The sequence below is a fragment of the Neobacillus sp. BF23-41 genome (genome assembly GCF_041106275.1).
In genome coordinates this window covers 57,672-115,342 of the sequence record NZ_JBGBPR010000001.1, presented here as the reverse complement: position 1 = coordinate 115,342, position 57,671 = coordinate 57,672, and the positions used below count along the sequence as shown (strand labels likewise).

Genomic DNA, 57,671 nt, shown 5'->3' with positions numbered 1-57,671 from the left:
CTGAAGCCACATTGTATGCGGTTCCATTTACTGAAATTGCGACAGAGCTCGGAACTTCTCTAATGAAAAACATGGTTGCAATTGGTGCAACTTCTGCCGTATTAGACTTAGATATTAATGTATTTGAAGTAGTAGTTCGCGAGATTTTTGGTAAAAAAGGCGACCAAGTAGTTGCAAAAAATATGGATGCGATCAAAGCTGGCTTTGATAAAATGAAGGAAAATCTTGCAGTTGGCATCCAAACAATGGAGCTTGAAAAGGCTGATGGCAAAAAGCGGATGTTCATGATAGGAAATGACGCTATTGCTCTTGGAGCTATTGCAGGCGGATGCCGTTTTATGGCAGCCTACCCAATTACACCAGCTTCTGAAATAATGGAATATTTGATTAAAAAGCTACCTGCACTAGGTGGAACTGTCATTCAAACCGAAGATGAAATTGCTGCATGTACAATGGCAATTGGAGCAAACTACGGCGGTGTTCGTACAATTACTGCTTCAGCAGGTCCAGGATTATCTTTAAAAATGGAAGCAATTGGCCTCTCAGGTATTACTGAAACGCCACTAGTAATTGTTGACACGCAACGTGGCGGTCCATCAACAGGATTACCAACAAAACAAGAACAATCAGACCTTATGGCGATGATTTATGGAACACATGGTGAAATTCCGAAAATTGTAATGGCTCCAAGCACTGTTGAAGAAGCATTCTATGATACAGCTGAAGCATTCAATTTAGCAGAAGAATATCAATGTCCAGTCATTATTTTATCTGACCTACAATTATCCCTGGGTAAACAAACGGTTGAACCATTAAATTATGACAAGGTTGAAATCAGACGTGGAAAATTAGTAACAGAAGACATACCCGCTAACGAAAACAATGCTTATTTTAAACGCTATGAAGTAACAGTGGACGGAGTCTCTCCACGAGTAATCCCTGGTATGAAAAATGGTATTCATCACGTAACAGGTGTCGAGCATGATGAGACTGGTAAACCATCGGAATCTGCTCCAAACCGAATTGCACAAATGGATAAGCGTTTCCGTAAGGTCGAAAATATCCGCTTTAATACACCAGTATATAAGAATGTTAAGCACGAAGATGCTGATGTACTATTTGTAGGTTTTAACTCGACTCGTGGTGTTATTGAAGAAGCAATGACTCGTTTAGAGAAAGACGGCTTAAAAGTAAATCATGCCCATATTCGTTTGATCCATCCGTTCCCAACTGACGAAGTTCTTCCGCTTGTTCGTTCTGCGAAGAAAGTTGTTGTAGTGGAAAACAATGCAACTGGACAATTAGCCAACATTATGAAAATGAATGTTGGACATGCTGAAAAAATTACTAAGCATCTTAAATATGATGGCAATCCGTTCCTACCACACGAAGTATATACAAAATGTAAGGAGTTGTTCTAAATGGCCACTTTTAAAGACTTTCGTAACAATGTAAAACCGAACTGGTGCCCTGGCTGTGGCGACTTCTCCGTACAAGCGGCAATGCAACGTGCGGCAGCAAATGTAGGCTTAGAGCCAGAAAACTTAGCTGTAATTTCTGGAATCGGCTGTTCAGGACGTATTTCCGGTTATATTAATTCATATGGCTTCCATGGGATTCATGGTCGTTCACTTCCAATCGCACAAGGTGTTAAAATGGCTAATCGTGATTTAACTGTTATCGCCTCTGGTGGTGACGGTGACGGTTATGCGATCGGGATGGGGCATACGATTCATGCCATTCGTCGTAATCTTGATATAACTTATATCGTTATGGATAACCAAATATATGGTTTGACTAAAGGTCAAACTTCTCCACGTTCAGCTACTGGCTTTAAAACAAAGTCAACTCCGATGGGGTCGATTGAGCAATCAATTTCTCCGATGGAAATGGCGTTGACTGTAGGAGCAACATTTGTTGCACAAAGTTTCTCTACAGATCTAAAAGATTTAACTGCCTTAATTGAAGCCGGTTTAAAACACAAAGGATTTTCTTTAATCAATGTTTTCAGCCCATGTGTTACTTATAACAAAGTGAACACCTATGATTGGTTTAAAGAAAATCTAACAAAACTTAGTGATATAGAGGGTTATGACCCTTCAAATCGCGAAGATGCGATGCAGACATTAATGAAGCATAATGGTCTTGTTACAGGACTTATTTATCAAAATACTGAGCGTAAGTCTTATCAAGAACTGATCACGGGCTACTCGGAAGCTCCGTTATCAAAAGCTGACCTTAATCTTGACCAAAATTATTTTGATAAATTAGTTTCTGAATTTATTTAATGATACAAGCAAAATCCCGTGACTTGACGTCACGGGATTTCTATTGTTTTCAATCAAGTTAACCTTTATACTATAATAATGTGCGGAGAAAGTCTGAAGTCTTCATTCATCTTTTGCACAGATTAAAATCTTAAAAATTTAATAGATGAATTACGTAATATGAAAAGAAAGGGGCATTTGAACAAATGAATGAAAAACAACGTTTAGAAGGTCAGAAAGTCGAGTCTGTTAATTCTTCGGACAAAAAATCCGCCAAGGATTACAGCAAGTACTTTGAACAAGTAATTACTGCACCTTCTTTAACAGAAGCGAAGAAACGCGGAAAAGAAGAAGTAAAGTACCATAATGATTTTTCTATTTCTGAAGAATTTCGTGGAATGGGCGAGGGGCGGAAATTTTATATCCGTACTTATGGCTGCCAAATGAACGAACATGATACTGAAGTAATGGCTGGGATTTTCTTAGCATTAGGCTATGAACCAACCGACAGCACGGAGGATGCCAATGTCATTCTTTTAAATACATGTGCGATCAGAGAGAACGCAGAAAATAAAGTGTTCGGTGAACTGGGCCATTTAAAGTCCTTGAAATTGGAAAAGCCTGATTTACTTATCGGTGTTTGTGGATGTATGTCTCAAGAGGAATCTGTAGTTAATAAGATTCTCAAAACCTACCATCAGGTCGATATGATTTTTGGTACCCATAATATTCATCGTTTACCAAATATATTGCATGAAGCATATATGTCAAAAGAAATGGTTGTTGAAGTATGGTCAAAAGAAGGCGACGTGATTGAAAACCTTCCAAAAGTACGCCGTGGAAATATTAAAGCATGGGTTAACATCATGTACGGCTGTGATAAATTCTGTACGTATTGTATCGTACCTTTTACACGTGGGAAAGAACGAAGCCGACGTCCAGAAGAAATTATCCAAGAAGTTCGTCATCTAGCAGCACAAGGCTACCAAGAAGTTACTTTGCTTGGTCAAAACGTGAATGCCTATGGGAAAGATTTAGAGGACGGAACTTATGGACTTGGTGAACTGATGGATGAATTGCGAAAAATTGATATTCCACGGATTCGTTTTACAACAAGCCACCCGCGTGACTTTGATGATCGTCTAATTGAGGTCCTTGCTAAAGGCGGCAATTTAATGGATCATATCCATTTGCCAGTGCAATCAGGATCAACTGATGTGTTAAAAATCATGGCTCGTAAATATACAAGAGAACAATATTTAGAGCTTGTTAAAAAAATCAAAGCGGCCATTCCGAATGTTGCTTTAACAACGGATATTATCGTTGGTTATCCGAACGAAACAGACGAACAGTTTGAAGAAACGATGTCCCTCTATCGTGAAGTTGGTTATGAATTAGCATATACATTTATTTATTCTCCGCGTGAAGGTACTCCAGCTGCAAAAATGGAGGATAACGTTCCGATGGAAGTGAAGAAAGCGCGTTTACAACGCCTAAACGCTCTTGTGAATGAGCTTTCATTAGAAGCTATGAAAAAACATGAAGGCCAAATCCTTGAAGTTCTTGTTGAAGGGGAAAGTAAAAACAATCCTGATGTTCTTGCAGGCTACACTTCTAGGAGTAAGCTTGTAAACTTTGTTGCACCAAAATCAGCGATTGGCAAGATTGTAAAAGTGAAAATTACACAAGCAAAAACATGGTCATTAAACGGAGAAATGGTGGAAGAACTAGAACCAGCAGAGGTGAAGTAAAGTGGCGAAATATACAAAAGACGATATCGTTGCACGTGCAACTGATTTAGCACGGATGATTGCAGAAACAGAAGAAGTTGACTTTTTTAAACGAGCAGAGGCTCAATTAAATGAAAATAAGAAAGTTCATACCTTAATAGCTGACATTAAGGGATTGCAAAAGCAGGCTGTAAACCTTCAGCATTATGGAAAACCAGAAGCACTAAAAAAGGTAGAAGATAAAATTGCTTCAATTGAGCAAGAGTTGGATGAAATACCTGTGGTCCAGGATTTCAAACAATCACAATTAGAAGTGAATGAATTGCTACAAATCATTGCCTCAACCATTTCGAATACTGTAACCGATGAAATTATCATTTCAACGGGCGGCGATGTATTGTTAGGAGAAACTGGATCTAGCATGCAAAATGGCGGCGGTGCTTGTGAAGGTCACGACGATTGCGATCACGATCATTAATATTCTAGTCAGGCTTTTAACAAAGCCTGGCTTTTTTTTTGCAGTGTTAAAGGTCAATGTTGATTTATAACCAAGTTGATTGGAGCGGAAAGCGCATCGCCTGGAGCGAAAATCAACAGCCAGGTTTAACAGAGTTGAACAGAGCCCTTTTTATAAATCTAATCCACTTTTATATTCCCCTGATTCCTGCCATTTTATTAACCTTCGTTTTAAGTACAGGCCAGGAAGGCACACACCTATAAATCCCGCATAAAATGAACTATGACTAAACTTTTATCCAGTACTCATCAAAATAAAAATCACACTAGTCTTATATCATGCATACGATGAAATGAAAATGAATGAGGAGGGTTCGCGCGAAATGGGAGACTATAGAGAGATAATTACCAAGGCCGTAGTAGCGAAAGGACGTAAATTCACCCAGTCCAATCATACGATTAGCCCGGCGCATAGTCCAACAAGTATACTTGGCTGTTGGATCATCAACCATAAATACAATGCGAAAAAGGTTGGTAAAACTGTAGAGATACATGGCTCATACGACATCAATGTTTGGTATTCATTTAATGATAATACCAAAACAGAAGTTGTTACAGAACGTGTCCAATATACAGATGTCATTAAGTTAAAGTATCGTGACCATGACTGCCTCGATGACAATGAAATAAGTGCTCGAGTGCTGCAGCAGCCTAATTGCTGTGAAGCGGTCATTTCCCCTAATGGTAACAGAATCATCGTCCATGTCGAAAGGGAATTCCTTGTAGAAGTGATTGGCGAGACTAAGGTTTGTGTTCGCGTCAGTTCTGAAGGCTGCAAGGACAATGACGATGAGTGGGGAATGGACGTAGACGATGAAGAATTCGAGGAGTTAAATCCTGATTTCTTAGTCGGCTCAGAAGAAGAATAAAACTAACTAGGAGGTTTTTACTTCCTAGTTTTTTTCTTTTTTCGTAAAAAGGATGGAAAAGTTCTGATTTTAGAATGATTAGATGCTAAAATCAGCAAGCTATTTTAAGGAGGTGTTACTATGGAACCGAGACAGCCTGGAAATAAAAATATGCCTGATTTTGAACAATTAAATGACAGAATTATCGCTGAAAGTTCTCCTTCGCCAATGTTAGTTATTAAAACAAATCTTGACCCAAAAGATGCTTCAGAAAATAATCCGTATTATCATAATACGGAAGTAAAAAACGCTAAAGCAATGAAAGAATACTTTCAGGAATAAGAAAAGCCAGGATATTAAACCTGGCTTCTCATCCATTCTGGTTTTAATAATGATAATAAAAACGTATCATGAAATTGCTCATTTTGATTGATATACCCTCGTAGTAATCCTTCCTTCGAGAAGCCTAGCTTAATTAGTAAATTTATGGATGACACATTTTCAGGGTAAACTATAGCTCCAATTCGAAATAAATCCAATTGATTAAAACTAAAGCGGATCACTTCTTTAATCGCCTCTGAACCATAGCCCATCCTCCAATAGTCGGGATGAAGCTCATAACCAATTTCTGCACGCTTATTTTTTAGATGTAAACCATTAAGACCAACAGTTCCGATGATCCTTTGATTTTCCTTTAATTTGATACCCCAGCGGATCCCACGTTTATCAACCAGGTTCTTATGAAACATATCAATTAATCTTGAAGCTTCGACAGGTAAAGTAAAACGATTTGTTCCATAAAAACGAGTCACTTCTTCTAATGATAAAATCTCGTATAGATAATCAACATGCTGATGTGTTAATTCAATTAATTTAAGTCTTTTCGTATTTAAAATGGGAAAAGTCATGGCAACCCTCTCTATTTATCCCTTTACCCGTATACTCAACAAGAGTGGTAAAAGGGGATTTCCAAATGAATACTAAATTTTTCTGTTAACTATTAGTGTATAATGGCTTATAAGAAATTTCCATTAAATTTTGAATAAATTTATTGAACATTTTATCTTACATAATGGTAAGATGTGTGGAGAAAATCATTTCTTAGATTGACCCTATTCAAAAAATGAATGCCTAATAGATTAGAAGGTGTGCAAATGCAAAAAGCAGAGTATATAAATTTAATAGAAACAGAATTATTACCAAGAATACAATTAACGTCTGACAGTCCGTTTGACCCTATCATTGTAAAAAATATGTCACCGTTATGGAAAACGATCGGGCGCGGCAATTATGCTGGGGTCTTTACACTTGATGCACATCCAGAGTGGGTGGTAAAAGTTTATGGTCGAAGCCCCGAGGAGCTTAAAAAAGAAATTGATGTTTACAAGAGGTTAGGAAACCATAAAAGTTATTCTTCACTTTATGATTATGGTGAAAATTATTTAATCCTAAAAAAGCTTAACGGTATTACCTTGTTTGATGCTGTGGTAAAGGGAGTTCCAATCCCTGAAGCTGTCATAAAGGATATTGATTCAGGTTTGGATTATGCGAGGTCAGTTGGATTAAATCCCTATGATGTTCACGGCAAGAATGTCGTCATGTTTGAGGGGAGAGGTTATATTGTTGATATTTCTGATTTTTATAAACAAGGGTACTGCAAAAAATGGAAAGATTTAAAAAAAGCTTATTACAAGATTTATTTACCATATATATATAAATATCATCCTCCTATCCCATTTTTTATCGTCGATGCGGTGCGAAAAGGATATCGGATGTATCGTCGTTTGAAAAAAAAGTAATAAAGAAAAATAAAAATTAGCGAGGTGAAATTATGGATGATCGTCAATTTCGAAACGCAATGGGAAAGTTTGCAACAGGGGTAACGGTGGTCGCAACGGAAGTGGCTGGAAATGTCCATGGAATGACTGCGAATGCATTCATGTCTGTTTCTCTAAATCCAAAACTTGTCGTAATCTCAATTGCTGAAAAAGCACAAATGCTTGAAAAAATAAAACAAAGTAAAAGCTTTTCAGTCAATATACTTGCGGCAGATCAACAAGAATTATCAATGATTTTCGCGGGACAGTCGAAAAATCAACAAGAAATTGTGTTTGACCGCCTCGAGGGTATACCTGTTTTACCAAGAGCAACTGCTCAAATTGTTTGCGAAGTATCAGCGGAGCATGATGAAGGTGATCACACACTTTTTATTGGCAAAGTAACCAATCTTAAAGTTGAAGATTCTGAGCCATTAATCTATTTTAGTGGAAAATACCGATTGTTAGCAGAGGAGTAATTGGTGGGTTAAGCAGATTGGTTAGTTTTTTACTAATTTTTGAAAAGATTATAAAAAATAGACTCGATAAGCAAAGATTATCAGTAAAATTTTACTTGATAACGATATGTAAAAAATGCCCTGAAATTTTCAGGGCATTTTTTAGTGTTTTCGCGAAATAACGACTCTAATTCTAAAAATAAAAAATATTTAGAATATATTGACAAGCATTTATTAGGTATGTAGAATTACAGTTAGTAAAAGAAAGCGCTTTTTTTACCGTTTTATACAATTAAAAAAGTAATAAACGTAAAATTAAAATTTTAGTTCTGTTGTTTTGATGGCCAACAAAACAACCTGCTCGAAATTTTTATTTTATTTTGAAAGCGGATTCATTATCTATTTCAAAACATTTATGAAATGATATGGGAGGTTTAACAATGGCAGTAAAGACCATCAGCAGAAATTTTCTTAAGTTTTTGGTTGTTATTCTTGCTTTCCAAGATGTAGCTGCAGGGGTAGCAGGATCAATAATGGCTGACATCATTAAGGCATTTCCGCAATATGACCCCACAATTGTTATGTTAGTTGCTACTTTCCCAGGATTAATACAAATTGTTCCTGCTCTCTTTTATGGTAAACTTTCCAAAATGTTCAAGAAGCGAACACTATTGTTTGTCGGCTTAAGCCTCTTCATCATCGGAGGAGTCCTTCCAACATTTATTGATAACCTATGGTTGATAATTGCTATGAGAGGGATATTAGGACTTGGTGTCGGGATTACAATGCCGTTATCGGTGGACGTTATAACAGATTTCTTTGATGGAAGAGAAAGAGATTTCTTGATTGGATTTGGTACATCAACGATTGCCTGTATCGGAGCGATTTTTTTCCAATTGGTTGGAGGGATCTTAGCGGATGCTTATGGGTGGCATTATGGTTTCCTAACCTACCTGTTCCCTATTTGGATTCTTGCTATTACAATCCTTTACCTGCCCGAGCCTGAGAAGAAACAGGTATCTAAAGCCGATAGTAATCAGGCAGCCGTAAAAATTAAATTGCCAAAAGCAATCTATTGGGTAAGTATCGGACAGGTCTTTTATTCAGCGCTAATTTTTGGCTATGTAGTAAATATTTCAGTTGTCATCCAAGCGGATAAATTAGGTAATGCCACAGAAGCTGGTTTGGCAATATCCATCTTTACTTTTGGTACTTTAATAGCTGGTTTCCTTTTTGGGAAGATAAAACACAAACTTCCAACCATGTATTTACCGCTTGCTGTTTTAATGACCGGTGTTGGAATGGCCATCTGTTACTACTCTCCAACTCTAACAATGATCTTAATTGGAAGTGTATTCGGTGGTTTTGCAATGGGAATTGGCATTCCAGGAGTATTTACTAGGGTTTCTGAGTTAACTCCAGTCGGTGCTCCTTCTAGTGTAGGTTTAGTTGTTGCGGGCCAAGGTATTGGAGGGATATTAGGGCCATTTGGATTTCAAGTGATTCAAAATATATTTAACCAAGATATTGGTAGATTCCCATTAGCAGTTAGTGCGATTGGATTAGTTCTGTTAGCTCTCATTTGGGCAATATCGGTAATGAAGCCGAAAAGGGATATTGAGGCTACTTTAAGTCAATGACAAAGAAAAAGCTAAAATGATGAGTAGAAAATTCATCATTTTAGCTTTTTATATGAAAAAAATTATTGCATGAGAGGGGACGAATGATGGGGAATTCATTACAAAGATTACAAAATAAAGTGGCGATTGTAAGTGGCAGTACTTCCGGAATTGGCGAAGCAACGGCTAAATTATTTGCTGCAGAGGGTGCAAAAGTTGTAGTTGTCGGAAGAAGAAGGGAAAACGGAGAGAGAATCGTTGATTTCATCAATAGCCAGGGGGGAGAAGCGATTTTCGTACAGACAGATATGACGGACGAAGAAAAAATCATAAATTTAGTAGATTGTACGTTAGAGAGATTTGGTCAAATTGATATTCTTATCAATAATGCAGGGAGAATTATTGAAAAACCATTTATTGAATTAACAACCAGTGATTGGGATGAATTCGTTGCACTTGATGCGTATTCTTATTTCCGTGCCATGCAGTTGGTCCTCCCGCATATGGAAAAACGGTCTTCAGGAAACATTGTCAATGTGACCTCTTTATCTGCAGTCAGTGTCATGCCTACCCATGCCCTCTATAGTTTTGTTAAAGCAGGAATCACCCATATGTCAAAGGTAGTAGCTGCTGAGTATGCCGGAAAAGGCATCAGGGTGAATTGCTTATTGCCGGGAGTGGTCTATACGGAAATGATTGCCGATAATCCGAATACCCCTCACATGGAAAAAATCATCCCATTGGGCAGAATGTCCACACCAGAAGAACAGGCAAAAACAATTTTATTCATGGTTTCTGATGAATCATCCTATATGACCGGTACATCCATCGTATCTGATGGCGGTGTAAGAGGAATATAGACATCAATCCAAAAAGCAAAGGGGGATATAAAATGCTGTTAAAAGATAAAATAGCCGTTATAACTGGTGGAGCAAAGGGCATGGGAGAAGCTACATCTAAAAAATTCGCCGAACAAGGCGCGACCGTAGTCATTGCCGATTTGGATTTTAATGCTGCCCGAATCGTCGCAGATAACATCCAAACAGGCGGCGGGCAAGCGCGTGCCTATAATCAGGTGGACGTTACGGATCAATCAATGATTAAAGCAACAGTAGATCAGACGATGGAGGAATTTGGCAGAATTGATATTTTAGTAAATTGTGCAGGAGGTACCTTTGGTGCTAACGGGAGCAGTGAAAATATTAACATGAAGGATTGGGACAGAACCATAAAGTTAAATCTTAATGGTACCCTTAATCCAATTATGGAAATTTTACCGTACATGAAAAAACAAAGGTATGGAAAAATCGTTAATTTCTCTTCGATAGGGGCATTCAATGCTTATACGGTTGTCCTGCATTACCATGCTGCCAAAGGTGCGGTGGAGAGTCTTACCCATAATCTCGCCTTTGAACTTGCGCCGCTAGGAGTCCATGTTAACGTCATTTCGCCAGGTCCGATTATGACTCCTTTTTGGGATGAATTAATGCCTCCTAGTCCTGAACGAGATCAATTTACAGCAGCACTTGCCAAAAAAGAAGTTCCGATGCAAAGAATGGGGAGAGCTGAGGATATTGCAGGTGTGTGCTTATTCTTAGCGTCAGGATTATCGGACTATGTGACAGGACAGAAAATCTTTGTTGGCGGCGGCATGGGTAACATCCTATCCCATAATTCTACCTTCCTATCATCCGATGAAAATAAACAGGTTAATAAATGATAGACTGTGCAGAAAGGGGAGAGTTGATTGAAGAGATTAGAAGGTAAAGTGGCTATAATCACGGGCGCCAGGATCAACTTCGGCACATTGGCTGAGCTAGATTGCTAGAATAATTTCTAACATATAAAGTTTTCAGAATTTATTGACAAGAATAAACAACCCGAGGTAAAATTATAGTCAGTTAAAGAAAGCGCTTTTATTACCATTTTAACCACTATATTCATAGTTATAACATGTTACTGAAATTTTAGATCCAAGAGAATTAATGATAAAAATTATTTTACAAAGTGAGGGTAACGAATATGACAGTAGTTGAAACAAAGAAGGTTCAAACAGGAAACTATCAAACCTTTATCCATGAAGGTGGTGACAACTCCTCTGAAACGATCATCTTTCTTCATGGAAGCGGACCAGGGGTAAGTGCTAAATCAAACTGGCAGCACATATTACCACATTTTAATGAGAAATTTCACGTAGTGGCACTTGATATTTTCGGTTTTGGCAATACCGATCATCCTGAGGTCTATCCGAAAAATGGTGTAGAGTGGATGAATGAGCGGATCAAACAGGTATTGCTGTTAATGGATAATTTAGGGGTTGAAAAGGCCAACTTAGTTGGGAATTCCCTCGGTGGTGTCATTGCCCTTCATCTGCTCATGTATGCACCGGATCGATTTGATAAAGTAGTATTGATGGGGGCTGGCGGCGGTTTAACAGAACCAACTCCAGAACTTGCAAAACTAGCAAACTTCCATAAAGACCCAGATCCAGTTGCATTCAAAAATTTATTAAGCTGGTTCTTATTTGATAAAAGCATCCTTGAAGATGAATTGGAGAACATTGTGTCTGAGCGATTAGAGCTATTTTTAAAGCCCGAAGTTCGCAGATCATATGAGGAGAATTTCTCGAAATCACATTTGTCGGATATGCTTATCCCGCCTTCAGCACTGAAACAAATGGACCATTCTATTTTACTAATTCACGGACATGCTGACCGTTTTGTACCACTCCAAAGCAGCCTATATGTAATGGACTATTTGCCAAATGCACAGCTGCATGTCTTTAAGCGCTGTGGACATTGGGCGCAAGTCGAACAAAAAGAAAGATTTATCAAATTAACATCGGATTTTTTCAATGGTGACCTATAAACGAAAACTAACACACCCTTGATCGTCATTATAATAGATTAGGATAAAACTCTAGTATATCCTAAAGTGACAATAGACACTCGCTAGTGAATTGAAATATTATAGGGGTAACTAATCCTAGAAAATAGCAGGTGTATGATATGAAAATTGATAAGGCTTATCGCTATATTAAAAGATTAATCATTGAAGGAATCTGGGAACCAGAAACCTCGATAAATGTGAATGAGATTACGGAAAAACTAAATATGAGCCGGACACCCGTCCACAAGGCATTATCTAAACTTGAGCAAGAAGGATTTCTCACAATTATTCCGCAGGTTGGTGTCTTCGTAAAAAGACCTGACCCAGAAGATGTTTTAGAACGATTATTGGTTTGTGCCAATTTAGATGCATTAATGACTGAGCAGGCTGCATTAAATCTGAACGAAGAGGAATTTCATTTTTTGGAAGAAATCTTAACAAAAATGGATAATCCTAGGTTATCAGCTGATGAATACTCTAGCTTAAATATTGATTTTCATCGCACCATTTATGAAGCCTCAAAGTTAACTTATACCTTTAATCTCGCGAAGACACTTTGGGATTACCTGAATTTTGTAGGAAACCCAGAAGAATTATTCACGGATGAGCGAAGAAAACAGTCTCAAACGGAGCATTGGATCATTTTTTATAGTCTACGAGAAAAGGACAGTAAAATGGCCAAAAGATTAATGGAGAAACATATGCGTCGAGTAGCTAAGCTTGTAGGAGAAAAATATCAGGACATTGATTTAAACCAACGTGTATTTAACTAATTCCACGGGCTAATGAAAAAAGGAACAACCACTATTTTGCGGGGGGTACTCTAATGGAACAAAGTGTGTTGGATACAAAAAAAGAATTGGTAGAAAAGGCCAGGTCCCTGATTCCAAAATTACGTGAATATGGGGAAGAAATTGAAAAGACTAATTCATTACCCAAAGCTATTATTGATGATATGCAAAATGAAGGTACGTTAAAGGTATTACGTCCACATCTATTTGGCGGTTTTCAAACAGATATGCGGACATATACAGAGGTTGTCACTGAAATATCTCGTGGAAACGGGTCGGCAGGCTGGTTTGTCGCACTTAGTAATATTAGGGATTATATGATTTCTTATACGTTTGGAGAAAAAGCTTTAAGCGAAATTTACAAACAAGGAGAAGATGTCGTCCTAGCCGGAAACTTTAAGCCAATCAAATGTGACATCAAAAAGGTAGATGGCGGCTATTTTATCGAGGAAGCGCAGTGGCCGTTTGTATCAGGAAGTCCACATGCTGACTGGTGTTACTTTGGGTTTCCAATCTTCGATGAAAACGGCGGCGTAGAAATGGCCATTATGGTTATACCTCGTCACGAATTAGAAATCCTTGACGACTGGTATGTAATGGGTCTAAAGGGATCGGGCAGTAATAGCTGTCATATTAAAAATGTGTTTGTACCAGATCACCGTGTCTCATTGGATCGTCTAGCCAGTAAAGGCCATTATCTCATTGAGCCACTAAAAGATGTCGCCTTATACAGGTCATCATTTGTTCCTTCACTAACTTTGTCGATTGTAGCTCCTGCGTTGGGACTCGCAAAGGCCGCAATGGATTTGTTTATGGAAAGGCTTCCAAAAGCGGGTATAGGAAATACCTTCTATAACAAACAAGCTGAAGCACCTATAACACATCACCAAGTTGCCCAAGCGCAGCTGAAAATTGATTCAGCTGAGATGCATCTTTATCGAGCAGTAGATAAGATTGATTCCTATGCCGAGCGTGGGCAGGTAATGGATAAAAATGAAATTGTTAAAGTAAAAGCAGACTTTGGTTATGTGAACCAATTATGTAAAGAAGCGATTGATCTGCTAGTTGCTGGGGTTGGCTCGATGTTCACATATGAGACAAACCCAATTCAAAGAGTTTATCGAGATTTTCTAACCATGCACTTACATGGCTTCATCACTCCATCAAGTTTAATTGAAACTTATGGTAGAGTCTTGTGTGGACAAGAACCGAATACTTATTTTGTTTAATATCCTTCTACTAATCTTTTCAAAAGTGCAACCTGAAATATCTGACTAGTACCAAAAGTGTATTTATTATTAATTTTTTTGAAAATTAGGAGGTATATGGTATGAGTTTACCAGAAATCGCAAAATTAGGGCACGTGGCATTAGTATCAACGGATCTTGACAAATCACTTTGGTTCTTCAAAGAGTTAATTGGTCTTGAAGAAACAGAAGTAGTTAACGGTACCCATTATTTACGCGCATGGGGTGATTTTGAACATCATACGCTTTCAATTACTGCAGGAGAGAAGTCGTATGTAGACCACATTGCCTGGCGGACAAAACGACCGGAAGATGTTGAAGGATTTGCCCAACTTCTAAAGGAAGCAGGGACCGAAGTAAATTGGGTTGAAGCGGGTGTAGAGGCGGGGCAAGGAAGAGCGATTCGTTTCCAATTGCCAAGTGAGCATCGCTTTGAAATTTATTATGACATGGAAAAAACATTAGCAGAGCCGTCCAAACGGTCCGTGTTAAAGAATCAGACGTATAAATCATGGGCACGCGGTGTTTCTCCTCGAAGAATTGACCATGTCAATATTCTGTCATCCTTAAAGGCAAATGTCATTTCTGATTATTTAATAGAAAAGCTAGGTTTTAAAATGAGGGAATGTGTTCAAGCACCAGATGAATCTTTAATTGGTGCTTGGTTAAGTGTCACACCATTGGTACATGATATCGCAGTAAGCCATGATCCATTTTCACCATCAACACATCAAATACACCATTTGTCATACTGGCTTGATAATGCCCAAGACCTTCTTCGTGCAGCCGATATCTTAGCTGAAAATGGGATCAAGTTTAAAGGTCCTGGTAAACACGGTATTTCCCAAGCTATGTACATTTACGTTGTCGACCCAGGCAGCGGAGTCCGCTTAGAGTTGTTTACCAATGGGTATTTAATCTTTGAACCAGACTGGGAGCCTATCGTGTGGACATTGGATGAAATGGATGTTGGTTTTACCTTCTGGGGTGATCAAACGGACACACTACCAGAAAACAATCCGACGATCGAAGCATAAGAGTTTAATAGATAATTTAAGATAACATAATCGGAAAAGTAGAAAGGGGTTTTTAGAATGGATGATCGATTATTTAGAACCGCGATGGGAAAATTTGCAACAGGTGTAACCGTTATTGCAACGGATGTCGAGGGTGATGTGCATGGAATGACTGCAAATGCCTTCATGTCCGTGTCACTCAGTCCAAAGCTAGTTGTCATCTCGATTGGGGAAAAAGCTAAAATCCTTGAGAAAATAAAACAAAGTCAAACATTTTCAGTCAATATTTTAGCTGCAGATCAACAGGAACTTTCAATGATTTTTGCTGGACAAATAAAAGAGCCACGGGAAGTCATTTTTGACCGTCTTGATGGGAAACCAGTATTAGCCGGTGCCGTCGCCCAAATTGCCTGTGAAGTATCTGCTGAACACGTAGAAGGGGATCATACTCTTTTTATCGGAAAGGTGACTGGTATTAAGCTTGAAGATGCTGAACCACTTCTTTTTTATAGCGGACGCTATCGTACCTTATTAGAGGAATCATCTGTTACATCAAATTAAAAAAAATCACAACCATGCTTTAAAAGCATCGACATAAAGGAGTAATGGTAATGGATATTCAAAAAGCTGCTACAGCACTAATGGAAGCGGAAAGTGAGAAACAGCCGATTGCTCCCTTTACTTCATCCACAGAAGAAATTTCTGTGGATGAAGCCTACCAAATTCAGCTGCACCAAATTCATCATAAAGTGGATAAAGGTGCAGTAATTGTTGGGAAAAAAATTGGTCTAACAAGTAAAGCAATGCAGGATATGTTTAATGTGAACGAGCCTGATTATGGGCACCTTCTTAATGACATGATCTATGAGGATGGAGAGACGATTGGACTAAATCAGTTTATCCAGCCAAAGATTGAATTCGAAATCGCCTTTGTCTTAAAAAAAGATTTAAAGGGTCCTGGAGTAACAATGAATGACGTCATTGAAGCAACCGATTACATCGTACCGGCACTCGAAATTATTGACAGTCGGATTAGAAACTGGCAAATCAAGTTCGAAGATACGGTAGCAGACAATGGCTCTTCAGCAGGGGCGGTTATCGGAAAAACATCTGCTAAGATAGATGGGCTTGACCTCACCAAAATTGGCATGAACGTATATAGGAATAATCAATTTTTAGACTCTGCTGTAAGTGCAGCAGTAATGGGGAATCCCGCGCAAGCCGTTGCTTGGCTTGCTAATGCCCTAGGTAATTACGGTATCTCTCTATATGCTGGTGAAATTATTCTTGCTGGGGCTCTTTCAAAGGCGATAGTCATTGAGGATGGGGATACATTCACAGCAGAATTTGAACAGTTGGGTTCAGTATCAGCGAGCTTCAAACGAAACCGATAAAAATTAAAAAACACTAGTTCGAATTATGTTTGAAGACTCCTTGTATATCGTTATGTGAGGAGTCTTTATTGTAAGAAAAAAAATTCCATAAAATGAGGGGTAGCAAAATGGGTATTAAAGTTGTTAGATTCGAAAAGGAACAAAAAGAGCAATGGGGAGTGGTATCAGGAGATCAAATCCGCCTTTTATCAGGTACATACCAAAGTTTAGCTGATTTTTTGGAGCATGGGAAAGAAGAAGCTCGTACCATCAATGCTCAAGATAATACAGTATGTGTTGCATTAAATGAAGTGACCATTTTGAGTCCAGTGACAAAGCCAGCACAAATCGTTTGTCAGGGAGTCAATTACTCAGAGCATCGTGCTGAGACGGGAATGGAAGCTGCACGAGCTCCTTTTAATATGATTTTTAGCAAAGCTGACAGTTCCCTTTGCGGCGCCACTAGCGAAATTGTAAGGCCGCGCGATGTTAAGCTACTAGATTATGAATTGGAACTTGGTCTGGTAATCGGAACAGAAATCTCAGAGGCTTCAGATATAACAGACGAAAACCTTCATCAGTATATCGCCGGGCTGGTGATTGTTAATGATGTTTCTGCGCGAGATGTTCAGCTTTCTCAGGGGCAATGGTTGAAAGGTAAGAGCTACCGAACTTTTTGTCCAACAGGTCCTTATCTTTATTTGCTCGACAAGGAAGAACTGCCATTGATTCATGATCTTGAGTTAAATCTTTGGGTGAATGATGAATTAAGGCAATCTGCCAATTCAAATCAACTGCTTTACAAACCGGCAGAAACCCTTACAGAGCTCTCGGAAATTATGGATTTATCCCCTGGGGATCTGATTGTTACTGGAACTGCAGGCGGGGTTGCACTAAATTTAACTCCACAAGTATTGGAACTTTTATCAAACATGGCTATTCCTTATCAACAAAAGTTGGATTTACTTGAAGAGGGACAGTTAATCAGTGGAAAATACCTGAAGGATGGCGATGTCATTCGCTGCCAAATTCGTAGCTCAAATGGATTAATTGATCTTGGCGAACAAATAAATAAAGTCGTTCCAAGTATAAAGAAAAGCCATGTAAACTCCTTTTAACCCTTAAATTGAGAGGGGGAATTAATATTGAATAACGTAGCCCAATCATATAAACCTAGCTCCACAGAAGATGGAAATAAAAAAATCCTTTCAACTTCTGCTGCTTTTGGACTCCTAAGGAAAGGATTAATAGAGAATCTAGGGACTAAAAGAGCAAAAGGGTTTCTACTTCGTTATGGTTGGAATTTAGGTGTTAGTGATGCAGATGAAGCAATGAAAACAAGTTCATCGATCAATGACCTTCTTAATCAAGCATCGATTCTTCATTTAAGCACGGGGCATTTTAGAGACATGAAGTCCGAAAGAATAATCGAAATGAGTGATGCAGAAACCATTAAATCGATCCTTGGCAAAGGAAAATGGATTGACTCATTTGAAGCCATGGAGCATATCAAGCACCATGGCCAATCAGAAGCACCGGTATGTCATACCTTGACAGGATATGCAAGCGGTTATATGTCAACTGTCTGCAGGAAGAGTGTCATTGTTAAGGAAATTAGCTGTATTGCTATGGGAGATGCTGAATGCTGCTTCGAAGCAAGATTGCAAGAGGATTGGGGAAATGAAATTCAAGAGGAACTTAAATTCTATCATGAAAGTAATATCATCGATGAACTGGAGTATACTTATGAGCAATTGTTAGAGCAGCGGAATTTTATCGAAACCGTATCTAAATTTCATAAGAAATTAACGGAAAGTGTTTCGAATGGAAGCAATCTTCAGGATATTGCTGATAGCACTTTAAAATTATTGAGAATCCCAATTTCTATTGAAGATTTAAGCTTCCAAAAAATTGTTTACTCAGGGCTGACAGATGAGCAATATATTAGTCTTAATAACAACCTAAAAGAGAATTTAATTCGAAAAAATAGGAATAATCACAACCTGCTGCCATTATTTAATGAAACGACTAGAATAAAGACAGAAAATCAGGAACGTTTGATTACGCCCATTATTGTCCAAAAAAAAGTAATTGGATATTGTACCTTTTTTTATATAAATGACCTAGGGAAAAGTGCGGAAACGGATATTATGTTTATAGAGAGGGTTGCCAATGCCGCCTCATTGTACCTTTTAAACGAAAAAACAAGTTTTGAAGCACTTGAAAAAATGAAGGGGTATTTTTTAGAACAAATCCTTAAGGGGCAATATTCCTCCAAGGAGGAAATTATCAAGCGTGGCTGGCATATGGGCTTTAACCTTGAGAACCCTTTTTATATTGCCGCAATTGATTATAAAGAGAAGGGAATGACCACCCAGAATAGCTTTGATCACTATGACCAAATATTAGAGACCATTGCCAAGTATCTCGATATCCAAGGATATAAAGCGTTAATTGGTCAGTATGAGGGTCAGATTATAATGCTGATACCCGAAACAGCAAATATTATCGCTGTAATGGAAAAAATCCTGAAACATATTGAAACAACGTATTCATCTTATCATTATAAAGTCGGGATAAGCGATAAATCCGAGGATATTGAGAGTATATTGGATTATTTCGAAGAGTCATTAATTGCCTTACGGATGTCCACAGATAAAAAAATTAATGGTTTTAAAGATTTAGGGATAGTTGGTGTCCTAATAAATTCAAAAAATGTAAGCGGGATTAAGAAAATCGCAAAACAAGAATTAGGACCACTATATAAATTAAATGATGTGAAACAAAAAGAGTTACTGAAAACACTCTATGTCTTTTTATCCAATGGTGGAAAACTTCAGCAGACGATGGATGACCTTTCCTTATCTATGAGTGGTCTAATGTATCGAATCAATAAGATTGAAACGCTCATCAATAAAGATTTGCGGGATTCTTCCCAAAGCTATCAGCTCTTGCTAATTCTTGACTCACTGATGGCATTAGGAGAGCTAGAAATATAAACAACTAAGGGCAGTCCTAATCGGATTGCTCTTATTTATTGAGTTCATCATTTGATAAAAACCAACAAAAACAACTTGAAAATAGTTTAAACTCCAATAGTTTTTACTCTAGATGTAATATACAGAATTTCCTAAAATATAAAAATGTAAGCACTTTCAAATTCAAGCTATTTATAGGGAGGAATTTATTTGAATCAAGGACAATCTATTAATCTGATTGAAAAAAGCACGGTGAAGAAAACAATGAAGAGAATTTTACCATTTATTTTGCTTTTGTATGTGGTTGCCTTTTTAGACCGAGTCAATATGGGTTATGCAGCCTTACAGATGAATGCGGATTTGTCATTAACAGCTGAAGTATTTGGCTTGTTGTCTGGTCTATTTTTTATCAGTTATTTCCTCTTTGAAGTTCCTAGTAATATGATTTTGAATAAGGTGGGGGCACGGTTGTGGATTGCCCGTATTATGATTACTTGGGGAATTGTCGTTATGTTACAAGGCTTTATCCAATCAGCAACCCACTTATATATATTACGCTTTTTACTGGGTGCAGCTGAAGCAGGATTTGTCCCAGGGATCATACTATATTTAACATATTGGTTTAGGGCACGGGAACGCGGGAAAGCAACAGCGCTCTTTTTTGTTGCCTTGCCATTAAGTGCGTTGATCGGTGCCCCGTTGTCAACTTGGATCATGGATACAATTTCATGGAGTGGTTTGGCGGGGTGGAGATGGATGTTTATCTTAGAAGGTGTGCCAGCTGTTATTTTAGGGGTTGTGGTTATATTTTATTTGACCAATAAACCTGCTAACGCAAAATGGTTAACGACGGAAGAAAAAGCTTGGCTTGAGGGAGAATTAGATAAGGAACGAAAACTAAGTGCCAAGTTAAATAAAACCTCTCATCTTGGCATGTTGAAAGAGTCAAAATTGTGGAAATTAGCTTTATTTAATATCGCTGGTTTTATTGCAGTGAATGCACTCTCTTATTGGATGCCAACCATTATTAAAACTTTATCTTCATCTTCAACAACTAACTTACAAATTGGCTGGTTAGCTATGATTCCATCGATTGTTGCGATTCCGTCGATTCTTTTTACGGGATGGAATGCAGATCGAACGAACTCACTCAAATTGCATTTAGGAGCAAGTGTGTTTATTGCCATGGTTGGATTCATTGGCTGTGCTTTTGTATCAAGCGTTCCATTTATGGTCTTAATGCTCTCCATTACCTCCGCTGGTTTATATGGTATATCAGGTACTTTTTATGCATATATCACTTTCTTCTTCTCAGAATCTACTGCACCTGTTGGCATTGCTTTAGTAAGCACTCTTTCCTCATTAGGCGGTTTCGTTGGACCCTATATAATGGGTGTTTTCACTTTTAAACAAGCAATGTTTATTATAGCTGGATTCCTGCTTATCAGTTTAATCACACTCACAACACTTAAATTATCGAAGAAAGATCAGAATGAAATGGAAGACAAAATAGTCGTAGAAATATAATTAAAAAACCAATAAAAACTATCTAAAAATAGTAGGAAGTCAGATGATTTTTTCTCTAGATTAAAATTATTGAATTTTCTAAAATTTAGATAGGGTTAAAATATAAAAAATGAAAGGGGTTACATTCTATTGGATGTTCCCATGATTGTTTTATTTACAGAAGGAGGAGATTTTCAAAATGGCAAACATTACTCAACAATTAGTTAAAACGGATAACTTTGAAACATTTGTAAATCGAGCGGGTGAGGGGAATTCTGAAACTATATTATTCTTACATGGCTCAGGACCTGGTGTTTTCGCTTGGGCTAACTGGCGATACGCATTAAATGCATGCGGTGAAACATATGACTGTATTGCTCCAGACCTGCTTGGCTTCGGACAGAGTGGACATCCAGAGTCAACTCCAAAGAACAGACAGGGATGGATGGACCTTTGGGTAAATCAGTTGATTGAACTGCTGGATCGCTACGGGATACAAAAGGCTCACGTGGTTGGGAATTCGTTAGGCTGTTCCATTGCATTGGAACTATTACTAGAATATCCTGAACGTTTTGGCCGGGTTGTCTTAATGGGACCTGGAGGGACACCGAATACAAAGCTAAGTCATGAACTAGCTCGTGCAAAGGGCTTCTACGACAATCCATCTGAGAAGAAAATGCGTCAAATTATGGGCTGGTTCGTGTATGATGTGGAAAAACTTGCTCCAGAAATTGACTCACTTGCTGCTACGCGATATGAGACAGCGATGCGTCCAGAAATCCATCTTTCTAACGAATCTATCTTTGCAACAGCAGCTGTCCCTGTGCCAGTAACTGCACTTAAACGGATCAAAAATCCAATATTACTTGTTCATGGACGTGACGATATGGTTTGCTCGGTTGAATCTAGCTATTACCTACTCTCACATCTCCAGAATGTTCAATTGCATGTATACGGTCAATGCGGCCACTGGACGCAAATTGAGAACCAAGAAAGCTTTAATAATTTAATTCAAAACTATTTCTCTAGTACAATTTAAAAAACATTAGGAGCGGAGGTATAAAGATGACTTTACCAGAGATTGCAAAGTTAGGACATGTAGCACTCGTCACACCGGATTTGGAAAAATCTTTATGGTTTTTCAGGGATGTTATTGGATTAGAAGTAACAGAAGAAAAAAACGGGACCTATTACTTACGTGCATGGGGCGACTTTGAACATCACTCTCTTTCTTTAACAGCAGGAGAGAAAGGGTATGTTGATCATATCGGCTGGAGAACGAAACGTCCGGAAGATGTGGAGGGCTTTGCCCAGCTGCTTGAGAAAGCCGGAACAGAGGTTAACTGGATTGAAGCGGGCGAAGAAGCTGGTCAAGGACGAGCGATACGCTTTAAACTGCCAAGCCAGCATTCTTTTGAAATTTACTATGATGTGGACAAGCCTAAGGCAGATGAAAAAAGACGTTCCGTCTTAAAAAATCAAACGTACAAAGCATGGGCGCGCGGCTGCTCGCCAAGGCGATTTGACCATGTAAATATTGCTACTTCCATGGATGTCGGTGAAATTCTCGATTACTTAGGCAGCCAATTAGGATTTAAGCTTCGTGAATATGTGAGATACCATGAAAAAACGACCGTTGCAGGCTGGATGAGCGTCACTCCTTTAGTTCACGATATTGCAGTTATTTCAAGACCGCAAGCAGAAACACCAAACCAGCTTCATCACATTTCCTATTGGCACGATAGCGCTCAAGATATCCTAAGAGCAGCTGATATTTTGGCTGAAGCAGGTATCAAATTTATTGGGCCAGGTAAACACGGTGTTTCGCAGGCGTTTTATCTCTATGTATGTGACCCAGGCAGCGGCTGCCGTGTGGAGTTATTTAGCGGATCCTATTTAATTTTTGAACCAGACTGGGAACCGGTCGAGTGGACGGAGGAAGATCACTCGATTGCTAACACCTATTGGGGAGAAACCGTAAGCGATAAGGAGTTGAATAAACCAACGATCGAAGCGTGATTTATAGGCTGACTCAGGAAATAGCTTGAGTCAGTTTTTTTGGAAAGCGAGGGACAGTTTTGTGACGGAAAACAAAATCTATGAAACTGATATTGTTGTAGTAGGGGCAGGGAATGCCGCCATGTGTGCTGCAATAGCTGCACGGGAAAATGGTGCCAATGTCATTGTGCTTGAAAAAGCTCCAGAGGTTGAAAAAGGGGGCAATAGCACGTACACGCATGGCTCCATTCGTTTTGCCTATAAGGATGTCGAAGAGTTAAAACAAATTATGCCGGACCTTACGCAGGAAGATCTAGACATGACAGATTTTGGGGCTTATACGGAGGAAGAATTTTTTGATGATATGTGCCGTATAACGGAATATCGTACTGACCCAGAGCTTGCCTCCCTCTTAACAAGTAAAAGCTTCGAAACAATGAAATGGATGCAGTCCCATAAGGTAAGGTGGGTGCCAATCTACGGGCGCCAAGCCTTTAAGGTGAATGGCATTTTTAAATTTTGGGGTGGAATGATTGTTGAATCCGTAGGGGGTGGGCCAGGTTTAGTTGGAGCACTCCACGCTGAAGCAGAGAGTTTAGGTGTTCAAGTTTTATTTAATGCAATGGCGACCGAACTCATTCACGATGATGATGGCGTACATGGAGTCGTTTTTAAGCATAATGGGAAAACAACAGAAGTTCATGCGAAAGCGGTTATCTTAGCATCTGGTGGTTTTCATGCCAACCCTGAAATGAGAACTCGATACTTAGGTCCCAATTGGGATTTAGCTAAAGCAAGAGGGAGCCGTTTTAATACCGGTGAGGGCATTCAAATGGCGCTAAATATTGGAGCTCTTGCAGCTGGAAACTGGTCAGGCTGTCATTCGGTTGGTGGAGATCGTTATCTTCCAGAATTTACAGAAGGATTTCAAAAACTCAGTTATCCCTTTGGCATCATCGTTAACGCAGAAGGAAACCGTTTTGTTGATGAGGGAGCTGACTTTCGAAACTATACGTATGCGAAATACGGAAAAATGATTCTTGAGCAGCCAGGACAGTTTGCTTGGCAGGTATTCGATGCTAAAGTAGCAGGGCTTTTACGAGAGGAATATCGGGGACGAAAGGTAACAAAGGTCAAAGCTAATACCTTGGAAGAATTGGCGGATAAGCTTGATGGGGTAGATAAGGAAGGTTTTTTAAAAACGATAGCGGAATACAATGAGGCTGTCAGTAAAAATATACCATTCAACCCAAATATTAAGGATGGCCGTTGTACAGATGGGTTAGCGGTGCGGAAATCCAATTGGGCCAATACCTTGGATGAAGGTCCATTTGAGGCATATGCCGTCACTTGCGGAATTACCTTTACGTTTGGCGGCTTAAAAATAAACACTAATACCGAGGTTCAAGACCTATTGTCCCAATCGATTCCAGGGTTATATGCTGCTGGTGAACTGGTAGGCGGCCTATTCTACTTTAACTACCCTGGTGGTGCGGGCTTAATGGCCGGATCTGTTTTTGGGAAAATTGCCGGAGAAAATGCCTCACGTTTTATTTCACATGTAAAAGAAAAAGAGGAGATGTTTTAATGACGAAACTTAAAGAATTTGACAATATTCTTGTAGAAAAGGCTAGCTCATTAGTTCCGAAATTAAGGGAAAGGGCGAAGGAAACAGAAGAAATTCGTCGAATCCCTGAAACATCAATAATGGAATTAAAGGAAGCAGGTATGTTCAAGCTGCTCCGTCCGAAACGATATGGCGGCTTACAAACCAATATGAAGACCTATGCAGATTGTATTGTCGAGATTTCTCGGGGCTGTGCTTCAACTGGCTGGATTGTAGCGCTCTGTGCGATTCGGGAACTAATGGTCGCTGAATCTTTTACAGAAAAAACGCATCTGGAGATTTTTGGAGAAAATGAGGAAGATGTTCTATTTGCTGGGGTTTATGAACCAAGAAAATGCATTGCGAAGAAAGTGGTTGGCGGGTATTTGGTTGAAGAAGGATTTTGGATGTTTTGCTCTGGCTCCCTTCATGCGACATGGGGATACTTTGGGATGGCGATTACAGACGAGGACGGAAAATTAGTCGATCAAGCTTTAATGACGGTGCCATTTGATGAGTTAGAAATCATGGATGATTGGCATACGATGGGCTTAAAAGGAACAGGCAGCAACAGTGTTAAAATGACCAATGTTTTTATCCCAGAACATCGTTGCGTTTCATTTTCTGAAGTTTTGAACGGAAATTTTAATTCACAGCACCTGCGTGATATTCCACTATATAATTCGGCACTCTTTCCATCCCTGATCTTATCATTAGGTTTGCCTGGCTTAGGGGTGGTGAAGGCTGCAATGGATTTCTTCCAGGAATTCCTTCCCAATCGAAGAGCTAGTCATATTGGGGTTGAATACTCCAAAGATGCCACAAGCACCCATCTTCTGTTGGCTGATGCCTCTTTAAAAATTGATACCGCTGAAATGCATTATTATCGTGTCGTTCATGAGATTGATTCCTGGGCGGAAAGCGGGAAACACATGGATCGTCACGCACGAGTAAAGACATTGGCAGATATCGGTTATGCAAATCAGATGTGTAAAGAGGCTCTCGATATTTTGATGCTCGCTAGTGGATCAGGGTTTGTTTATGAGGGACACCCTCTCCAAAGAATTTTCCGTGATTTTTGGACACTGTATTCACACCGCTCGCTTTCACCAACGATCACAAAAGAAAACTACGGACGGGTTCTGGCAGGATTGGAATCGAATGCCCTTAGATACTAGGAAGAAAGGCGCTATTCGCCAGTAAAAGATGCGTATTCGCCAGTAAAGAAGTGGTACCCGCCAGTAAAAGATGCGTATTCGCCAGTAAAGAAGTGGTATCCGCCAGAAAATAGCAGCTATCCGCTAGTAATGGAAGGTTATCCGCCAGATAAGCACCTAAATCAAATTTTAGGTGTTTTTTTATGGATAAATAACGAAAAAAGGAGATCAAAATTCGATACAAACTTCATGCAAATAAAAAAACCAATAAAAACTATCTAAAAACTGCGCTAACTCAAACGATTTTTACTCTAGATTGAAGTTACCGAATTTTCTAAAATTTAATTATGAACAAAACTTCATTTAATACTTACTAAAATAGATGGGCTAAATCAAATGGGAAGGGAAGAGATGCAATGATGACGAGTACTATCTTGGATGTACAGACTGAACTGGTAGAAAAGGCACGATCGTTTGTACCAAGATTACGTGAACGGGCAAAAGAGACAGAGGAAATTCGGAGAATTCCAGATGCCACAATTAACGAATTAAAAGAGTCCGGCCTTTTCTATATCCTTCGCTCAAAACAATTTGGCGGCTACCAAACAAACATGAGAACGTATACGGATATTGTGACGGAAATCTCCCGTGGCTGTGGATCAACCGGCTGGATTGTTGCCCTATGTTGTATTCGGGAATTGATGATATCGGAATCCTTTTCTGAAATGACGCATCAGGAAATTTACGGATCTGGTGATGATATTGTTTTTTCAGGTGTATTTGAACCAAGAAAGATTCAGGTGAAAAAGGTTGAAGGCGGTTACATCATTGAAGAAGGTTATTGGCCGTTTTGCTCTGGTTCCCTTCATGCGACATGGGGATACTTCGGAATGCCAATTGTCGATGAAGATGGAAACGTCGTTGATCAAGGCTTGATTACTTTACCAATGAGCCAAGTGGAAATTACGGACGATTGGCATGTAATGGGACTTTGCGGCACAGGAAGTAACAGTATCAATATGAAAAATGTTTTTGTTCCAGATCACCGCGTTGTATCCTTTACAGACGCCATTGCTGGAAAGTTTCAATCTAATCATTTTCGAGATATTCCACTCTATAATACAGCACTATTCCCTGCGCTGGCGATGTCAATCGGTGTTCCGGGCTTAGGGATGGCGAAGGCTGCTTTAGAATTATTCATGGAAAAATTGCCAAATCGAAGAGCGGCGAATTTGGGGGTTGAATACCTAAGTGATGCCGTTACCACTCATCATCAAGCTGCAGAAGCATCCCTAAAAATTGAAACCGCTACCATGCACTTTTACCAAGTCGCTGACCACCTTGATGCTTGCGCTGTAAGTGGCGCGTACATGAGTAAATTTGAAAGAGTCAAAGCATTGGCCAATATCGGCTATGCGGTGCAGTCCTGTAAGGAAGCCATCGATATCTTAATCCTTGCAACGGGTTCGGCCTATGTGGGTAATGGGAACCCGATGCAAAGAATCGGACGTGACTTTGCTGCCTTATACACCCACAGAACAGTTTCGCCAATTACCTCCAAAGAAAACTTAGGGCGAGAATTATGTGGTCTTTCAAGCAATACGAAAAATATTTAATAATGATTGAGGCTTAGGTTAAATGATTAGGAGGGAACTGCATGGAAACGATTTATTTGAACCCGGAAAATCTAGCGGACTATCAGCAAAAAGCAAGCCTCAGCGTCATGGCCCTAGGATTTTTTGATGGTATTCATAATGGACACCGTGAAGTGATTAAAACAGCTTTTCAGAAAGCAAAAGAAAGGAATCTTTCACTATCTGTGATGAGTTTCTTTCCACATCCCAGAACAGTTTTATCCAATGGAAAGACACATGTTGATTATCTGATGCCGCTTTCTGAAAAGGAAAAGATATTCTGTGAACTGGGGGTCGACATATTTTATATCGTTGAATTCGATAGAGAATTTGCGTCACTTTCCCCAGAAAAGTTTGCAGCTAAGTATTTAGTTGATCTTGGAGTCGTCCATGCAGTTGCCGGCTTTGATTATACCTATGGTTTTCGTGGAGTTGGAAATATGGACCGCTTGATAAGTGATTCAGGCGGGATCCTCGAAGTGACAAAGGTAGATAAAGTGGAATACCAGGGGGAGAAAATTAGTTCAACTTGTATTCGTGAAAAATTGGCAAGTGGAAATATTGAGGATCTGCCAGCATTTTTAGGACGTCTCTATGAAGTGGCATGTGAATGGGACGGTACTTCACTAAGTGTAATGCCTCATTATACATTGCCTGCTCCGGGAAAGTATGTAGTCACAGTAAGAGGATCAAATCAATCACAAGTGCTAGAAATGATTGTTACAAAAGAAAAAGAATTGATTCCGCTAAAATCAGTTTCAGAGTTAACATCCAATGATAATGGTGTTCTTTCTATCATTTGGCACGAACAGATCCTCGGAAAAGTGAAAAATTCTTATCAAGAGCATGGGTGGATTCAAGGAGTTGTTCAAATCGGCTAACCAGAAGTTTTATTAAAAGATAATTTTAAAAAAAGGGGGGCTATAAAAAGTGAATAAAACGAAAGAGTTCCAAAAACTATTACACCAACCTGGTTCATTTATCTTACCAGGTGCTTATGATGCAATGTCTGCTAGATTAATAGAAGAAATCGGCTTTCAAGCGATATACGCCACTGGAGCTGGAATATCCAATGCTCAATTAGGGTGGGCGGATGTAGGCCTGACTTCCTTAAAAGAAGTGGTTGACATTGTAGCAAGGATGACGGATGTGACCACGATTCCGATTGTTGTCGATGCCGATACAGGCTTTGGTAATGCGATTAATGTTATCCGTACTGTTAGAGAGTTTGAGAGAGCAGGTGTAGCAGCGATTCAAATGGAAGACCAGGTTTCACCTAAGAAATGCGGCCACTTCAATGGGAAAGATGTTATTTCAAAAGATGAAATGGTCGGGAAAATAAAATCTGCTGTTGACACTAGGAGAGATGAAAACCTAGCAATCATCGCCCGTACGGATGCATTAGCCGTAAATGGCATGGAAGATGCATTGGACAGGGCAAATGTCTATGCGGAAGCTGGAGCCGATATTATTTTTGTAGAAGCGCCAACAACCATGGAACAATTAAAGCAAATTACCAGCTCATTAAAAGGGATACCACAGGTAATAAATCTGGTAGAAGGTGGTAAAACCCCGCTGATTACCTTAAAAGAAGCAGAAGATATCGGATTTAAAATCATGCTTTGCGCTAATACTGTCCTCCGCTCTGCCATCAAAGGAATCACAGAGTCGTTAAGAATATTAAAAGCCGAAGGTTCACACGAAAATGTTCACGAGTTAATTTGTACGTGGGAAGAGCGACAATCACTCTTTAAACTCAATCAGATTAAAGAGTGGGAAAACAAGTATGGAGAAAATCAGGCATCAATAAAAAAGTGATTTTACTTTTTTAATAAATTAAGAACTTTAAAGGAGGACTTAGTTGTGAGGAGAGAAGTAGATTACGACATCGTAGTCATTGGATGTGGAGTTGCAGGGAACTCAGCCGCATTATCTGCCGCTGAAACGGCTAAAAAGGAAAATAAGAACTTAAAAATAGCTATTTTAGAACGAGCTGATTATGACCATAGGGGTGGAAATTCTCGTTGGACTGCCTCCTATATGCGGATGAAGAATCTCGATGAAGTTGCTGATAACTTCGTAGAAGACATGCTGGCTTTTTCAGACAACTATTCCGATCGGGAGTACATAGAAACTCTCGCCAAGGATGCTGGCAGCACACTTCGCTGGGTCCAGGAAAAAGGGGTTGAATTTGACTACCTGCCAACAATGTTTTTGACCGCATCAAGGCCTCGTTTACTTCCAGTAGGCGGCGGTCGTGCCATCGTTGACACCCTATCCCGCCGTGCAGGTGGACTTGGCGTAGAGATTATTTACGAGGCAACTGCTTGGAAATTACTTCTTGATGACGAAGGTGCCGTCAATGGACTGATGGTGCGGGTTAAAGGTGGCACTTCCCTTCAATTAAAAGTGGGAGCTGTTGTGTTAGCGTCAGGTGGATTTCAGGGAAATCAGGAGATGATGGCACAATATGTTGGCAGAGATGCTCATAAAGTTCGGACAGTAGCCGAGGGTGGATTGTTTAACAAAGGTGAAGGAATCCGGATGGCAATGGAGCTAGGGGCAAAAACGGCTGGTCAATTTGATTCTTTCCATGCTGAACCGGTCGACCCAAGAAGTAAACGGGAAGAGGCTGCTGTAATGACATACCCTTACTTTATTCTAGTCGATCAGAATGGAAATCGTTTCGTTGATGAGGGGAAAACAACAGTCGATGAGCAATATGAAGAGGTTGCACGGACAATATTCCACGATCTTCCTGGTCATATTGCCTATATGATCGGCGATCAAAAGATGTATGAAATTCCAAACTATGAACGAGCTGTGGAAACCGATAAACCGGCCATTGTTGCTGATACGATCGAAGAACTGGCGGAGAAGATTGGTGTGCCTGTCGGCCAATTAACGGCTACGGTTGAATCCTATAACGCTGCTGTTCAACCGGGTGAATTTCATTGGGATAAAAAAGATGGAAAACAGGCGATTGGAATTACGCCGCCGAAGTCCAATTGGGCGATTCCGATTAATAAGGCTCCGTTTATAGCCTATCCAATTGTCTGCTCCAATGTTTTCACCAACGGTGGATTAGCTACCGATACGAATGGGCGTGTTCTGTCTCAAGATCATGATCCGATTCCAGGTTTATACGCAGTCGGTGAAACGGCGGGTCTTTATTACGGGAAATATCCAGGCGGGACATCTGTGCTAAGGGGTCTTGTGTTCGGCCGCCGTGCCGGTGATCATGCCGTATCTTACGTAACTGATTCTAAGAAACTAGAGGTTTAAGTAGTATGGTTTTCTTGAGAAAGGGTGAGCTTATTTGGAATTAAAAGACAAGGTGGCATTAGTAACAGGGGGAGGCAGAGGAATCGGCAGAGAGACCTGTATTCTCTTAGCGAAACAAGGTGCTAAAGTTGCTGTTTTTTCCGACAATGAATCTGAAAGCAAAGAAACTGCTTCCTATATTTCTGAGGTGGTTGGGAGCGAAGCAATCGCCCTTACTGGGGATGTTCGTTCAGAAGAGGATATAAATCAAGCAGTCCAGACAACACAAGAAAGTTTGGGTTCGATAGATATTTTAATCAATAATGCGGGTGTCATGCTCCTTAAGCCGTTCAATGAAATGACGGTTAAAGAATGGGACTTTGTACAAGATGTTAATATTCGTGGAGTCTATTTATGTACTCGGACAGTCGTGCCGCAAATGATGGAGAAAAGACACGGTGTGATCATCAATCTATCGTCGATTTGGGGAACAAAAGGCGGTCCTGACAGAAGTGCCTACATTGCTTCCAAATACGCATGTCTCGGATTTTCCAAAGCACTGGGTGAAGAATTAAAGCCTTACAAAATTAGAGTGAATGCGGTCTGTCCAGGTCCAGTAAATACAAAGATGATGGACGATTTTGATGTGAATAAAGACAATTGGTTGCATCCACGTGACCTTGCTAATGTCATCGTCGATTTATGTTTACCAAAAAGTGTCGCTGTAACTGCAACCGCAATTGAAGCATTTGGTTACGGACGACCAGTAAATTTATAAATATTTCTAAAAGTTGAAAGGGGAAATCATAATGGAAAAATTAATTCCAGCTATTGAATCAAAAAATATCAGTCTAGCACTTGCTAATAAAATGTTAGAGGCGGCACTAGTTAAGGGAAAAGAACTAGGTATGCCGTTTAGCATCTCAATCGTTGATCGTGTGGGGAACCTAAAAGCGTTTGCCGCCATGGACGGTGCACCGGTATTAAGTTTGGAAATTGCTCAAAATAAAGCATTTTCTGCTGCCACTTATAATAGAGCAACACACGAATGGTACGACAGATTAAAGGATGATCCACCATTGCTGCATGGGATTGTTCACACTCCAAGATTGATTATTTTTGGCGGTGGTTATCCAATCAAAATCAATAACGAACTGATCGGTGGTGTTGGGGTTAGTGGCGGACATTATACTCACGATATGCAGGTTTGCCAGGCAGCATTAGAAGTGCTAAAAAACCTAGAGTAAGAGGGTGTTGATGGATGGAATCCTATGATTTGATTATTTTAGGCGGAGGGTTAGCGGGGATGTGTGCTGCAGTTGAGGCAGGTGAAACGGGTGCACACGTCCTTCTTCTGGAGAAACAGGATGAACTGGGCGGCAGTACGGTTCTTAGTTCAGGTTATATGGCCTTTGCCGGAACAGATTTGCAAGAGAAAGCATGTTTCATCGATTCAACTGAGACCTTATTGGAGGACATGATTGAGGTCGGCGGCGGGGTGAATGAACTGGCACTTGTTGAAGCCTATGGCCAGCACCAATTAGAGACATATAATTGGCTTATTGAGCACGGTGTTGAGTTCCGCTCACTCGAAGCGGTTAGCGGTCACAGTGTTCCTCGCGGACATATTATTGACCCACACCAAGCGATTCAAACACTTAAGCGAAGGGTTAAGCAGTTGTCAAACGTGACCATTCGATTTAATGCTCCGGCACAAAGACTATTGAAAAATGACGATGGTCGGATTGATCGTGTTTTATATGTGGCCGAAGGGGTAGAGCAATTTGCGCATGCCTCCAAAGGGGTAATCATTGCATCAGGAGGGTTTGCAAAAAGCGAGGATCTATTAGTGCAGTTTGCCCCCCAATTAAAGGGAGCACTAAGGATTGGCGGCCGTGGAAATCATGGGGACGGAATACGGATGGCATGTGAGCATGGGGCCTGGTTAAAGGATTTACCATTCTTGAATGGGACCTATGGATTTCATCCTACAGCTGCAGGACCAGTAAAGTCTCAAGGGTTAGCCTTCTACAAGGGTGCAATCATGGTCAACCAATTTGGGAAACGGTTCGTTAACGAGTCTATTTCTTATAAGCTATTAGGAAAGGCTGCTTTCGAGCAGCCTGATCAAGTGAGTTTCCAGGTTTGGGACCAAACGGTTATGAACAAGAGTGTTCACGATGACCCTCTCTATGATTTGGAATTACTGAAGCGGCGCAGGCTTCTATATCAAGCGGACACACTGGAGGAATTGGCTGACTGTATTGATGTGCCGCATGAAGTATTAGAAGAAACAATCTCCAGATACAATCAAGGGATTGAAGACGGAGAAGATCCTCAATTCGGCAGGAAGTCTTTAACACATAACTATGGAAAACCAACACCAATTGAGAAGGCACCATTCTATGCATTTGAGTCGACAGTCGCGATGCTGGCAACTTATGCAGGGGTGTCGGTGAACTCAGCGGCACAAGTGGTGAATCCTTACAGTGAGCCCATTCCAGGATTATTTGCAGCTGGAGAGGTGACTGGTGGATTCCACGGGGCAGGTTACATGACCGGTAGTTCTTTAGGGAAATGTGCGGTCTTTGGACGGATAGCAGTCCAAGAGGCATTGAAAAGGTAACAGTAAAATAATTGAATTGCATGGGCGTGGAAAGGCACAGATTAGGATTCGCTCATAGAATGGGTGAATTCGCTCATAAAACTAATAAATTCGCTCATAAGATTGGTGAATTCGCCCATAAAATGGTTAAATTCGCTCATAAAATTGGATTCGCTGATTGAACTCGAAAATCCGCTGTTAGAACCGGGGAATCCGCTGATTTAGCTAAAGAATTCGCTCAAAGACTATTAAATTTCACTTACAAACGATGAATTTCCGCAAAAATAAACATGGATACACTTTTTTGAAACAAATCTAATAACAAAAACGAACTTTTTATATATTTTTTCGAAAAAAGCACAAAAAGGAGGTAAATTTTATGAAAATCTGGCATCAGAGCCTAACCACGATTGACCGGGTTCCTCAATACCGAGATGCAATCATGAACCATGTGCGGAAGATTGCACGACCAGACGTGGAGGTCGTTCTACATGGCATGTCTGAAGAGACATATCCCACACATTACCCCGGGCATTTTATTACTCATTCCTACCTGCAGAACCTGCACCGGGAGCAGTTCGTTCGTGCTGCATTAATGGCTGAAGCCGCAGGATACGATGCGATGTTTATTGGAACCATTCCTGACGTTGGTCTTTTGGAGGCACGCACGCTCGTTGATATCCCTGTGGTTGGTTATGGGCAAGCCTCCTTCCATATGGCATCCATGCTTGGAGACCATATCGGAGTAGTCAATTTTTTAACCCCATTGGCAGACGAGCTTAGACAAAACGCCGCCCGGTACGGCCTCGGCGAAAAGCTCGGACCAATTGTGCCGCTGGAGTCAGGCTTTGATGATGTGCTCGCAGGCTTCGATAATCCTGAGCCAGTTATTGCGGCATTTCAAAGATCAGCCGAGACTGCCATCTCTCAAGGAGCTGATGTGATTGTCCCGGGAGAGGGGCCGATGAACGTTTTCCTTGCAACCTTCGGGATTTCAAGGATTGGTGACGTACCTGTCGTTGACTCATTTGGTGCCGGAATCAAGATGTGCGAATCACTAGCGGACCTAAAAAGAGTATCAGGAGTATATATGACCCGGAGCGGTTACTACAACTCAAAACCTCCAGCAGAAGCGGTTGCAAGATTACGAGAAATGTACGGATTAGACCCATACCCAAATCCTAATAACCAGCGAGGATTAGCAGTAAGGGCAGGAGTAGAAGTAAAAGGTTAACCAAATAAAAAGACAAGAGGTGAACTAGAGATGCATATCGTCGTATGCCTAAAGCATGTTCTTGATCCGGAAATTACTCCGCGTTATTTTCAAATTGACCCAGAGACCAATCGACCGGTGAATGGAGATTCCGACATGGTTTTGGACTCTTTTGCCGAGAACGCGCTTGAACTGGCTATTCAACTTCGAGATAAAACACCGGGTGCTACGGTGACTGCCATCTGCCTGGGTGACGAATCCTCGGAGGAAGTGCTTCGCCGAGCGTTTGCCTTCACGGCAAACGCTGCCGTCCGAGTTTGGGATTCGGAGTGGGAAAATCTAGATGGGCAGGCCGTTGGACATATCCTTGCACAAACAATCAAAACCCTTGGTGGTGCGGAGCTTGTACTGACCGGATATCAAGCAAGTGACATTGAGGAAGGCCTTGTTGGACCAGTCATGGCTGAAGAACTTGGGATTCCTTGTGTGACGCTTGTCTCCGAACTTGAACTGGATGAAGGCAGTGTGAAGTCTACTTGCGAAGCAGAAGGCGGTTATACTGTGGCGAGTGTTCCGTTTCCAGCTGTTTTTACAATTATTAGTTCTGAGGCAAATGTCCCTCGCCTCCCTAAGGTTAAAGATATCCGACTTGCGAGGAGCAAACCAATCACTCGATTTGAATCAGATGATATTTATTTAGATCCTGTGCGTTGTCAGCCGGGAGTTAAATTGGAGCGGGCCTACGTCCTAAACAGAGATGTCAATTGCGAAATCCTTTCTGGCAGCGATGGCTCAGAGCTCGCAGCTGAATTGACTGACAAGCTCTTGGCACTCAAGATATTATAGGAGGTCTCAAACTATGTCCAAAATCCTTATCTTTACAAATCAGCAAGAAGAATCACTAAGCCCTGGTGCCAAGGAAGCACTGGCATTCGGCAGTCGTTTGGCAAGTGCCACCGCCGGAAGTGTGGAGGCTGTCTTGGTTGGACCCGCGACTGAGGCTGGTGCCAAGGAAGCAATTGCCTTTGGAGCAAGCAAAGTATATACCATTAATAATCCTTTACTTTCTGAATATCAGGTTGAACTTTACGTAGATAGCCTCTTCACTGTTTTCCAACAATCTGATGCCGATACGCTGCTCCTCTCTTTCGATAGAATGGGTAAGGATCTTGTAGGTCGACTGGCTACACGCATTGGCGCATCTGCCATAACAGAGGTGACTGATTTTAGAACTGAAGGCGGTAAGCTGACATGGGTGCGCCCAATTTATGGTGATAAAGCATATGGGGAGTATTCAACTACACGTCCAAAGGTGGTTGTTGGCATTCGCCAAAAGAGTCAGGAACCGGCTGTACCTGATTCAACACCTACAGGTGAAATTATTTCAGTGGATTATTCCGTTCCAGTGGAAGTAGTTATAACCAAGTTGGTGGTGAAGATTCAGTCGGCCTTGTCAGATATCCGTCTTGAGGATGCTACAATTATTGTCTCCGGCGGTAGAGGTCTTGGCGGGCCTGAAGGCTTTCAAGATTTGCAGTCCCTTGCAGAACTACTGGGCGGGACAGTCGGTGCTTCAAGGGCAGCATGTGACGCTGGATGGGTTCCTTCTAACTTGCAGGTAGGACAAACGGGTGCTGTTGTTGCTCCAGACCTTTATATTGCGGTCGGAATATCCGGTGCCAGTCAACATCTAGCAGGCATTACCAGTGCAAAGACCGTTGTTGCCATCAACACAGATTCAGAAGCACCCATTTTTAAACGGGCCAATCTCGGTGTAATCGCCGACTACAAGACAGTGATACCAGCACTTACGGAAAAACTGAAAAAGGTCCTTGTTTAAGGAATACACATCTAAAAGGTTCAAAATCCTATTTTAAGTCCTCATTTTGGTAGGACTTATTTTTTGTTTTCTGAAAATTTGGTACAATGGGGTTGCCAAAATTATATATTCAACCTACGAATGATAGAAAGGAGTAAAAATGATGGTTTTAAAGCTTGAAAATGTCTCTTTATTACGAGAAGGAAATTGGATTTTACAAGATGTAACTTGGAAGATTAATAGAGGCGAAAACTGGGTTTTATTTGGATTAAATGGCTCGGGTAAGACAGCCATATTAAATTTAATAAATGCCTATTATTTCCCGACAAAAGGAAAAGTAACTGTACTGGGGATGGAATTTGGGAAAACCTATCTAAGTGAGAAACTGCGTAAACAGATCGGATTTGTCTCTTCATCCCTTCAGGAAAAATTTCATCCAGGGGATAATGTGTTTGAGGTTGTCTTAAGCGGTGCTTTTGCTTCTATCGGTCTTTACGAAACACCGACAGATGAAATGAGAAAAAAGGCTGTTGAACTATTGGAGACACTTGGTTGTATAAGGTATGCGAACCGAAATTACGAAAAATTATCACAAGGGGAAAAGCAGCGTGTCTTAATTGCTCGTGCGTTGATGGCTGAACCTTCTTTGCTCATTCTCGATGAACCTACGAATGGATTGGATTTTATCGCGCGCGAACAACTGTTAGAATCGATTGAAAAAATTGCAGAAAATCCCGGTGCTCCGATATTGATTTATGTAACACATCATATCGAAGAAATTTTACCAGTTTTCACTAAAACCTTATTACTAAAAGAGGGACAAGTTTTTGCAGATGGAAAGACATGTGAACTGATATCTAGTCAAAAACTAACGGCGTTTTTCAATCTTCCAGTTCATGTGGAGTGGAAGAACAACAGGCCGATGCTTTCTAGACTAAAGGTTGATGAGAAAGATAAACTCAAGGCCTATTGATGATTGAAAAAGGCGCATGAATAATTCATGCGCCAACCCCGCATTATTCAACACTCATCGGCATATCTAGTTCTTCTCCAAGCTCGATAAAAATTCCCTCCCTATATAAAAGACTATTAATCTGGTACTGCCATAAAATATAGCAATGAATATCGTAGAAATTTGTAGAATGATGTGGAGAAATTTGGCGAATTGATACTGTCTTAATAATGTTCAAAAAAATTCGAAAAGCGCAGGTAACTACCTTTTCATTTTGGGTGAAACTGTATAATACTTCACAGTTTTTATTAAGATTGTAGTATATAGTGAAAGGGAGCTGAGATATTAAAATTTATCTGACTGAGAGGTTTGGCAAGATGAAACGATTTTCTGTCTTTATAATGAGTCTTATTATCATATTTATCGCGGGCTGTGGGGCATCCAATAATTTAACTGTGAAACTTACCACGCCAAAAACATTTACCCCAGGAAAAATATTTGCGATGCAATTTACCGTAGTCGACAATAAGGGAAATCCGATTGAGGGTGCCGAAGTGAGTGCCAATTTAAATATGAAAAACATGGATCACGGGACAGCTCCTGTCGCTGTGGAAGAAATAGGTGACGGCAAATATATAGGAACTGCTAATTTAGCGATGAACGGTGACTGGGTAGCTTCAATTAAAGTGGAACACGACGGGGAAATGGTTGAAGAAGAAAAGCAATTCACTGTCGAAGCAAAAACATTGGCGAATGCTCATAAAGTGACCCAAGAAGTTAACTTACCTGAATTTAAGTTAATCGACGAAAATGGGAATTCAGTTACAAAACAGGATCTAATCGGAAAAACCGTCGTAATGACCTTTACTTATGTGAATTGCGTGGACCCGAATGCTTGTCCAATATTATTGGGGAACTTTAGCAACATGCAGCAGGATTTGAAATCGAAGGGAAACAATACAGATAATCTTTTACTCGTTTCCGTTTCCCTTGACCCTGAAAATGATACACCAGAAGCCATGAAGGAACACGCAAAGAAAATGAATTTCGATATGTCCTACTTAAAAATGCTGACAGGAGATATGAATGAGATTCAAAACTTGGCAGACACGCTTGGTGAACATTTTGAAAAAAAGAATTCGGAAGTTTTACATGATAATAAAACCTATATTTTTAACGAGGATGGAAAGTTGACGCATGAATTTACAGGCAGCATCATTGATCGAAATGAACTATACCAGATTGTACAAGAGTAAAAATAAGTCTGACTCCTACTAGTACCTGAGAAGCTTTGTTATTTCCTGAGTGGGGAATTAACAAAGCTTCTTTTTAATAAGGCCAAAATGTTTGCAAGGATAATAGGGTTAAAGATTTTTGAGAAAAGCATTTTTTTAAGAAAAAAGTATTGAGAGTTATTGCAGGAAAATGTATGATATGGCAAAGATAAAGAACTTTCTGATCCAGAGTTAGTAAAAATAAATCAGCTATTAGCTAAAAATATAGTAATAATCCATTATTTGAAACTCATGCTCAATGAATCTTCCAATCATTGAAATGTAAGGGCTTTTATAAAAATGGCACTAGTGATTTTAGTAAACAGAATACATAAGTTGATAGTTTTTTGAAAGGGGATTCATAATTGAAAAAGCTATTACAAATCTATGCCTTCTTATTTATCGTCTACTTTCTTTACTTATATAACTATCATATGAATGAGTCGCATTTATCCCAACTAACGCAAGGAGAAGGTCAGGGGGAATTTAGTGAGAAGTACGTAATGGTTACATTCCAGTCAGGAATTGATTATTGGAAGAACTCTTTAAAAGGGTTTGAGGATGCAGCTCAGAAATTGAATGTATTAGTTGAATACCGGGGTGCAACGCAGCATGATATACATGAACAAATTACTGTGATGGAACAGGTGATTGCCAAAAAGCCTGCGGGAATTGCGATTTCCGCTATCGACCCTGACGCATTAACTAAAACTTTTGAAAAAGCACGGGATATGGGTATTCCTGTAGTTTTATTCGATTCAGGTGCTGCATCGGACAAGGTGTCTTCTTTTTTGGGGACTGATAATTATAAAACTGGTATAACGGCTGCTCATAAGTTAGTTGAATTAATTGGTAAAAAAGGAAAAGTGGCTGTCATTACATCTCCCAATCAATTAAATCATCAGGAAAGAACAAAAGGATTTTTAGACACAATTAAGAAAGAAACTACTGGGGTAGAGGTGATAGCAGTAAAAGATGGAAAGGGGGATCAGCTTGTTTCAAGCAAGGTCGCAATGAACCTCTTAAAGAAGTATCCGGATTTGAAGGGTATTTTTGCTACTGAAGCCAATGGAGGGGTTGGGGTCGGTGAAGCTGTCAGTCTCCTCAAGAAGAATCAAAAAGTGAAAATAGTAAGTTTTGATACAGATAAACAAACTCTGGATTTGATTAAAGATGGTACCATATCTGCAACCTTGGCTCAAGGTACCTGGAGGATGGGTTTTTGGTCATTATTGTTTTTATTTGATCTCCAACATAAAAATTCTCCAATTATAAAACGTGAATTTTCTGATAAACCTCCAATGACTTCATATGTTGATACAGGGATTTCTATTGTTACTAAAGAGAATGTAGAAAACTACTATGCAAAGTGAGCCGCCAAGAAAATGAGAGATTCGAAGAAATTGGACAAAAAAAATTTTTTAAAAATAAGCAACCTTCCAATCCGATTTAAGTTAATTGTTCTTTTAATGTTAATCAGTATTCTGCCATCTATTGGTCTTGGGTTTCTAACAGGATGGACAGTAGACCGCATTATAGAGAGACAAGTGAACCAAAATACATTGCAGTTAATTGGTCAAGTCAATAAAACACTGGATTTCTATGCCGGTAACATGCAAAACATGAGTTATTTGATATCTTTTAACCCGGGAATTAAACAATTTTTGTACGAGAAAAAAAGCCAGCAAAGCCAAGAGGTAAAGGATGATTATGAGATACGAACATTTCTGCAAGGGCTTACAACATTGTATCCAGAAGTAGCAGGCATTCTTGTGGTAAACAGCAATGGTCAGTACATCAGTAACGACATGTATACCCGCTCGATGAAAAGCCTCACTGAAGAGTCGTGGTATCAAGCTGCTGTGAAAAGTGAAGGGATTTTCAAAATCTTAGGGCACCCATTCAGCAGAAACATAACTAGCCATATACATTACAAGGATGACGAAGTTGTATCAGTTGTACGAGCAATTTTAGACCCTGAAACCCAGCAAGTGAAGGGTGTAATATTAATTGATATGAAGCTCAGAGTGATATCGGAAGCGACAAAAGATGTTCGCTTAGGTAAAACAGGTTATTTAATGGTGATTGACGATAAAGGCGAAAATATCTACTCACCATCCGAGCCCTTTCTTAACGAGATTCCTATTGAGTGGCTCCATTCGAAAGAATCCGGGAATTTCTCAAAACAAGTCAAAGGCAATAAGCTTCAATTCATATATAGAAAGTCTCCTTTTACTGATTGGACAACTGTAGGTGTATTTTCTACAAAAGAATCAGTATTAGAGGTAAGGGAAATTCATTTTTATGTGATTAGTTTTGTCTTCTTCGTTTGTTTGTTTGGGCTTGGGGCCTCCTATTATTTATCCTATTCTATATCAAGACCAATCAGGCAACTCATGTCGTTTATGCGTAAAGCGGAATCTGGAGATTTGTCTGTCCGTTACAAAGGAGAACGAATGGATGAAATCGGGTTACTTGGCCGCAGCTTTAATACGATGCTTGTTCAATTAAATAAACTTATAACTCTAAATGAGCTGCAAGAGCGTCAAAAACGTGATGCTGAACTACGAAGTCTTCAGGCTCATATTAAACCTCATTTCTTATACAATACGTTAGACACAATTCATTGGCTGGCCCGGAAAAAAGGTGCTGTAGATGTTGCTGAGGTGGTAGAGTCATTATCAAGACTTTTCCGCATTGGGTTAAGTAAAGGAAACGATATAATTCCTCTAAAAGAAGAAATGGAACATATCAACAGTTATTTAAAGATCCAAAAAGCTAGATATCAAGATAAATTAAATTACACCTTAAATATTGCTTCAAATGTTGAAAAGATCAATGTATTAAAGCTTGTATTACAGCCAATCGTAGAAAACGCCATATATCATGGAATCAAAGAAAGGAGAGGGCCAGGTCATATTATCGTTAAAGCAGAAGAACATGAAGGAAATATTGTTTTCCATGTAATGGATGATGGGAAGGGAATTCCTACTGAAAAGCTTGAAGCTCTAAGAAGTAAATTGGGAACTTTATTTTCTCAATCTCAGCAATATAAAGGAAGTGAGAATTTCGGGTATGGGATGCTTAATGTCCAAGCCAGAATTAAACTGACTTTTGGTGATGCCTACGGTATTTCTATTGATAGTGAATTAGGTAAGGGTACAACAGTAAAGGTTGTCCTTCCTGCCATCAGAGAAAAATGAAACGATGAAAGAGTTCGAAAGGGGAGCAAATTGTGTGCAAAATCATTGGAATGTATTGATTGCAGATGATGAGCCGATAATACGTGAAGGAATTCGTGAATCAGTAGATTGGCAAGAGCTTCATATGAAGGTTGTAGCAGAGGCTGAAGATGGAGAAGAAGCATTCGAACTTGCCATCGAATATTCAGTAGACATATTGCTGGTAGATTTGAATATGCCAATTATGGATGGTTTGACTTTAATTAAACATGTACGAGAGAGTTTGCCAAACTGTAAAATAATAATTATTTCAGGTCATGACGAATTTACATATGCCCAAGAAGCATTACGCTTAAATGTTAATGATTATATTCTCAAACCAGCAAATCCTGATCAATTACAAAACGTCCTACAGAGTATAAGAAAACAATTGGAAGAAAGAGAACAGCAAAGTGAGTACTTAGCATTGGCGAAAGACCAAATTATAAAAAATATCCCTCTCTTACAGCAAAATTTTTGTCAGGAATGGATAAAAGGGAATATGACAGAATCTGAAATTATTAAACAACTAAAATTCTTACATTTGCCTCTAGAATGCCCGAACCAGTTTGGTCTCATCCAATGTCATGAAATTTATATCAATAAACCTTTATTGAATGAAAATAATAAACAATTATTTAATTTTACAGAAGATATCGTTGCTGAAGCACTTGAACCCTTTCAAAAAGTTGTTTTTCGTGATCCTTCAGGGTTTATATCAGTTTGTATTTGGGGAAAGGTACAAGAAAATCTCGAATTATTGTTGTCAAAGAAATTAAAAAATTATTTGAACACGACACCGAATATGCACTTTGAGCAAGTTACTGGAGAAACATTTGCGATTTCTGAAATTTATAAACAATGCGAAACAATGATGTATGAAAATTTAAAGATCTCACCGATTGTCCGGCGTGCGAGATCCTATCTTAGTGAACATTTTTCAGAAACAGATTTGACATTGGAATCATTGGCACAGTATCTGCAAGTATCCCCTGTTTATCTAAGCAGAATAATGAAAAAGGAATTAGGTACTTCTTTTGTTAGTATGATTACAAATATGCGAATCAGCAAGGCTATTATGCTGCTAAACTCCACAGAACTTTCTATTCTTGAAATTGCCGGAAAAGTTGGATATGACACACAGCATTATTTTAGTACTGCTTTTAAAAAAGTAATGGGTGTATCTCCCAACCAGTATCGAAAAGGTGCAGGTTTTCCAAGTTCGATTTCTAGGAAAGAATAGGAGTAACATAGTTTAATTAGCCAAATATGAATGTACTAAGGGACAGTCCAAATAAATCATTTGGACTGTTCTATTTTGTTTACGGGGAATTTCGAACAAAAAGTGCTTTCAAACCTAGTGGGTGATTTTTGTTTTTTTATAATGCAGTATTTTTTGAAAGCGCTTCAAGTTAAGTTGTATTTTTATAAAAATAGTTGTTTTATTGAAAAGACGAAAAAATGACAGGGTGATATATTCATAGCAAGGAATAAAACATTAAATATGAAAAAAACAAAAGGGGCGATTCAGATGAAAAAGTTGTTGTCAGTAATTATGTTAATAACCTTATTATTTTCGTTGGCAGCATGTGGAAGTAAAAGTACAAGTGGAGATAGTGGATTTGTAGGACTTGCGATGCCTACAAAGTCATCGGAAAGATGGGTAAGTGACGGTCAAAATATGAAAAAAGAATTTGAAAAGTTAGGCTATAAAGTGGACTTGCAATATGCAGAAGACGTAGTAGAGAATCAGGTATCTCAAATTGAGAATATGATTACGAAGGGTGTAAACGTTTTAGTAATTGCGTCAATTGACGGTGAAGCCTTAACAGATGTTTTAGACAAAGCAAACAAGCAAGGGATTAAGGTCATTGCATATGATCGTTTAATTAAGAATAGTAAATATGTCAGCTATTATGCAACATTTGACAACTTTAAAGTAGGTGTTCAACAAGGCTCTTATATTGAAGAAAAATTAGGTTTAAAGGCAGGAAAGGGCCCATTCAATATCGAGTTATTTGCAGGATCACCAGATGATAATAATGCCTATTTCTTTTTTGATGGGGCAATGTCAGTATTAAAGCCTTATATTGAATCGGGGAAATTAGTCGTAAAAAGCGGTCAAAAGTCATTTGAACAAGGTGCTACATTAAGATGGGACGGTGCAGTTGCACAAGCTAGGATGGATAATCTATTAAGTGCCCACTATACCACTGACAAGGTAGATGCAGTTTTATCACCTTATGATGGAATCAGTATCGGGATTATATCATCTTTAAAAGGTGTTGGTTATGGATCAGCTACTAAACCACTTCCTATTATTACTGGACAAGATGCTGAACTAGCTTCTATTAAATCAATAATAAAAGGTGAACAGACACAAACCGTGTTTAAAGACACAAGAGAATTGGCTAAAAAAGCTGTTTCTATGGCTGATGCCGTTTTAAAGGGCAAAAAAGCTGAAGTAAATGATACCAAAACGTACGACAATGGAAAAAAAGTGGTTCCTTCATATCTGCTAGAACCGGTTTCAGTTGATAAAGCAAACTATGAATCTGTCTTAGTTGATTCTGGATATTACAAAAAGGAAGAACTAAGTAAATAATTAGTGATTTAAATGATTTAGTGACAGGTGAAGAACCGTCACTAAATCATTTTATAAAATTGCGAGGTTGTGGTGAAACATGTCAAAGATAATTTTAGAAATGAGGAATATTACAAAAGAGTTTCCAGGCGTCAAAGCACTTCAAAATGTAAATTTAAAGATAAAAGAGGGCGAAATTCACGCTTTATGTGGAGAAAATGGGGCTGGGAAATCCACTTTAATGAAAGTATTGAGTGGTGTCTATCCACATGGTTCATATACTGGGGATATTCTGTTTGATGGTAAAATTTGTAAATTTAAGGACATCAAACAAAGTGAAGAATTAGGGATTGTTATTATTCATCAAGAGCTGGCATTGATTCCATACCTATCGATTGCTGAAAATATTTTCCTTGGTAACGAACAAGTGAAAAATGGAATTATCAATTGGAATGAAACAGTGTTAAGGACGAGAGAACTGCTGACAAAGGTAGGTTTAAACGAATCACCAAATACAAAAATCGCAGACTTGGGTGTAGGGAAACAACAATTAACAGAAATAGCGAAGGCACTATCTAAAAATGTAAAATTATTAATATTGGATGAACCTACTGCTGCTTTAAATGAACACGATAGTGAAAACCTATTAAATCTTTTATTAGAGTTTAAAAAACAGGGCATGTCAGCCATTATTATATCGCATAAATTAAATGAAATTTCCAAAGTGGCGGATTCCATCACAATTTTGCGAGACGGCCAAACCGTAGAAACTCTAGATATGAAAGTAGACAAAATTTCAGAAGACAGAATTATCAAGGGAATGGTAGGAAGAGAATTAACGAATCGCTATCCAAAAAGGGATGCGAAAATAGGAAATACTATTTTTGAAGTGAAAAACTGGAATGTCTTTCACGAAATGAATACAAATCAAAAATTAATTGATAATGTGAATATTCATATTCGTAAAGGTGAGGTTGTGGGTATTGCCGGTTTGATGGGCGCAGGAAGAACAGAGTTGGCAATGAGTATCTTTGGGAAATCGTATGGAAAGAAAATAACGGGACAAATATATAAAGATAGTAAAGAAATCCATTTGAATAATGTTAGTCAGGCAATCGAACATGGAATCGCTTATGTTTCTGAAGATCGAAAGGTTAACGGGTTAATCTTAATGGACGATATTAAACAAAACATTACATTAGCCAGCCTTAATAAGATAACCAACAAATTTGTTATTAATAAGAACCAAGAAATTATTGAATCGGAAAAATTCCGTGAAAAATTAAAAATTAAAACTCCTAGTATTCATCAGAAAACTGGAAATCTAAGTGGTGGAAATCAACAAAAAGTTGTATTGAGTAAATGGATCTTTTCAGAGCCTGACATCCTGATTTTAGATGAACCTACACGAGGTATTGATGTAGGCGCAAAGTATGAAATTTACACAATCATTAATCAGTTGGCTACAGATGGAAAAGGGATTTTAGTCATTTCTTCAGAGCTGCCAGAAATTCTTGGGATTTGTGATCGAGTGTATGTAATGAATGAAGGCAGAATAACAGGAGAAGTTTTAAAAGAAGAAGCAACTCAAGAACGTATTATGAAATATATGACCAAAAGTATGGTTTAGGGGGTAGCAAAACATGCAATCGTTAACGCATAAAACGGCTGAAAACGAGAAAGTTGCAGTTCGTGAACCGAAAGTAAATCACATTTTACAACTTTTCAAAAATAATTTGAGACAATACAGTATGATTTTGGCACTAGTTTCAATTATGATTCTTTTTCAAGTTCTAACAGATGGTATATTATTAAGACCGTTAAATATTACAAACTTAATCTTGCAAAATAGCTATATTTTAGTATTGGCAATAGGGATGATTTTAGTTATTATTACCGGACATATTGATCTATCGGTTGGTTCAATAGCAGCCTTTGTCGGAGCTATATCTGCTATATTAATGGTTAATTATGAAGTTCCAATCTCAGCCGCAATTATAATCTCATTATTAATTGGTGCACTTATTGGCGCTTGGCAAGGATTTTGGGTGGCATATGTCAAAATTCCTGCGTTTATTGTTACTCTAGCAGGAATGCTTTTGTTTAGAGGATTGACTATGGTTGTGTTGGAGGGCAAATCAATCGCCCCATTTCCTGAAACATTTCAAAAAATTAGCTCAGGTTTCATTCCAGATGTGTTTGGTGGAGCGAGCCTTCATATTTTAACTCTTGTCATTGGAGCTCTGCTATCTGTCATTCTAATCTTCAATGAATTGAAAATTAGAAAAGCTGAAATAAAATACAATTTGGATGTTTCACCAATAGGAATTTTCATTTTGAAGATTTTTGCAATAGTTGCCTTAATTAATGTATTTGTGTACGTTCTTGCTACTTACGAAGGAATTCCTAATATTTTAGTTATCTTGGCTTTATTAATATTGGCTTATCAATTTATTACAACAAAAACAATTGCAGGGCGTCACATTTATGCGATAGGTGGAAATGAAAAAGCAGCCAGTTTATCAGGGGTCAAAACAAAGCGGGTTACATTCTGGGTCTTTGTAAATATGGGAGTGTTATCAGCTCTATCTGGGCTACTGTTTGCTGCTCGATTAAATGCTGCAACACCTAGAGCAGGAAATCTTTTTGAACTTGATGCGATTGCAGCATGTTTTATTGGCGGGGCATCAGCATATGGTGGAGTAGGTACGGTTCCAGGGGCTATTATTGGTGGTCTTGTTATGGGTGTCATGAATAACGGAATGTCCATACTAGGTTTAGGAATAGATTGGCAGCAAGGTATCAAAGGGCTTGTATTATTAGCTGCAGTAGCTTTTGATATCTATAATAAAAACAAATCATCATAATTTACCTTAATAAATATGAGTAGACCGCTATCTTTAATTGGTAGCGGTCTTTCTGTAGAGGAATGTTTTGTCTCTGTTGAAAATCGTGCAGATAAATTAGAGTCCGCTTTAATCCTAGGACAAGATGTTTGGTTATTCATTGTGCAAGAGTCCTAGAAAACAGATAAAAAAAAGTACAAACGGAAATAAATAAAAATTAAAAAAATCTATTTTGTATATTCAAAAATAAACAAAAATGTTTTATAATAAAAACAGAATATAATAAACATATTAACAAACAAACGGGGGAATTCAGATGGTAAAGAATCTTTGGGATACTGAAAAGGCTTCACAAGTTTTAAAAGGAGTAGAAGAATTAGTGTATCGGTCCAACTTGATTGGATCAGATCGTGCCGTATGTAACTGGGGTGGCGGCAATACATCGATGAAGACAACTGAAAAGGATTTTCGCGGTCGTGATATAGAAGTGATGTGGGTAAAGGGAAGCGGTTCCGATTTGGCAACAATGAAGGCTCATAACTTTACAGGCCTAAACCTAGAAGATATCCGTCCACTATTTGAACGTGATGAAATGACAGATGAGGATATGGTGTCCTATCTTTCACATTGCATGATTGACAGTAAACATCCAAGAGCATCGATCGAAACATTATTACATGCGTTCTTACCATATAACCATGTAGACCACACACATCCAGATGCGATTATTAGCCTATGCTGTGCTGATAATGGGAAGCAGCTTGCTGAAGAGATTTTTGGAAATCGTTTTGTTTGGGTTCCATATGTACGGCCAGGCTTTACACTTTCAAAAATGATCGCAGAAGGAGTAAGAAATAACCCAAATGCGGAGCTTGTCTTAATGGAAAAACATGGACTTGTTACGTGGGGAGAAACTTCAGAAGAGTCCTATGCCAAAACCATTGAAATTATTAATGAAGCAGAACTATATATAAATGAAAGAATTAAAGAAGAAACTGTTTTTGGCGGTCAAAAATATGAATCTCTTACCGACGAAGAAGCAACTAGCATCCTAGCAAAAGTAATGCCAGTGATCCGCGGAGCAGTAAGTGATGAAAAGAAAATGCTGTTAACGTTTGACCGTGGTGAAGATGTTATTCAATTTGTAAACAGTCACCAAGCACCAGAGCTTTCTCAAGTAGGTGCGGCCTGTCCAGACCATCTCGTCCACACAAAAATGGTTCCACTTTATATCAATTGGGATCCACAAACGAAGGACGTAGAAGCCTTAATTGCTAGTGTAAAAGAAGGGATTGACAATTTCAAAGCACAGTACAAAGAATACTATGACCGCAACAAACACGAAGGCGATCAAATGTTTGAACCAGCTCCACGTGTCATCTTAATCCCTGGAATTGGTATGGTGAACTCTGGAAAGGATGTTAGCAACTCTAGAGTCAGCGGTGCATTATACCACCGTGCAATTGCGGTAATGAAAGGTTCTACTACACTCGGAAACTTTGTTTCATTAAGTGAAAATGAATCCTACAACGTAGAATATTGGCCATTAGAATTATATAAATTATCGCTTGCTCCAGCTGAAGCTGAGTTTTCTAGAAAGGTAGCTTTTGTTACTGGCGGAGCTGGTGGAATTGGCAGTGAAACTTGCCGTCGCTTTGTTTCTGAAGGAGCACATGTAGTTGTAGCAGACTTGAATCTTGAAGGTGCAGAAAAGGTTGCCGCTGAAATTAATGAAAAGTACGGAGCAAATCGTGCCCTTGCTGTGAAGATGGATGTAACCAAAGAAGAGCAAGTTGAATCAGCCTTTGATCAAACAGCACTTACGTTTGGCGGGGTTGATATCATTGTAAACAATGCTGGCCTTGCTACATCAAGTCCAATTGACGAAACGACTCTTCAAGAGTGGAACTTAAATATGAATGTGCTAGGAACTGGTTATTTCCTAGTAGCCCGCGAAGCATTCAAGCAAATGAAACAGCAAGGCATTGGTGGAAACATGGTGTTTATCGGATCGAAGAACTCTGTATTTGCTGGAAAAAATGCAGCTGCCTACAGTTCTGTAAAAGCACTTGAAACACACTTGGCAAGATGTATTGCTGCTGAAGGCGGCGAGTTTGGCATTCGTGTCAATTCTGTCCTTCCTGATGCGGTTCTTCAAGGATCTGCTATTTGGGGATCAAGATGGCGTGAAGAACGTGCTGCAGCATATGGAATTGATCCTGATCAATTAGAAGAGCACTATCGCAAACGTACAACTCTATTAGTTAATATCTATCCTTCAGATATCGCTGAATCAATCGCATTCTTTGCCTCATCAAAATCAGATAGAACGACTGGATGTATGTTAACGGTGGATGGCGGAGTGCCAGCAGCGTTTACGAGGTAAGATAGTTTTGTGAAAGCTAATTTGGAGTGAAACTATAAGGTGAAAGAAGCTTTTAGAATTGCTTATATCAATGATTCAGGACTGTTAACCGCTGATTACCAGGGTGTATTACAATTGCACTTGCATTTAACCTTTTGTCAGGTGCTCAAAAGAGAAAAGCAATAGAAAGATTAGTAGAGTTAATTGAAAAAAATGATTATAAAAAATCGACACTGGGTTCTTATCTGTACCTTATATAATGGATGTCTTATGTGAAAATGAGTACGAGTATTTAGCCTATAAACTTCTGTTCCAAACGGCCTGCCCTTCAACTTCATTTACCATTTGTTTTCCTTTGAATATGTATATCACCATACGAAGGGCGTTTTAGTTGAGAAGGGACTATCTGTACAAAATAATAAACTATGAAGAAAACTCGCAAATGGCGAGTTTTTTGTATGAATATAGATCTATAAAAAGTTGTTGTCCTTTCTGCTTTATATTTCAGAATGACACCTCAAAACGGAACACTTTACTTTACAACAGAGTAGGGCTTTCGCTTTTTTTCTTCCGATATTCGGCTGGAGTAATACCATGAATCTTTTTAAATGATTTATAGAAAAAGGTAATATTGGTGTACCCAACTTTATTTGCGATTTGATAGATCGTAAAATCAGTATTCTCTAACAGGGTGCAGGCATTTTTAATTGTTAACTGCCATTTAACTTAGGAATGATGAATGAAAATTCCCATTGATAATTCTTTCGATAAGCGAAATACCATGCTATACTAATAAAAGTCACCAATAAAAACATTTTGAGAAGGGTTGTCTATGGTAAATGTCGAGTAGTATGATAAAAGCTTTTATTAGTCTCTTTTTGGTTTCTGTTTTATGGGGGTGTAATTATCCGGTAAGTTCCTATTTACTGCAAGGATTTTCACCTGTTTTTTTATCAACCGTTCGAATTTGCTTTACCTCACTTTTTTTGATAATCGTTGCCATGATTCATAAAGGAATGAAGCGTCCCACCATTTCAGAGTGGAAATACCTCATTGGTGTAGGAATTTTTGGAACACTGTTAAATCAAACCTTCTACTTTACGGGTCTCCATCATACAACACCAGCTAACGCCTCATTAATAATTTCCTTGGCACCGATAGCGACAATTTTATTGGAACGAATCATCTTTAAGGTCAAGTTTACCATTAAAAAATCGGCAGGAGCCATTATTAGTTTAATTGGTGTTTTTTCAATTATTGGTGTTGCAAATGGCGGTTTGGGAATCTCATGGGGAGATTTTAACATTCTAATCGCCATGCTTTGCCTCTCGATTAGTATATTATTTATCCGAGGTTTATCAAAAACTATGAACACATTTATTATTACGATATACTCAACCGTACTAGGAAGTGTACTAATGATTCCTGCTGCAGGAGTCGAAAACTTTGTGAGCGGATCTGTCATCAGCCATTCTCTTTTTATGTGGATTTTGTTAATTTTTGCTGGGATCATGGCTCAAGGTATTGCCGGGTTTTGGTGGAATAAAGGCGTAGCTAAAGTTGGTGCAGGTATAGCTTCAATGTTCATGAATATCCAGCCGTTTGTCGCCATCCTAGCCTCTCATTTTATTTTAGGGAATCATATCTTGCTGAATCAAATCATTGGCGGTATTTTGGTATTACTAGGCGTATTTATTGCAAATATACCATCGGCTAAAACCGTAGTTTCTACTGGGTCAAATAAAGCGGTAATGTAAAGAGTCCTCCCACAGATTGGTCTAAAAGGTCGATTTTTCACAAAAACTATCAATACATCCTGAGAAATGGAAAGGGATGATGAGATGAAAACACCACAGAAAAATTCTGTGGTGTTTTTTGGTATTTAAGAATTAAGGTTGGCAAATAAGGACAATAAATTGGTCGAATTACGTTATAGGAAAATCGTATTTTTTTAGTAAGATAGAGATATCAGAAAGCGTTTCCAACCGAGAGGTGATGTTAATGACAAAATATAGTATTGCTGTTGATATTGGTGCTTCAAGCGGCCGGCTTATTTTAGGCTACCTAGAAAATGGATTATTAAAACTAGACGAAATTCATCGTTTTGAAAACCAGATTGTCAAAAAAGGAGACTCCTATTGCTGGGAAGCCAATAAGCTTTTTCAGGAAATCAAAAAGGGCTTAAAAAAGTGCAATGATCTTGGCATTAAACCGGATAGTATTGGAATCGACACTTGGGCAGTCGACTTTGTGTTATTGGATGAAAACGATCAACCACTAACAGAGGCAGTCTCTTATCGTGACCCAAGAACAGACGGGATGATGGAACAGGTTTTTGAGAAGATCATGAAGGAACGTCTGTATCTAGAAACAGGCATCCAGTTCCAAAAGTTTAATACGATCTACCAATTGTTTTCTATTAAACAAAACTCACCGGAAATCTTAGAAAAAGCAAAATCATTCTTAATGATTCCTGATTACTTCAATTATCTACTTACAGGAAAAAAAGCAAACGAATATACCAATGCTACATCCACGCAGCTAGTTAATGCCTTTACGAAAAAATGGGATCATGACTTATTGGATATATTGGGAATTAATAAGGAAATGTTCCATGAAATTAAGACACCTAAGAGCGTTCTTGGAACATTAAAAGAAGAGCTGGTTTCAGAGTTAGGTTTTGATCTCCAAGTGATTCTACCGGCCACACATGATACAGGTTCAGCTGTTATTGCCGTACCAGAAGAAAATGAAACGATTTATATCAGTTCCGGTACTTGGTCGCTGATTGGAGTAGAAAATTACTTCCCAATCTGTGTTACCAAAGCACTCGACTACAATTTCACCAATGAGGGTGGAATCGATTATCAATACCGGTTCTTAAAAAATATTATGGGCCTTTGGATGATTCAAGAGGTAAGACGCAACTACAATAATGAATATTCTTTTGCCGAGCTGGTTGATTTAGCTAGAGAGGCTAAGGACTTTAAGGCAGTGGTTAATGTCAATGATGATCGTTTCTTAAAACCTGAGAACATGATTCAGGAAATCATGAATTATTGTGTGGAAACAGGTCAGCCGATTCCTAGCACACCGGGAGAAGTCGCAAAATGCGTTTATGATAGTTTAGCAGATAGCTATCAGGATGCCGTTAACGAAATTGAAGAAATTTTTGAAAAGAGATTTGAGAAAATCAATGTCATCGGCGGCGGCTGTCAAAATGAAATGTTAAATCAACTTGTCGCTGATGTAACGAAGAAAGAAGTATATGCAGGACCAGTTGAAGCCACTGCGATCGGTAATATCGTGGCTCAGTTAATGGCCCTCGATGAAATTCAAGATATGAAAGAAGCACGCACGATTGTTAAAAAATCATTTGAGGTAAAGAAATATTTGCCAACTGCATCTATTACAAACTAACCATGGAGAGGAAGAAAATACATGTCTATTCAAGAAAACTTTGAACTTGCTAAAAAGGCTTATGAAAAATGGGGAATTAATGTTGATGAAGTAATCGAAACCTTAAAAAATATTTCGATTTCGGTTCACTGCTGGCAAGGTGATGATATCGGTGGATTTGAAGTGAACCCTAAAGAATTATCTGGTGGAATTTCTGTTACTGGAAATTATCCAGGTAAGGCAACGACACCTGAAGAATTAAGAGCAGACTTAGAAAAAGCACTTTCTTTGATTCCAGGTAAACATCGCGTCAATTTACATGCCATTTATGCGGAAACTAATGGAGAAGTGGTAGAAAGAGACCGGCTAGAACCAAAGCATTTTGAAAATTGGGTAAAATGGGCAAAGGAAAATGGATTAGGCTTGGATTACAACCCAACGCTATTCTCACATCCCAAAGCAGATGACGGTCTGACACTTTCCCATCCAAACGAAGAAATCCGTGAATTCTGGATCAATCACTGTATTGGCAGTCGGAAAATCGGTGAGTACTTCGGAAAAGAGCTTGATACTCCAGCATTAACAAACATTTGGATTCCGGATGGCTATAAGGATATTCCTAGTGACCGCCTGACTCCAAGAAAAAGACTAAAAGAATCATTAGATAAGATTTTTGCAGTTGAAGTAGATGAAAGATTTAATCTTGATGCAGTAGAGAGTAAGGTATTTGGAATTGGCTCAGAATCTTACGTAGTAGGTTCCCATGAATTTTATCTAAACTATGCCATGAAAAATAATAAATTGTGCTTATTAGATACAGGTCACTACCATCCAACAGAAACAGTATCAAATAAAATTTCTTCGATGTTATTATTTAGCGAAAAGCTTGCCCTTCACGTTTCAAGACCCGTACGTTGGGACAGTGACCATGTTGTTATTCTTGATGATGAGTTAAAAGAAATCGCCTTAGAAATTGTACGTAATGATGCGTTAGACCGGGTCATCATCGGCCTTGACTTCTTTGATGCAAGCATTAATCGTGTTGCTGCTTGGACAATCGGCACACGTAATATGATTAAGGCTTTACTTAATGCCATGTTAGTTCCAAACGAGCATTTAAAACAGCTTCAAGAAGAAGGCAACTTCACAGAAAGATTAGCGTTAATGGAAGAATTCAAAACTTATCCATTTGGTGCAATTTGGGATTACTACTGTAAAAAAATGGGTGTTCCAGTAAAAGAATCTTGGTTAGAAGAAGTAAAAGCGTATGAGCAAGAGGTTTTATTTAAAAGATAAGTGGATTTATTAAGGGAAGATTCAAATAGGAGGTTTAAGTTGCTATTTTAGAGAAAGCTGCGCCTGGTATCACATTATTGACGAGTTAAATAAGCTTGAATTGGAAGCAGTTTTAGTAAATTCATAATAAACCTAACAAGCCAATCTTCTTAACGATTGGCTTGTTTTTTGCAAAAACAAAAATTTCTCCTTGTTGAATCTATCATTTCAACTTCTATATGTTTGTTTTTCAAAAATATATGTTATAGTTATAGTGAGAATGAATAAAAAACAAATACAAAACAACATAAATAAAAATAGCGGGGCAGGAAGGGGCAGAACAAGTGCTTGTTGCAGAAAGACAAAAAAAGATCGTCGAATTGGTTAATGAACGATTAAGTATTCGGGTGACTGAGCTTAGCAAGATTTTCTTTGTAACAGAGGAAACGATTCGTCGTGATCTTGAAAAGCTTGAAAAGGAAAATTTATTAATGCGCAGTCATGGCGGTGCGGTTAGTATTGAGAAAGATCAATCGGAGACCTCCTATTTGGAAAGAGAGATTACGAATGCTGCTGAAAAGAAAGCGATAGCAAGAGCAGCCGTTCAATCTATTGAGTCTGGTGACCAAATTGTTCTGGATGCAAGTACTACCGCATGGTATGTCGCAAAGGAACTGCCAGATATGCCTTTAACCGTCCTTACAAATTCAATAAAGGTAGCCATCGAGCTTAGTAAAAAGGAACAAATAAAAGTGATTTCCACTGGAGGAACGTTATTGTCACAATCCCTTTCATATGTTGGGCCACTTGCTGAGCGCTCCCTTGCGATGTATCACGTTAACAAAGCCTTCCTTTCCTGCAAAGGGGTACATCTTGATAAAGGGCTAAGTGATTTTAATGAATTGCAAGCCTTATTAAAAAAGCAGATGATGGAAATGGCCGATGAAACCATTCTAATGGTTGATTCCAGCAAATTTGGGACACGTGCTTTTTCGCATATTTCACCAGTTTCTAACATCGATTGCATTATTACCGATTCAAATATAAATGAAGAAACTAGAATCGAGTTAGAAGAAAAAAAGATAAAGTTAGTAATTATCAACTAGCAGGCCGAGTCCGGTCTGTTTTTTTATACACTTGTTCGATTTGTCTCTGTGAGTTATTTTTATTTTTTAAAAAGTCGGAATTTTGAAAGAAATTAGTCGGATTTACAGTAGGAAAGGGTTTTCATTTGTTTTATCTTTAATATAGAACAGACTATCTAAAATTTCTCCTGCAAATAAATCATTACAAAATAAGATTCGTAATGAAAAGAGGATGTGTCAATGAAATGAAATATTCAAATCCAGTTATTAGCGGATTTCACCCTGATCCAAGTGTTTGCAGGGTTGGCAAAGATTATTATTTGGTTACCAGTTCGTTTGAATTTTTTCCAGGCATTCCGATTTTTCATAGTACGGATTTAGTTAACTGGAAACAGATTGGCCATGTATTGACGCGTGAAAGTCAGCTTCCGCTCACCCGCATTCATAGAATGGGACCTTCACAAGGAATATTTGCTCCAACAATCCGTTATCATAACGGACGCTTTTATGTGATTACAACCAATATCTCAACAAATAAGAATTTTTATGTTCATGCCGAACAACCAGAAGGTCCTTGGTCCGAGCCAATCGTCGTTGAGGGCTGGGGTGGAATTGATCCGTCCTTATATTTCGATGAAGATGGGAAAGTTTATTTGAGTGGAACAAGCTCTTTTGGTTCCAGTGAACCTGTAGGAATCTATCAGGCTGAACTTGATATTGATTCTGGACAGCTGTTAACAGAGCGTCAGTTAATTTGGAAAGGAACAGGGGGCAGCTCTCCGGAAGGGCCACATCTATATAAAATCAATGGATGGTATTATTTAATGATTTCGGAGGGTGGTACAGAATATGGCCATATGGTAACGATTGCAAGAAGCAGAAGTCCTTACGGGCCTTTTGAGAGCAATCCCAATAATCCAATCTTGTCGAATCGGAGTACTGATGAACCAATTCAAGCCACCGGTCATGCAGATTTGGTCCAAGCAGGGGACGGTACTTGGTGGTCTGTGTTTTTAGGGATCAGACCTGTGGGCTATCCAAAACGTCATCACCTTGGGCGTGAAACCAATCTTGCTTCAGTCCATTGGACAGAGGAAGGGTGGCCCATTATTGGAGCAGCAGGACGAGCAGAATTGGTGAATGAAGCCAGATTACTTCCATGAGATCAATCCCATCCATGGCAGGAAAAAGAAAATTTTGATAACGCTTTCCTTTCGCCGGTTTGGAATTTTTATCGTAATCCGATTGCAGGCTCTTGGTCAGTAACGGAACGATCTGGTTGGTTAACACTACATGGTCAATCTTCCACATTGAATGATTCAGGATCTCCCACATTTGTTGGCCGCAGGCAGCAGCATTTTAACTGTGAGATTTCGGCCCTTATGGAATTTTTCCCAAATGAAGATGGAGAGGAAGCAGGACTTACCGTATTTATGAACGAGAATTATCATTATGAAATTGCTAGAGCACTTAAGGAAGGAAAGTCTATTATATTATTCCGCCGCCGAATTGGCAGCCTGTCGAAGGTAGAAGCAGAAGTAGAGTATGACGAGCCGACCGTTGTCTTTGGAATTCAAGCAGATGACTTTAGTTTTACCTTTTCTTTTACATCCTCGAGTGGAGAAAAAATCACTTTGGGTAAAGGGGAAAGTTCTATACTTGCGACTGAAGTTGCTGGGGGTTTTACGGGCTTATTTTTTGGAATGTATGCGACTGGAAATGGCAAGATTTCTACTGCACCTGCCCATTTTGATTATTTTAACTATGTACGAGGTGAAGATTCAAAAACTGATTTACTAACAGCATTAATAGTTTCATCAGTAGATTAATAACTAATAAAGTTATCAGCCAATGAATGTTTTAAACGACGAATCTATAAAAAAAGGGGAAGTAAAAATGACAATGGAAATTGGATTAAATTTATTTTCAGTATTTAGAGAGTTAAACGAGGATTATTTCGGTACGTTAGAAAAGGTAGCTCAAATAGGGTACAAAAATATAGAGTTGATTTCTGCTAATTTTTCTACAGGCGAGCGCTTTTCGGATACCTTTTCCCTACCAGTCATCAAACAGAAGTTTGACGAGCTAGGATTAAAAGCGTTTGCAGCACATGAAGGTGTTGCCCCTGGTAAAGCGTTACTAGATGCTGATTGGGATAAGATTATTCAAGAAAATGCAACACTTGGATGTCAGTCTATTGTTTTCCCGATGGCTTTTATATCAGGCCGTGAGGATACTCTTCAAACAGCCGAACATCTAAATCAAATAGGAAAAAAGTGCAAAGAAGCGGGGATGAACTTTTACTATCATAACCATGCG

At 39.0% G+C, this 57,671-nt stretch carries 51 protein-coding genes and 1 pseudogene (2 of these 52 cut by a window edge); 50 read left to right on the top strand and 2 right to left on the bottom strand.

Going from position 1 to position 57,671, the window contains the following annotated elements:
* The 6 genes from AB7942_RS00465 to AB7942_RS00440 all read left to right on the top strand — a co-directional run.
* On the top strand, positions 1-1,421 hold the 3' portion of the coding sequence (locus tag AB7942_RS00465) for a 2-oxoacid:acceptor oxidoreductase subunit alpha (protein ID WP_369445427.1). It extends 316 nt beyond the left edge of the window; only the last 1,421 of its 1,737 coding nucleotides appear in the window; its start codon lies beyond the left edge, outside the window; its stop codon occupies positions 1,419-1,421.
* Complete coding sequence (locus AB7942_RS00460) at positions 1,422-2,288, top strand: 2-oxoacid:ferredoxin oxidoreductase subunit beta (RefSeq protein WP_088086426.1); 867 nt, start codon at positions 1,422-1,424, stop codon at positions 2,286-2,288.
* Positions 2,289-2,473: 185 nt separating this feature from the next.
* On the top strand, positions 2,474-4,018 hold the full coding sequence (miaB, locus tag AB7942_RS00455) for a tRNA (N6-isopentenyl adenosine(37)-C2)-methylthiotransferase MiaB (protein WP_098932986.1): 1,545 nt from the start codon (positions 2,474-2,476) through the stop codon (positions 4,016-4,018).
* A gap of 1 nt (position 4,019) precedes the next feature.
* Positions 4,020-4,475 carry a YlbF/YmcA family competence regulator gene (locus AB7942_RS00450; RefSeq protein ID WP_088086428.1) on the top strand — a complete coding sequence of 152 codons (456 nt, stop codon included), beginning with the start codon at positions 4,020-4,022 and terminating at the stop codon, positions 4,473-4,475.
* A gap of 361 nt (positions 4,476-4,836) precedes the next feature.
* Positions 4,837-5,382, top strand: a complete 546-nt coding sequence (locus AB7942_RS00445) for an outer spore coat protein CotE (protein ID WP_088086429.1) — start codon at positions 4,837-4,839, stop codon at positions 5,380-5,382.
* Between the two features lie 120 nt (positions 5,383-5,502).
* Entirely contained in the window at positions 5,503-5,703 is a 201-nt protein-coding gene (locus tag AB7942_RS00440) for a hypothetical protein (RefSeq protein ID WP_168242806.1), read from the top strand.
* 14 nt (positions 5,704-5,717) lie between these two features.
* Here AB7942_RS00440 and AB7942_RS00435 read toward each other — a convergent pair whose 3' ends face one another.
* Positions 5,718-6,269 carry a GNAT family N-acetyltransferase gene (locus AB7942_RS00435; RefSeq protein ID WP_369445426.1) on the bottom strand — a complete coding sequence of 184 codons (552 nt, stop codon included), beginning with the start codon at positions 6,267-6,269 and terminating at the stop codon, positions 5,718-5,720.
* A 246-nt stretch (positions 6,270-6,515) separates the two neighbouring features.
* On the opposite strand from AB7942_RS00435, the gene AB7942_RS00430 reads away from it, so the two are divergent.
* The 38 genes from AB7942_RS00430 to AB7942_RS00245 all read left to right on the top strand — a co-directional run bounded on the left by AB7942_RS00430 (position 6,516) and on the right by AB7942_RS00245 (position 49,984).
* Positions 6,516-7,160: a protein kinase family protein gene (locus AB7942_RS00430; RefSeq protein ID WP_369445425.1), complete on the top strand. Its 645-nt coding sequence runs from the start codon at positions 6,516-6,518 to the stop codon at positions 7,158-7,160.
* Positions 7,161-7,192: 32 nt separating this feature from the next.
* Positions 7,193-7,657: a flavin reductase family protein gene (locus AB7942_RS00425; RefSeq protein ID WP_369445424.1), complete on the top strand. Its 465-nt coding sequence runs from the start codon at positions 7,193-7,195 to the stop codon at positions 7,655-7,657.
* Between the two features lie 419 nt (positions 7,658-8,076).
* Positions 8,077-9,276, top strand: coding sequence for an MFS transporter (locus tag AB7942_RS00420; protein WP_335719306.1), 1,200 nt, complete (start codon positions 8,077-8,079; stop codon positions 9,274-9,276).
* An 83-nt stretch (positions 9,277-9,359) separates the two neighbouring features.
* Positions 9,360-10,115 (top strand): SDR family NAD(P)-dependent oxidoreductase, encoded by a 756-nt coding sequence (locus tag AB7942_RS00415; protein WP_369445423.1) that lies wholly within the window; start codon positions 9,360-9,362, stop codon positions 10,113-10,115.
* 32 nt (positions 10,116-10,147) lie between these two features.
* On the top strand, positions 10,148-10,975 hold the full coding sequence (locus tag AB7942_RS00410; protein WP_369445422.1) for an SDR family NAD(P)-dependent oxidoreductase: 828 nt from the start codon (positions 10,148-10,150) through the stop codon (positions 10,973-10,975).
* Between the two features lie 302 nt (positions 10,976-11,277).
* Entirely contained in the window at positions 11,278-12,123 is an 846-nt protein-coding gene (locus AB7942_RS00405; protein WP_369445421.1) for an alpha/beta fold hydrolase, read from the top strand.
* A 140-nt stretch (positions 12,124-12,263) separates the two neighbouring features.
* A complete protein-coding gene (locus AB7942_RS00400; protein WP_369445420.1) occupies positions 12,264-12,917 on the top strand; it encodes a GntR family transcriptional regulator in 654 nt (217 codons plus the stop codon).
* Positions 12,918-12,970: 53 nt separating this feature from the next.
* Positions 12,971-14,164 (top strand): acyl-CoA dehydrogenase family protein, encoded by a 1,194-nt coding sequence (locus tag AB7942_RS00395; RefSeq protein ID WP_369445419.1) that lies wholly within the window; start codon positions 12,971-12,973, stop codon positions 14,162-14,164.
* 101 nt (positions 14,165-14,265) lie between these two features.
* Positions 14,266-15,219 carry a VOC family protein gene (locus tag AB7942_RS00390; RefSeq protein WP_335713245.1) on the top strand — a complete coding sequence of 318 codons (954 nt, stop codon included), beginning with the start codon at positions 14,266-14,268 and terminating at the stop codon, positions 15,217-15,219.
* A gap of 57 nt (positions 15,220-15,276) precedes the next feature.
* Positions 15,277-15,759 carry a flavin reductase family protein gene (locus tag AB7942_RS00385; RefSeq protein WP_369445418.1) on the top strand — a complete coding sequence of 161 codons (483 nt, stop codon included), beginning with the start codon at positions 15,277-15,279 and terminating at the stop codon, positions 15,757-15,759.
* Positions 15,760-15,809: 50 nt separating this feature from the next.
* Positions 15,810-16,592, top strand: a complete 783-nt coding sequence (locus AB7942_RS00380) for a 2-keto-4-pentenoate hydratase (RefSeq protein ID WP_369445417.1) — start codon at positions 15,810-15,812, stop codon at positions 16,590-16,592.
* Between the two features lie 107 nt (positions 16,593-16,699).
* On the top strand, positions 16,700-17,689 hold the full coding sequence (locus AB7942_RS00375; protein WP_369445416.1) for a fumarylacetoacetate hydrolase family protein: 990 nt from the start codon (positions 16,700-16,702) through the stop codon (positions 17,687-17,689).
* Positions 17,690-17,716: 27 nt separating this feature from the next.
* On the top strand, positions 17,717-19,570 hold the full coding sequence (locus AB7942_RS00370) for a V4R domain-containing protein (RefSeq protein WP_369445415.1): 1,854 nt from the start codon (positions 17,717-17,719) through the stop codon (positions 19,568-19,570).
* Positions 19,571-19,759: 189 nt separating this feature from the next.
* Positions 19,760-21,076 (top strand): MFS transporter, encoded by a 1,317-nt coding sequence (locus tag AB7942_RS00365; protein ID WP_369445414.1) that lies wholly within the window; start codon positions 19,760-19,762, stop codon positions 21,074-21,076.
* 178 nt (positions 21,077-21,254) lie between these two features.
* Entirely contained in the window at positions 21,255-22,094 is an 840-nt protein-coding gene (locus AB7942_RS00360; protein WP_369445413.1) for an alpha/beta fold hydrolase, read from the top strand.
* 26 nt (positions 22,095-22,120) lie between these two features.
* Entirely contained in the window at positions 22,121-23,074 is a 954-nt protein-coding gene (locus AB7942_RS00355) for a VOC family protein (protein WP_369445412.1), read from the top strand.
* 61 nt (positions 23,075-23,135) lie between these two features.
* Positions 23,136-24,641: an FAD-dependent tricarballylate dehydrogenase TcuA gene (tcuA, locus tag AB7942_RS00350; RefSeq protein WP_369445411.1), complete on the top strand. Its 1,506-nt coding sequence runs from the start codon at positions 23,136-23,138 to the stop codon at positions 24,639-24,641.
* Positions 24,641-25,837 carry an acyl-CoA dehydrogenase family protein gene (locus AB7942_RS00345; RefSeq protein ID WP_369445410.1) on the top strand — a complete coding sequence of 399 codons (1,197 nt, stop codon included), beginning with the start codon at positions 24,641-24,643 and terminating at the stop codon, positions 25,835-25,837. The genes tcuA and AB7942_RS00345 overlap by 1 nt, the downstream gene beginning before the upstream one ends.
* A gap of 395 nt (positions 25,838-26,232) precedes the next feature.
* Positions 26,233-27,432 (top strand): acyl-CoA dehydrogenase family protein, encoded by a 1,200-nt coding sequence (locus AB7942_RS00340; protein WP_369445409.1) that lies wholly within the window; start codon positions 26,233-26,235, stop codon positions 27,430-27,432.
* A gap of 41 nt (positions 27,433-27,473) precedes the next feature.
* Positions 27,474-28,331 (top strand): adenylyltransferase/cytidyltransferase family protein, encoded by an 858-nt coding sequence (locus AB7942_RS00335; RefSeq protein ID WP_369445408.1) that lies wholly within the window; start codon positions 27,474-27,476, stop codon positions 28,329-28,331.
* Positions 28,332-28,380: 49 nt separating this feature from the next.
* Positions 28,381-29,268: an isocitrate lyase/PEP mutase family protein gene (locus AB7942_RS00330; RefSeq protein WP_369445407.1), complete on the top strand. Its 888-nt coding sequence runs from the start codon at positions 28,381-28,383 to the stop codon at positions 29,266-29,268.
* Between the two features lie 45 nt (positions 29,269-29,313).
* Positions 29,314-30,735, top strand: a complete 1,422-nt coding sequence (locus tag AB7942_RS00325; RefSeq protein WP_369445406.1) for an FAD-binding protein — start codon at positions 29,314-29,316, stop codon at positions 30,733-30,735.
* Between the two features lie 34 nt (positions 30,736-30,769).
* Positions 30,770-31,492: an SDR family NAD(P)-dependent oxidoreductase gene (locus AB7942_RS00320; RefSeq protein ID WP_369445405.1), complete on the top strand. Its 723-nt coding sequence runs from the start codon at positions 30,770-30,772 to the stop codon at positions 31,490-31,492.
* A 31-nt stretch (positions 31,493-31,523) separates the two neighbouring features.
* On the top strand, positions 31,524-31,961 hold the full coding sequence (locus AB7942_RS00315) for a GlcG/HbpS family heme-binding protein (protein WP_098932963.1): 438 nt from the start codon (positions 31,524-31,526) through the stop codon (positions 31,959-31,961).
* Between the two features lie 14 nt (positions 31,962-31,975).
* Positions 31,976-33,340, top strand: coding sequence for an FAD-dependent oxidoreductase (locus AB7942_RS00310; RefSeq protein WP_369445404.1), 1,365 nt, complete (start codon positions 31,976-31,978; stop codon positions 33,338-33,340).
* 358 nt (positions 33,341-33,698) lie between these two features.
* Positions 33,699-34,553 (top strand): aspartate/glutamate racemase family protein, encoded by an 855-nt coding sequence (locus AB7942_RS00305; RefSeq protein WP_369445403.1) that lies wholly within the window; start codon positions 33,699-33,701, stop codon positions 34,551-34,553.
* A gap of 30 nt (positions 34,554-34,583) precedes the next feature.
* The gene (locus AB7942_RS00300) at positions 34,584-35,378 is read left to right on the top strand and encodes an electron transfer flavoprotein subunit beta/FixA family protein (protein WP_369445402.1); all 795 of its coding nucleotides are present in this window, start codon (positions 34,584-34,586) and stop codon (positions 35,376-35,378) included.
* Between the two features lie 13 nt (positions 35,379-35,391).
* The gene (locus AB7942_RS00295) at positions 35,392-36,372 is read left to right on the top strand and encodes an electron transfer flavoprotein subunit alpha/FixB family protein (protein WP_369445401.1); all 981 of its coding nucleotides are present in this window, start codon (positions 35,392-35,394) and stop codon (positions 36,370-36,372) included.
* Between the two features lie 142 nt (positions 36,373-36,514).
* Positions 36,515-37,324, top strand: a complete 810-nt coding sequence (locus AB7942_RS00290) for an ABC transporter ATP-binding protein (protein WP_369445745.1) — start codon at positions 36,515-36,517, stop codon at positions 37,322-37,324.
* Between the two features lie 356 nt (positions 37,325-37,680).
* Positions 37,681-38,559 carry an SCO family protein gene (locus AB7942_RS00285; RefSeq protein ID WP_369445400.1) on the top strand — a complete coding sequence of 293 codons (879 nt, stop codon included), beginning with the start codon at positions 37,681-37,683 and terminating at the stop codon, positions 38,557-38,559.
* A gap of 383 nt (positions 38,560-38,942) precedes the next feature.
* Complete coding sequence (locus AB7942_RS00280; protein ID WP_369445399.1) at positions 38,943-39,950, top strand: substrate-binding domain-containing protein; 1,008 nt, start codon at positions 38,943-38,945, stop codon at positions 39,948-39,950.
* A 12-nt stretch (positions 39,951-39,962) separates the two neighbouring features.
* Positions 39,963-41,780 (top strand): cache domain-containing sensor histidine kinase, encoded by a 1,818-nt coding sequence (locus AB7942_RS00275; protein WP_483310824.1) that lies wholly within the window; start codon positions 39,963-39,965, stop codon positions 41,778-41,780.
* 34 nt (positions 41,781-41,814) lie between these two features.
* On the top strand, positions 41,815-43,041 hold the full coding sequence (locus tag AB7942_RS00270; protein ID WP_369445398.1) for a response regulator transcription factor: 1,227 nt from the start codon (positions 41,815-41,817) through the stop codon (positions 43,039-43,041).
* Between the two features lie 288 nt (positions 43,042-43,329).
* Positions 43,330-44,403 carry a multiple monosaccharide ABC transporter substrate-binding protein gene (gene chvE, locus AB7942_RS00265; RefSeq protein ID WP_168242841.1) on the top strand — a complete coding sequence of 358 codons (1,074 nt, stop codon included), beginning with the start codon at positions 43,330-43,332 and terminating at the stop codon, positions 44,401-44,403.
* 79 nt (positions 44,404-44,482) lie between these two features.
* Positions 44,483-46,012 carry a multiple monosaccharide ABC transporter ATP-binding protein gene (gene mmsA / locus AB7942_RS00260; protein WP_369445397.1) on the top strand — a complete coding sequence of 510 codons (1,530 nt, stop codon included), beginning with the start codon at positions 44,483-44,485 and terminating at the stop codon, positions 46,010-46,012.
* Between the two features lie 121 nt (positions 46,013-46,133).
* A complete protein-coding gene (gene mmsB / locus AB7942_RS00255) occupies positions 46,134-47,249 on the top strand; it encodes a multiple monosaccharide ABC transporter permease (RefSeq protein ID WP_483310830.1) in 1,116 nt (371 codons plus the stop codon).
* A 295-nt stretch (positions 47,250-47,544) separates the two neighbouring features.
* The gene (locus AB7942_RS00250; RefSeq protein WP_369445395.1) at positions 47,545-49,614 is read left to right on the top strand and encodes a bifunctional aldolase/short-chain dehydrogenase; all 2,070 of its coding nucleotides are present in this window, start codon (positions 47,545-47,547) and stop codon (positions 49,612-49,614) included.
* 205 nt (positions 49,615-49,819) lie between these two features.
* Positions 49,820-49,984 carry a hypothetical protein gene (locus AB7942_RS00245; protein ID WP_369445743.1) on the top strand — a complete coding sequence of 55 codons (165 nt, stop codon included), beginning with the start codon at positions 49,820-49,822 and terminating at the stop codon, positions 49,982-49,984.
* A 146-nt stretch (positions 49,985-50,130) separates the two neighbouring features.
* Here the strand turns inward: AB7942_RS00245 and AB7942_RS00240 are convergent, their stop codons facing one another.
* A complete protein-coding gene (locus AB7942_RS00240) occupies positions 50,131-50,301 on the bottom strand; it encodes a helix-turn-helix domain-containing protein (RefSeq protein WP_369445742.1) in 171 nt (56 codons plus the stop codon).
* A 131-nt stretch (positions 50,302-50,432) separates the two neighbouring features.
* On the opposite strand from AB7942_RS00240, the gene AB7942_RS00235 reads away from it, so the two are divergent.
* The 6 genes and pseudogenes from AB7942_RS00235 to AB7942_RS00210 form a co-directional block, all read left to right on the top strand.
* Complete coding sequence (locus AB7942_RS00235; protein WP_369445394.1) at positions 50,433-51,350, top strand: DMT family transporter; 918 nt, start codon at positions 50,433-50,435, stop codon at positions 51,348-51,350.
* Between the two features lie 244 nt (positions 51,351-51,594).
* Complete coding sequence (gene rhaB / locus AB7942_RS00230) at positions 51,595-53,013, top strand: rhamnulokinase (protein WP_369445393.1); 1,419 nt, start codon at positions 51,595-51,597, stop codon at positions 53,011-53,013.
* A 21-nt stretch (positions 53,014-53,034) separates the two neighbouring features.
* Entirely contained in the window at positions 53,035-54,288 is a 1,254-nt protein-coding gene (gene rhaA / locus AB7942_RS00225; protein ID WP_369445392.1) for an L-rhamnose isomerase, read from the top strand.
* Positions 54,289-54,611: 323 nt separating this feature from the next.
* Positions 54,612-55,373 carry a DeoR/GlpR family DNA-binding transcription regulator gene (locus tag AB7942_RS00220; RefSeq protein ID WP_369445391.1) on the top strand — a complete coding sequence of 254 codons (762 nt, stop codon included), beginning with the start codon at positions 54,612-54,614 and terminating at the stop codon, positions 55,371-55,373.
* Positions 55,374-55,597: 224 nt separating this feature from the next.
* Positions 55,598-57,181 (top strand): annotated as a pseudogene (locus AB7942_RS00215) (glycoside hydrolase family 43 protein).
* Between the two features lie 67 nt (positions 57,182-57,248).
* On the top strand, positions 57,249-57,671 hold the 5' end (the start) of the coding sequence (locus tag AB7942_RS00210) for a sugar phosphate isomerase/epimerase family protein (RefSeq protein ID WP_369445390.1). The gene runs 456 nt beyond the window's last position; 423 of the gene's 879 nt are visible here — the first part of the coding sequence; it begins with the start codon at positions 57,249-57,251; the stop codon falls past the right edge of the window.

Excerpts from the sequence above, each read along its gene's own strand:
- mmsA (WP_369445397.1), top strand. The coding sequence starts at position 44,483 with ATGTCAAAGATAATTTTAGAAATGAGGAATATTACAAAAGAGTTTCCA.
- AB7942_RS00235 (WP_369445394.1), top strand. The coding sequence starts at position 50,433 with ATGTCGAGTAGTATGATAAAAGCTTTTATTAGTCTCTTTTTGGTTTCT.
- AB7942_RS00340 (WP_369445409.1), top strand. The coding sequence starts at position 26,233 with ATGATGACGAGTACTATCTTGGATGTACAGACTGAACTGGTAGAAAAG.
- AB7942_RS00380 (WP_369445417.1), top strand. The coding sequence starts at position 15,810 with ATGGATATTCAAAAAGCTGCTACAGCACTAATGGAAGCGGAAAGTGAG.
- rhaA (WP_369445392.1), top strand. The coding sequence starts at position 53,035 with ATGTCTATTCAAGAAAACTTTGAACTTGCTAAAAAGGCTTATGAAAAA.
- chvE (WP_168242841.1), top strand. The coding sequence starts at position 43,330 with ATGAAAAAGTTGTTGTCAGTAATTATGTTAATAACCTTATTATTTTCG.
- AB7942_RS00405 (WP_369445421.1), top strand. The coding sequence starts at position 11,278 with ATGACAGTAGTTGAAACAAAGAAGGTTCAAACAGGAAACTATCAAACC.
- AB7942_RS00420 (WP_335719306.1), top strand. The coding sequence starts at position 8,077 with ATGGCAGTAAAGACCATCAGCAGAAATTTTCTTAAGTTTTTGGTTGTT.
- AB7942_RS00275 (WP_483310824.1), top strand. The coding sequence starts at position 39,963 with ATGAGAGATTCGAAGAAATTGGACAAAAAAAATTTTTTAAAAATAAGC.
- AB7942_RS00460 (WP_088086426.1), top strand. The coding sequence starts at position 1,422 with ATGGCCACTTTTAAAGACTTTCGTAACAATGTAAAACCGAACTGGTGC.
- AB7942_RS00375 (WP_369445416.1), top strand. The coding sequence starts at position 16,700 with ATGGGTATTAAAGTTGTTAGATTCGAAAAGGAACAAAAAGAGCAATGG.
- AB7942_RS00425 (WP_369445424.1), top strand. The coding sequence starts at position 7,193 with ATGGATGATCGTCAATTTCGAAACGCAATGGGAAAGTTTGCAACAGGG.
- rhaB (WP_369445393.1), top strand. The coding sequence starts at position 51,595 with ATGACAAAATATAGTATTGCTGTTGATATTGGTGCTTCAAGCGGCCGG.
- miaB (WP_098932986.1), top strand. The coding sequence starts at position 2,474 with ATGAATGAAAAACAACGTTTAGAAGGTCAGAAAGTCGAGTCTGTTAAT.
- mmsB (WP_483310830.1), top strand. The coding sequence starts at position 46,134 with ATGATTTTGGCACTAGTTTCAATTATGATTCTTTTTCAAGTTCTAACA.
- AB7942_RS00305 (WP_369445403.1), top strand. The coding sequence starts at position 33,699 with ATGAAAATCTGGCATCAGAGCCTAACCACGATTGACCGGGTTCCTCAA.
- AB7942_RS00400 (WP_369445420.1), top strand. The coding sequence starts at position 12,264 with ATGAAAATTGATAAGGCTTATCGCTATATTAAAAGATTAATCATTGAA.
- AB7942_RS00355 (WP_369445412.1), top strand. The coding sequence starts at position 22,121 with ATGACTTTACCAGAGATTGCAAAGTTAGGACATGTAGCACTCGTCACA.
- AB7942_RS00315 (WP_098932963.1), top strand. The coding sequence starts at position 31,524 with ATGGAAAAATTAATTCCAGCTATTGAATCAAAAAATATCAGTCTAGCA.
- AB7942_RS00345 (WP_369445410.1), top strand. The coding sequence starts at position 24,641 with ATGACGAAACTTAAAGAATTTGACAATATTCTTGTAGAAAAGGCTAGC.
- AB7942_RS00445 (WP_088086429.1), top strand. The coding sequence starts at position 4,837 with ATGGGAGACTATAGAGAGATAATTACCAAGGCCGTAGTAGCGAAAGGA.
- AB7942_RS00360 (WP_369445413.1), top strand. The coding sequence starts at position 21,255 with ATGGCAAACATTACTCAACAATTAGTTAAAACGGATAACTTTGAAACA.
- AB7942_RS00335 (WP_369445408.1), top strand. The coding sequence starts at position 27,474 with ATGGAAACGATTTATTTGAACCCGGAAAATCTAGCGGACTATCAGCAA.
- AB7942_RS00285 (WP_369445400.1), top strand. The coding sequence starts at position 37,681 with ATGAAACGATTTTCTGTCTTTATAATGAGTCTTATTATCATATTTATC.
- AB7942_RS00410 (WP_369445422.1), top strand. The coding sequence starts at position 10,148 with ATGCTGTTAAAAGATAAAATAGCCGTTATAACTGGTGGAGCAAAGGGC.
- AB7942_RS00435 (WP_369445426.1), bottom strand. The coding sequence starts at position 6,269 with ATGACTTTTCCCATTTTAAATACGAAAAGACTTAAATTAATTGAATTA.
- AB7942_RS00390 (WP_335713245.1), top strand. The coding sequence starts at position 14,266 with ATGAGTTTACCAGAAATCGCAAAATTAGGGCACGTGGCATTAGTATCA.
- AB7942_RS00310 (WP_369445404.1), top strand. The coding sequence starts at position 31,976 with ATGGAATCCTATGATTTGATTATTTTAGGCGGAGGGTTAGCGGGGATG.
- AB7942_RS00290 (WP_369445745.1), top strand. The coding sequence starts at position 36,515 with ATGGTTTTAAAGCTTGAAAATGTCTCTTTATTACGAGAAGGAAATTGG.
- AB7942_RS00295 (WP_369445401.1), top strand. The coding sequence starts at position 35,392 with ATGTCCAAAATCCTTATCTTTACAAATCAGCAAGAAGAATCACTAAGC.
- AB7942_RS00440 (WP_168242806.1), top strand. The coding sequence starts at position 5,503 with ATGGAACCGAGACAGCCTGGAAATAAAAATATGCCTGATTTTGAACAA.
- AB7942_RS00395 (WP_369445419.1), top strand. The coding sequence starts at position 12,971 with ATGGAACAAAGTGTGTTGGATACAAAAAAAGAATTGGTAGAAAAGGCC.
- AB7942_RS00415 (WP_369445423.1), top strand. The coding sequence starts at position 9,360 with ATGATGGGGAATTCATTACAAAGATTACAAAATAAAGTGGCGATTGTA.
- AB7942_RS00300 (WP_369445402.1), top strand. The coding sequence starts at position 34,584 with ATGCATATCGTCGTATGCCTAAAGCATGTTCTTGATCCGGAAATTACT.
- AB7942_RS00250 (WP_369445395.1), top strand. The coding sequence starts at position 47,545 with ATGGTAAAGAATCTTTGGGATACTGAAAAGGCTTCACAAGTTTTAAAA.
- AB7942_RS00385 (WP_369445418.1), top strand. The coding sequence starts at position 15,277 with ATGGATGATCGATTATTTAGAACCGCGATGGGAAAATTTGCAACAGGT.
- AB7942_RS00430 (WP_369445425.1), top strand. The coding sequence starts at position 6,516 with ATGCAAAAAGCAGAGTATATAAATTTAATAGAAACAGAATTATTACCA.